This is a genomic window from Pseudomonas sp. DCB_AW (assembly GCF_026240895.1).
GTDB lineage: Bacteria > Pseudomonadota > Gammaproteobacteria > Pseudomonadales > Pseudomonadaceae > Aquipseudomonas > Aquipseudomonas kermanshahensis.
The window spans coordinates 336,265-393,555 of sequence record NZ_JAPFCE010000001.1; the positions used below are offsets into that span (position 1 = coordinate 336,265).

Genomic DNA, 57,291 nt, shown 5'->3' on the forward strand with positions numbered 1-57,291 from the left:
GCCTCCTCGCACAGTTCTCGCGCCTGCTCGAGGGTCGATGCGTCGTAGTACACGTGGGCGTGATAGCCCTTGATCCTTTGCACGATAACTCCTGATTGCGGTCAAACCATCACCCCCTGCAAAGGAAGTGATGCAGTGAAAAACGCCGAAACCCCAGTATTCAAGCTGGTCCTGTTCGGGGCCGAGTCCAGCCTTGGCAGTGCGCTGATTACCGAGCTGCTGTCACGCCAGCACGAAGTGACCGCCGTGGTCGATGACCTCAACCGCCATGCGCCACGCCCTGGCCTGCATTTCAAGATAGGCGGGCTGGCGAGTGCCGACCAGGCGGAGCAGGGTGCCGCAGGCGGCTCGGCGGTAGTTGCCTTGGTGTCAGCCTTGGCACCCGGTGACCTGCCTGCGCAATGGCAGATGAGCGAAGCGCTGGTGGCCGGGCTTGCGCGTACGACTATACGCCGGCTGTTGCTGGTGGGCGATTTCGATGTGTTGGACAGGCCAGGCGATTACAACGATGAAGCGCGTGAAGGCGTGGACCAGGTTGTCGATGGGCTGCAGCGCAGCGCATTGCACTGGACCCTGATCAATGCACCCCAGACGTTGGTCGACCTGGAGAGGGTAGCGGCGGGGATGGCCGATATGCTGGACTTGGGTTTACATCGGGGCGAGCATCTCAACTTCGTATCCTGAGGCCTCTTCGCGGGCCAAGCCCGCTCCCACAAGTACTGCACAGCTATCCAATCCTGTGGTGTACCGGTGGGAGCGGGCTTGCCCCGCGAAGAGGCCCTCAAGACTCACGCTCATCCTCCAGCCAACCGACAAACCGCTCAATCAGCGCCCCACGCCGCTTGCGCGGTGGCAAAACCGCGTAATACCCGCGTTCCGAGCGCAAACTGCCCTCCAAAGGCCGGCACAGCAGCCCCTGTTCAACCAGCCCATCGACCAGGTGCCCCCAGCCAATCGCTACCCCTTGCCCGGCAATCGCTGCCTGGATCAACAAGGTGTAGTTATCAAAACGCAACTGCCCCGGTGGCGGTGGGCTGTCTACGCCAAACCCACGAAACACACCCGCCCAATCAAACCAACGGCTGGCCTGCTCACCGCGCAGGTGAAGCAACGGCAAACGCTGCAAAGCCACGGCTGACAAGGGTTTGCCATGAGTCAGGCGGGGGCTGCAGACCGGGAATACCTCCTCATCGAACAACCACCGGCTCTCGCCTTGATGAAAACGCCCGTCACCAAACAGCACCGCCACATCGATATCCGGCCGCAGCATCGCCTGGCTGCGCTCACCCGTTACCAGGCTCACATCCACCTGTGGATAAGCTTCATGAAAGCGTTGCAACCGGGGCATCAGCCAGAACGCGGCAAAGGCGAAGTCGGTCGCCACCTGAAGCACCTCGCGCTGGCCTCGCCCGCTGGCCAGGGCAAGCCCATCGTCCATGGCCTGCAGCCCTTGGTGCACCTGTTCGAACAGCAACTGGCCGGCCTCGGTCAGCGCAATGCCCCGGTAGATCCGGTCGAACAGCCGGGTACCCAGCTGGGCTTCCAGGCGCTTCACCTGCTGGCTCACGGCGGGCTGCGTGGTCCCCAGCTCAAGCGCCGCAGCCGTGAAGCCACGCAACCGCGCTGCGGCCTCGAACACACGCAGGGTATCGAGCGACAGCTCGCCAAGGCGCTCAAACATAAGCTCAGCTAATCCCAGTCATTGCCCGTCATGGGCTTTACCCATGTTATCCACAGTCGCATCTTGGTAGGCAAGCGGTTCGCATAACCTTCAACGATGGAAGCCAACCATGACGCGCCCGAATATCCTGTTCATCATGGCCGACCAGATGGCCGCGCCCCTGCTGCCGATCTACGCCCCTTCGCCCATCCAGATGCCAAACCTCGCCCGCCTCGCCGACCAGGCGGTGGTGTTCGACTCGGCGTACTGCAACAGCCCGCTGTGCGCACCGTCGCGCTTCACCCTGGTCAGCGGCCAGTTGCCCAGCCGTATTGGCGCTTACGACAACGCCGCTGACTTCCCCGCCGATGTGCCCACCTACGCCCATTACCTGCGCCATCTCGGCTACCGCACTGCGCTGTCGGGCAAGATGCATTTCTGCGGCCCAGACCAGTTGCACGGCTACGAAGAACGCCTGACCAGCGATATCTACCCTGCCGATTACGGCTGGGCCGTGAACTGGGACGCCCCGGACGAGCGCCCGAGCTGGTACCACAACATGTCGTCGGTGCTGCAGGCCGGCCCATGCGTGCGCACCAACCAGCTGGATTTCGACGAGGAGGTGGTGTTCAAGGCCCGGCAGTACCTCTACGACCATGTGCGCGAAAACGATGGCCGGCCGTTTTGCCTGACCGTGTCGATGACCCACCCCCACGACCCGTACACCATTCCCAAGCGCTACTGGGATCGCTACGAAGGTGTGGATATCCCAATGCCCAGCGCCGAGTTTGACCAGCGCGAGCAAGACCCGCACTCGCAGCGCCTGCTCAAGGTCTACGACCTGTGGAACAAGCCCCTGCCTGTGGACAAGATCCGCGATGCCCGCCGCGCCTACTTTGGCGCCTGCAGCTACATCGACGACAACATTGGCCAGTTGCTGCAAACCCTTGAGGAATGCGGCTTGGCGGAGGACACGTTGATCGTGTTCTCCGGCGACCACGGCGACATGCTTGGCGAGCGCGGCCTTTGGTACAAGATGCATTGGTTCGAAATGTCGGCGCGCGTGCCACTGCTGATCCACGCCCCCAAACGCTTTGCCGCCGCGCGCGTGAATGCGTCGGTCTCCACCTGCGACCTGCTGCCGACCCTGGTCGAACTGGCCGGCGGTGCCGTGGACACGTCCCTGCACCTGGACGGCCGCTCGCTGCTGGGCCACCTGCAAGGGCAGGGTGGCCACGACGAGGTCATTGGCGAATACATGGCCGAAGGTACGGTCGGCCCGCTGATGATGATCCGCCGTGGCCCGTACAAGTTCGTGTACAGCGAAGACGACCCATGGCTACTCTATGACCTGAGCCGCGACCCGCACGAGCGGGAGAACCTCGCCAGCAGCCCCGACCATCAGGCGCTGCTGCAGGCATTTGCCGATGAAGCCCGGCAGCGCTGGGACATCCCCACCCTGCGCCAACAGGTGCTGGCCAGCCAGCGCCGCCGCCGCCTGGTGGCCGAAGCCCTGGCCATCGGCAAGCTGAAAAGCTGGGACCACCAACCGTTGGTGGACGCCAGCCAACAGTACATGCGCAACCACATCGATCTCGACGACCTCGAGCGCAAGGCCCGTTATCCACAGCCCGCCCCTCTGGATTGAGAAGAGAGTTCGCCATGCAAAAAATCTCCGCCGCTGTGCTTGCCCTGGCCCTCGGCCTGGGCGCTGCCACGGCTCACGCCGAAGACGCGCAATGCAGCACCGTGAAGATGGCCGACCCCGGCTGGAGCGATATCGCCACCACCAACGCCATCGCCCGCCTGCTGCTGGAACGCCTCGGCTACCAGGTAAAGATCGACAGCCTGGCCGTGCCGATCATCTATGGCGGCCTCAAGGACGGGCGCGTCGATGCCTTCCTCGGCAACTGGATGCCGGCGCACCAGGGGTTTCATGACAAGTTCATCGCCAATGGTGATGTGCAGCAGTTGTCGCGCAACCTTGAAGGCACCGAGTTCACCCTCGCGGTGCCCGACTATGTGTGGAACGCCGGCGTCAAAGACTTCGCCGACCTGCAAAAGCACGCTGATCAGTTCGACAAGAAACTGTATGGGATCGGCTCTGGCGCGCCTGCCAACCTGTCGCTGAAAGAAATCATCGACCAGAACCAGTTCGACCTCGGCCAGTGGAAGCTGGTGGAGTCGAGTGAGCAGGCGATGCTCGCGCAAGTTGACCGCGCCGTGAAGAAGCAGCAATTCATCACCTTCCTCGGCTGGACACCGCACCCGATGAACGTGAAGCTGAAGATGCACTACCTCACGGGTGGGGAAAAGTGGTTTGGCAGCAAGGGCCAGGTCTACACCCTGACCCGCAAAGGTTATGCACAGGCGTGCCCGAATACAGCGAAGCTGCTGAGCAACCTGACATTTACCCTGGACATGGAAAACAGCATCATGGCCGAGGTTGTGGATAAAAAAGTGAGCTTCGATGAAGCAGCCAAGGCTTGGGTGAAGGCGCATCCCGAAGTACTGGAAGGGTGGTTGGCTGGGGTCAGCACCAAGTCCGGTGGCGATGCGAAAGAGGCCGTCACAAGCAAACTGTAATCTCGATAATCACACTCATCCTGTGGGAGCGGGTTACCCGCGAATGCTCTAGTGAAGCCACCGACGCATTCGCGGGTAAACCCGCTCCCACAGGGGGCCGGTACAACACTCGGGAAACTGAAATACTTATGCACCGCCTCATCCAGCTGCTGCCTTTCCTTGCCTGGCTCCCCCGCCAATCGGGCCGCAGCCTGCGCCAGGACCTGCTGGTCGGCCTGAGCGGTGCCATCCTTGCCCTGCCGCAATCCATCGCCTACGCCCTGATCGCCGGCCTGCCCGCGGAATACGGCCTGTTCGCCGCCATCGTCCCGGTGCTCATCGCCTGCTTGTGGGGGTCTTCCTGGCACCTGATCTGCGGCCCGACCGCAGCCATCTCGATCGTCCTCTACGCCAGCGTCAGCCCCCTGGCGGTGCCGGGCAGCGCCGACTACATCACGCTGGTCCTGCTGCTGACATTACTCGCCGGCATCTTCCAGCTCTTGCTCGGCCTGCTGCGCTTCGGCGCACTGGTCAATTTCGTCTCCCACTCGGTGGTGCTCGGCTTCACCCTGGGCGCCGCCATCGTCATCGCCCTCGGCCAGTTGCCCAACCTGTTGGGCATGGACTTGCCAAGCCAGGCCACGGCGTTGAAAACCGTGCAAGACCTGGCCAGCCACGCCGGGGAGGTCGACCTGCCGTCGCTGATACTGGGGCTGACCACGGTGCTGATCGGCATGGCCTTCAAGCTCTGGCGGCCCCGCTGGCCGAGCCTGTTGATAAGCCTGGTCGTGGTCAGTTTGCTGGCCTGGTCACTGCCTGGCTTTTTTGGCCATGTGCCGCGGGTACCTGCCTTCACTGGCCAATTGCCCCCGTTGAGCCCACTGCCGCTACTGGACGTGGAGCTGATGCTGCGGCTGCTGCCGACCGCGGTGGCGGTGGGCATGCTCGGCCTGGTCACCAGCCTGTCGATCGCCCGGTCGCTGTCTGCGCGCTCTGAACAGCTGATCGACGCCGACCAGGAGATCCGCGCCCAGGGCCTGTCGAACATCGTCGGCGCGTTCTTCTCCGGTTACCTGTCATCAGGCTCTTTCACCCGTTCGGGCTTAAGTTATGACGCCGGCGCCCGCTCACCGCTGGCCGGGGTGTTCTCGGCCCTGTGGGTCGCGCTGTTTGCCGTCGCAGGGGCAGGGCTGATCGCCCACCTGCCGATCCCGGCGATGGCGGGCAGCATCCTGCTGATCTGTTGGGGGTTGGTGGATCACCGTGGCATTCGGGCGCTGTTCCGGGTCAGCCGCTCGGAGTTCCTGGTCATGGCCCTGACCGCCGCCGCGACCTTGCTGCTGGAGCTACAGACCGCGATCTATGCCGGGGTGCTGGCTTCGCTGTTCTTTTACCTCAAACGCACGTCCCGGCCACGGGTGCAGCAGAGCCGCGAAGGGCAGGCCGACGTGCTGCGGGTGGGCGGGTCGATCTTCTTTGGCGCGGCGCATTACCTGCAGGTGCGCTTGCAGCGCTGCCAGGGGCCGCATGTGGTGATCGATGCGCGGCAGGTGAATTTTATCGATTATTCGGGTGTAGATATGTTGCACCGGGAGGCACGGCGGTTGCGGCGGGCGGGGGGTAGTTTAACCTTGCAGCGGGCGCGGCCGCAGGTGGTCGAGGAATTGCAGAAGTTGGAAGGGGTGGCGGGTTGCCCCATTGAATTTGCAGAGTGACCATTGGGGCTGCTGTGCAGCGCATTTTTTGAGATTCGTGCAGAAACCTGTAGGAGCTGGCTTGTCGGTGCGCCGAACCGCTGCGATGGGCCGCAAAGCGGCCCCAAAATCTCAAATTCAGCCCCGAGCCAATTGCCGGCGCAGCTCAGCCAGCACCGGCGCCGTATCCGGCCGAACGCCACGCCAGATAAAGAACGCCTCAGCCGCCTGCTCAGCCAGCATCCCCAGCCCATCCAGCACCTTGGCCGCACCTAGGTTGGTAGCCCATTGGCAAAACGGCGTCGGCTCCTTGCCGTACATCATGTCGTAGCAAACCGTGCGTCCCGCCTTGACCAGGCTGTCGGCAATCGGCGGCATCTCGCCCGCCAGGCTCGCCGAGGTGGCGTTGATGATCACGTCCACCGGCTCCTGCAGCCAGCTGAACCCGCTGGCCAACACCGGCCCCAGCTCAGCGAACTCACGCGCCAGTTGCTCGGCCTTTTCTACCGTGCGGTTGGCGATCACCAGCGACTGCGGATCGTGCGCCAGAATCGGCTCCAGCACCCCACGCACCGCACCGCCCGCACCCAAAATGAGGATCCGCTTACCCGCCAGCTCAACCCCCGCATTCACCGTCAGGTCGCGCACCAGGCCAGCACCGTCAGTGTTGTCCCCCCGCAGCGAGCCATCCGCCAGCTTGCTCAGGGTATTCACCGCACCCGCCCGCTGGGCACGTGGGGTCAGGCTGTCGCACAGGCGGTAGGCTTCTTCCTTGAACGGCACCGTGACATTGCCACCACTGCCTTGCTTGAAGAAACCGCGGGCACAATCGCTGAACTCGTCCAGCGGCGCCAGCAGGGTGGCGTATTCCAGGTCCTGGCCGGTCTGCTCGGCGAACAGGCGGTGGATCAGCGGCGACTTGCTGTGGCCGATGGGGTTACCGAAAACGACGTACTGGTCCATAGGGGCTCCTCGGTTATCCACAGGTTTACTGGGCGAGCCAGTCGCGGTCTTGCAGGAAGTACTCGGTCAGGCGCGCTTCTTCGCTGCCAGGCGCGGCCTTCCAGTCGTAGCCCCAGCGGACCTGCGGCGGCAGCGACATAAGGATCGACTCGGTACGCCCACCCGATTGCAGGCCGAACAAGGTGCCACGGTCGTAGACCAGGTTGAACTCCACGTAGCGACCGCGACGGTACTCTTGGAACTCGCGCTGCTCGGCGGTATAGGGCGTGTCCTTGCGGCGTTGAACGATCGGCAGGTAGGCCTCGACAAAGGCATCGCCAATGGCACGGATGAAAGCAAAGCAGGTGTCGAAGTCCCACTCGTTCAGGTCGTCGAAGAACAGCCCGCCAATGCCACGTGGTTCGCCACGGTGCTTGAGGTGGAAGTAGCGGTCGCACCAGGCTTTGTAGCGCGGGTACACGTCAGCACCGAATGGCGCGCAGGCCTGCTCGGCCACACGGTGCCAGTGGATGCAGTCTTCTTCGTTGCCGTAGTACGGGGTCAGGTCGAAACCGCCGCCGAACCACCACACCGCCTCTTCGCCTTCTTTTTCGGCGATGAAGAAGCGCACATTGGCGTGGGACGTCGGCACGTGCGGGTTGTGCGGGTGGATCACCAGCGACACCCCCAGGGCCTCGAAACCACGGCCCGCCAGCTCGGGGCGGTGGGCGCTGGCCGACGGTGGCAGGCCGGCACCGAACACGTGGGAGAAGTTGACCCCGCCTTTCTCGATCACCTTGCCCTCACCGATCACCCGCGTGCGGCCCCCGCCACCGGCTTCACGCGTCCAGGCGTCCTCGACAAAGCGGGCGCCGCCGTCCTCACGTTCAAGGGCGGAGCAGATGCGGTCTTGCAGGTCGAGCAGGTAGGCTTTCACGGCCTCGGTGCGGCTGGTCATCGGGTCACCTGGAGCGGGCAGAGAAGAATTCGCCGCGTAGCATACCACCGGCGGCTGACGCGCCGCAGTTGACGGCGATCAAGCAAAGGCGTCCGATAGAGGGCTGTTACCAATCCCGACAACAGGAGTGCGAGATGGCCAAGCGTATCCAGTTCAGCCAGCATGGCGGCCCGGAAGTTCTGCAGCTTGTAGAGTTCGACCCCGCCCCACCTGGGCCACAGCAGGTCCGCGTGCGTAACCAGGCGATTGGCCTGAACTTCATCGACACCTATTTCCGCAGCGGCTTGTACGCACCGCCATCCTTGCCTTCCGGGCTCGGCACCGAGGCCGCTGGTGTGGTCGACGCCGTGGGTGAGGGCGTCACCCGCCTGAAAGTCGGTGATCGGGTAGCCCATGCCGGCGGCCCGCTGGGTGCCTACAGCGAAGTGCATACGCTGCCCGAGGCCAACCTGGTAAAACTGCCGGACAACATCAGCTTTGAGCAGGCAGCGGCGGTGATGCTCAAAGGCCTGACCGTGCAGTACCTGCTCAAGCAGACTTATGCGGTGCAACCGGGCGACGTGATCCTGTTCCATGCCGCTGCCGGTGGCGTGGGTTCGCTGGCCTGCCAATGGGCCAAAGCGCTGGGGGCCAAGCTGATTGGTACCGTCAGCTCCGCTGAGAAGGCCGAGCGGGCGAAGGCGCTGGGGGCATGGGAAACCATCGACTACAGCCATGAAGATGTGGCCAAGCGCGTACTGGAGCTGACCGACGGCAAGAAATGCCCGGTGGTGTACGACGGCGTGGGCGCCGATACCTGGCTGACCTCACTGGACTGCCTGCAGCCACGCGGGTTGATGGTGAGCTTTGGCAATGCTTCGGGCGCGGTGAGCGGGGTGAACCTGGGGATACTGGCGCAGAAGGGCTCGCTGTATGTCACCCGGCCGACCCTGGCGAGCTATGCCAACAATGCCGAGAACACCCAGGCCATGGCCGATGACCTGTTTGCGATGATTGCGAGTGGGAAGCTGGTTGTGGATATCCAGCAGCGGTATCCGCTGAGTGAGGCGGCCAAGGCGCAGGCGGAGCTGTCGGCGCGACGGACTGTGGGGTCGACTGTTTTGTTGCCTTGATTTAGGTACGGGATCGCATCAGGGCGGCCAGGTGCTTGGCTGGGTTGTTGTGGTGTTGCGTAGATCGAGCGCCGCCCGCGCGGCGCTTCGCAGCACAAGGCTGCTCCTACATCGGTTTCGGGCCAGTAACGCCTGTCCCAGCGCGCGCGACCGCCTTGTTTGTTCCACACGATATCGAGGTGGATGCCACAGGGGCCGCGCGCCTGTGTCTCAGGATTGATTGGCCCGAAACAAATGTAGGAGCAGCCTTGTGCTGCGAAGCGCCGCGCGGGCGGCGCTCGATTTCACAGGCGCTAGAACCCTCAAGGCAGGCACCTGTCAGCCCTCACACTTTCTTCTGCGGCTGTGGGGTCGACTCGATGCCATCGAGTATCGCCTCCACCACACCCTCTGCCATTTCAATCGCATGCAGGTTCGAGTTGAGGTGCTGGGTAGGGGTGGATCGGGTGGCGGCTGTACGCGAGGTGGTAGACCCGGGCATTTTCCAAACCAGGCAGGCTCGAAAGCCTCCCGCGCACAGCCGCCATAGACTGTCATGGAAAAGATGCATCCGGGCTACCACACCCGATCGCCAAGTTGTTCGGCGAGGGTCTGAAGCCTAGAGACAGGACTTCCCACTGAGAAGGTGATGGTATTCGTTACGAGATGTAGGAATTTTCCCAAACTGAATGCCGGACAGCCATTTGGATAAAGATCAGAGAGATTCCAGGCGACTCGATCAACTGTAGGAGCGGGCTTGCCCCGCGAACCAGGGCGAAGCCCTGGCCATACACACTGGCCGTCTGGGCTGGCCTCTTCGCGGGGCAAGCCCGCTCCCACAAGGAGGGGTATCGGCGCTTGGCAATTTAGCCCGGGCGAACGACTTCGCCCGTCGCCAGGTTGCGAATCACACTTGGGTTCTTCCGCCCGCCCAACGCCCCGCCCAGTACCAGGTCCAGCTGGCCATGGAAGTACTGCTCCACCCGCAAGCGGCTTTTCGCGGCCGGGCGACCGCCGGGGTTGCACGAGGTGGAAATCAGCGGCCCGACCAGCGCGCACAGCTCACGCACCTGCGGGTGGTCACTGACCCGCAGCGCCACCGTGTCGTGCTGGCCGGTCACCCACTCCGGCAACAGGTCCTGGTGCGGTACCAGCCAGGTGTTCGGGCCTGGCCAGGTGCTGCCCATGCGGTCAATCCAGTCCTCGGGGAAATCTTCGAACAAAAAGTCGAACTGGCGGATATTGTCGGCGATCAGGATCAACCCTTTATCCACAGGCCGCGACTTGAGCGCCAGCAGGCGATACACCGCGTCCTCGTTCCACGGGTCACAGCCCAGGCCCCAGACCGCTTCCGTCGGGTAGGCGATAACTGCGCCCGCCCGGATCTCACGTGCGGCTTGTTGCACACGAAAACTGCTCACCATTGCTGTCTCTCCGCCTATATACCTTGCTTGTGAGCAGTGTACTTAGCCAACGCGGGCAAACCAACGCCCGGCTTCATTGCTGACCCGCCCTTCAAGCTCCAGTTCGGTGAGCTGCGCCATCACCTGAGCCAACGTCAGTTCGCTGCAGTGGGCCAGGCTCTCGGTAGTCTGGGGCGCGGCATGCAGCAAGGCGAGCAGGGGGTGATCACGCTGTTCAACAATGGCCGGGGGCAGGTTCTGCCAGCCCTGCAGGCTTTCCAGAATCTGTTCCACGCTTTCCACCAGCAGCGCACCGTCGCGAATCAGCTGGTGGCAGCCTTTGGCACCTGGGTGGTGGATGGAGCCTGGGATGGCATACACCTCGCGGCCCTGCTCAGCCGCCAGGCGCGCTGTGATCAGCGAGCCACTGGCCAGGCTCGCCTCCACAACCAATACGCCCAGCGACAAGCCACTGATGATGCGATTACGCCGCGGAAAATTGCCCGGCAGCGGGCCGGCATCCAGCGGGTACTCGGAAACCAGCGCGCTGCCGCTGTCGATCATCGCTTGGGCAAGCTCGCGATGGCGCTGTGGATAAAGTTTTTGCAGCCCCGTCCCGAGCACCCCAATTGTGCCGCCCCCGGCCTGCAACGCTGCCCGATGAGCGGCACCATCGATACCCAGTGCCAGGCCGCTGGTAATGGTGAAACCCGTCTGCGCCAAGTAGCGGGAAAATGCTCGGGCAGTGTCGAGCGCGGGCGGTGAAGCACGCCTGCTGCCCACAATTGCCAACTGTGGCCTTTCCAGTAATGCGGGGTCGCCAGCGACGAAAAGCAACGGCGGCGGGTCGTCGGTTTCAGCCAGCAGAGCAGGGTAGCCAGGGCTGTCCCACATCAGTAAATGCTGGCCCGGGCGCTCTAACCAGGCCATTGCAGCCAGCGCACCGTCACGCACTTCGGCGCTTCTTCGGGCGTCGATACTGGCTTGCGGAATGCCCAGTGCGCGCCAGGCTGCGGCCGGCGCACTCAGCGCCGAAGAAGCGCTGCCAAAAGCTTTCAGCAGGCTGTGAAAGCGGCGTAACCCTGTGTCCGGCAGGCGGTGCAGGCGCAACCTCGCCTCCAGTTCGGCAGGCGCGCAAGGCGACGAATGGTGGGTCAACATGAGGATCATCCTTGATCGAAACGGGGCCATCGACGTGGCACAACCTGTGGATAACTGTGTTGATAACGCTTTGACAACCTGTCCATCAAATGGGTGATAAGCCGTCCGTTTAAACCCTAGCCGAGCTTTGCCAGGTGCCGAATCCCCCGATTACCTTTATTATGTGTGCTCAGTTTTCAACCGAACGCACAGTGACTGCCCGACCTTATGGCCATCTTGAACATTCTCGAATTCCCGGACCCGCGCCTGCGCACCCTCGCCAAACCGGTGACGGTGTTCGACGACGCCCTGAGCCAGCTGATCGACGACATGTTTGAAACCATGTATGAAGCGCCTGGCATCGGCCTGGCTGCGACCCAGGTCAACGTCCACAAGCAAGTGGTGGTGATGGACTTGAGCGAAGACCGCAGCGAGCCGCGGGTCTTCATCAACCCCGTCGTCGAAGAACTGACCCACGACATGGGCCAGTACCAGGAAGGTTGCCTGTCGGTGCCTGGCTTCTACGAAAACGTCGACCGCCCCCTGCGGGTGCGCGTCAAAGCCCAGGACCGCGACGGCAAGCCGTTCGAGCTCGAAGCCGAAGGCCTGCTGGCCGTGTGCGTGCAGCACGAGTTCGATCACCTCAACGGCAAGCTGTTCGTCGACTACCTGTCCACGCTCAAACGCGACCGGATCAAGAAGAAGCTGGAAAAGCAGCACCGCCAGCAAGCCTGATCCCCACCTTCCAGAAGGCTTGCTCCGGCAAGCCTTTTTCTTTTTTGCAGCGAGAACTCCATGCGCATCGTCTTCGCAGGCACTCCAGAGTTTGCCGCCGAACACCTCAAGGCACTGCTCGACAGCCCCTATGAGATCGTGGCCGTCTACACCCAGCCGGACCGCCCAGCCGGGCGTGGCCAGAAGCTCATGCCGAGCGCGGTCAAAGCACTGGCCGTGGCCCACGACATCCCGGTGCTGCAGCCGCCAACCCTGCGCAATGCCGATGCCCAGGCAGAACTCGCCGCGCTCAAGCCCGACCTGATGGTGGTGGTCGCCTACGGCCTGATCCTGCCCCAGGCCGTGCTGGATATTCCGCGCCTTGGTTGCATCAACAGCCACGCCTCCTTGCTGCCACGCTGGCGCGGTGCGGCGCCGATCCAGCGCGCCGTGGAAGCCGGCGATGCTGAGAGCGGCGTGACCGTGATGCGCATGGAAGCGGGCCTGGACACCGGCCCGATGCTGCTCAAGGTGGTCACCCCGATCAGCGCCGAAGACACCGGCGGCACCCTGCATGACCGCCTCGCCGAAATGGGCCCGCCTGCGGTCATTCAAGCCATTGCTGGCCTTGCCGACGGCTCGCTGCAGGGTGAAGCCCAGGATGACGCCCTGGCCACCTATGCCCACAAGCTGAACAAAGACGAAGCACGCATTGACTGGAGCCGCCCGGCCGTGGAGCTGGAGCGCCTGGTGCGTGCCTTCAACCCGTGGCCGGTGTGCCACAGCACCCTGGACGGCGAAAGCGTGAAAGTGCTGGCTGCCACGTTGTCCACAGGCAACGGCGCCCCAGGCGAGATCCTGTCTGCCAGCAAGGACGGCCTGGTAGTCGCCTGCGGTGACCAGGCACTGAGCCTGACTCGCCTGCAACTGCCCGGCGGCAAGGCGCTGAACTTCAGCGACCTGTTCAACAGCCGCCGCGAGAAATTCGCCAACGGCAAGGTGCTCGGCCAATGAACCCTCGCCTGGCCGCCGCCCGTGCCTTGGCCGCTGTGCTCAGCGGCAAGGCTTCGCTGAACAGCTCGTTGCCGGCACAACTGGACAAGGTCGACGAGCGCGACCGGGGCCTGACCCAAGACCTGGCCTTCGGCACCGCCCGCTGGCAGCCGCGCCTCGACCTGCTCGCTGCGCAGTTGCTGCAGAAGCCGTTCAAAGCGGCCGATGCCGATGTGCAGGCCTTGATGCTGGTCGGCCTGTACCAGCTGTTCTACACGCGCATTCCGGCGCATGCCGCCATCGGTGAAACCGTGGGTTGCGCCGACAAGCTGAAAAAGCCGTGGGCCAAAGGCCTGCTCAACGCCGTGCTGCGCCGCGCGCAGCGTGAAGGCGAAGCGCTGCTCGCGGGCATGGAGCGCGACCCGGTGGTGCGCACTGCCCACCCGCGCTGGCTGCAGAAATCGCTGAAGGCCTTCTGGCCCGAGCAATGGGAAGCCATCTGCGCCGCCAACAACGCCCACCCGCCGATGATTTTGCGGGTCAACCGCCGCCACCACAGCCGCGATGCCTACCTGGCCTTGCTGGCTGAGGCCGGCGTGGGCGCCAGCGCCTGCCAGTACAGCCGTGACGGCATCGTACTGAATGAGCCCTGCGATGTGCGCAGCCTGCCTGGCTTTGCCGAAGGCTGGGTAAGCGTGCAGGACGAAGCCGCACAGCTGTCCGCCGACCTGCTCGAACTGGCCCCCGGCCAACGCGTGCTCGACGCCTGCTGCGCCCCGGGCGGCAAGACTTGCCACTTGCTTGAGGCCGAAGCTGGCCTGGCGCAGGTGGTGGCCATCGACCTGGAAGCCAAGCGCCTGACCCGCGTGCGCGAGAACCTCGATCGCCTGCAACTGGACGCCGAGCTGATCGCCTGCGATGCCCGCGACACCGCCAGCTGGTGGGACGGCAAAACGTTCCAGCGCATCCTGCTCGACGCCCCGTGCTCGGCCACCGGCGTAATCCGCCGCCACCCGGACATCAAGCTGACCCGTCAGGCCGACGACATTCCGGCCCTGGCCACGTTGCAAGGCGAGCTGCTCGATGCCCTGTGGCCGACCCTGGAAGTGGGCGGCATGCTGCTTTACGCCACCTGCTCGAGCTTGCCGACCGAGAACACCGAGGTGATCGACGCCTTCCTCGCCCGCACCCCGGGCGCCCGTGAGTTGGACCTGGCCACCGAGGCCGGCCTACGCCAGCCACATGGCCGCCAGTTGCTGGCCCAGGAAGGCGGCCACGACGGGTTCTACTATGCCAAGCTGATCAAGATCGCCGCGTCACGCGGATAAGCACAACGGTTAGGGAGTAGCGGATGAAGATCATCATCCTCGGCGCGGGGCAGGTGGGCGGTACGCTGGCAGAACACCTGGCCAGCGAGGCCAACGACATTACCGTGGTCGACACCGACGGCGAGCGCCTGCGCGACCTCGGCGACCGCCTGGACATCCGCACGGTGCAAGGCCGCGGCTCGCTGCCGACGGTGCTGCGCCAGGCCGGCGCCGACGACGCCGACATGCTGGTGGCGGTGACCAACAGCGACGAGACCAACATGGTGGCCTGCCAGGTCGCCTACTCGTTGTTCCACACCCCGACCAAGATCGCCCGGGTACGGGAATCGGCCTACCTCACCCGCGAAGAGCTGTTCCACAACGACCACATTCCGGTCGACGTGCTGATCAGCCCCGAGCAGGTGGTGACCAACTACATCAAGCGCCTGATCGAGCACCCGGGTTCACTGCAGGTAATCGACTTCGCCGAAGGCAAGGCGCAATTGGTGGCGGTCAAGGCGTACTACGGCGGCCCGCTGGTGGGCCAGCAGTTGCGCCAGATCCGTGCGCACATGCCCAACGTCGACACCCGTGTGGCAGCGATCTTCCGCCGTGACCGGCCGATCACCCCACGCGGCGACACCGTGATCGAGGCCGATGACGAAGTGTTCTTCATCGCGGCGAAAAAAGATATCCGCGCCGTGATGGGCGAGCTGCGACGCATCGACGAGACCAACAAGCGCGTGGTCATCGCCGGTGGCGGGCAGATTGGCGAGCGCTTGGCCGAGGCCATCGAAAGCCGCTATCAGGTGAAGATCATCGAGATGAACCCGGCCCGCTGCCGTCACCTCTCCGATAGCCTTGAAAGCACCGTGGTGCTGCAGGGCAGTGCGTCGGACAAGGACCTGATGCTCGAAGAGAACATCGCCGACGCCGACATCTTCCTGGCCCTGACCAACGACGACGAGGCCAACATCATGTCGTCGCTGCTGGCCAAGCGCCTGGGTGCGCGCAAGGTGATGACCATCATCAACAACCCGGCCTATGTGGACCTGGTGCAGGGCGGCGAGATCGACATCGCCATCAGCCCGCAGTTGGCCACCATCGGCACCTTGCTGGCCCACGTGCGGCGTGGCGATATCGTCAGCGTGCACTCCCTGCGCCGCGGCGCGGCCGAGGCCATCGAAGCCGTGGCGCATGGCGATTCGAAGTCGAGCAAAGTGGTCGGCAAGGCCATCGAAGACATTGCCCTGCCGCCAGGCACCACCATCGGCGCGATCATTCGTGACGAAGAGGTGATGATTGCCCACGACGACACGGTGATCGAATCGGGTGACCATGTGATTCTGTTCGTTGTGGATAAAAAGCACATTCGGGATGTGGAGAAGCTGTTCCACGTCGGCTTGAGTTTCTTCTAGGAGAAGAGGGCATGCGCGAATCGCTGGAGAAGATGCTGGCCAAGGGTGTGGATAACCCGCTGTTGAGGTTCGGCCTTGGCAAGGCCTGGCTGGACGAGGGCAATGGCGCTGAGGCGGCGGTGCACCTGGCGCGTTGCGTGGAGCAGGACCCGAAGTATTCGGCGGCGTGGAAGTTGCTGGGTAAGGCGTATCAGTTGCAGGGGGATTTGGCGGCGGCGCGCAAGGCCTGGGAGGACGGGATCGTGGCGGCGCAGGCCCATGGGGATAAGCAGGCCGAGAAAGAGATGGCGGTGTTCCTTAAGAAGCTGAACAGGGTCTGAGATTGCCGGGGCTGCTGCGCAGCCCATCGCGACGCAAGGCCGCTCCTACAGATAACCGCGATCCTTTGTAGGAGCGGCCTTGTGTCGCGAAAGGGGCGCAACGCGCCCCCAAAAACATCAATACCAGCGCGCTTCGCCAGCCGGGCGCTTCTTGAAGCGCTTCATGCTCCACATGTACTGGCTCGGATACTCGCGCACATACCGCTCGACCACCTTGCTCATGGCCGCCGCCGACTCGGTCACATCCGTGCTGTACATCGCCTCCGGCGCCGCTTCCAGAATCACCCGGAACCCAGACCCGTCCGGCAGCCGCAACGCATGCAGGAACACACCCACCGCCTTGCCACCGGCCAGCATGTTCGGCACGAACTTGCTGGTCAGCGCCTGGGTGCCCAGGAACGGCACGAACACACCCGCCGACTCAGCAGGTTCCGGGTCGGCAGGAATGCCCACCTGGCCCCCGCGGCGCACTTCCTTGATCACGCTGAGGATGCCTTCCTTGGTCGAAGGCGCCACACGGTTACCCATCTGCACCCGCTGTTCACGCAACAAATCATCCACAGCTTTGAGCTTCGGCGGGCGGTAGAAGATGATCGGTTTGCACTGGTTGCAATAGAAGTGGTTCAACACTTCCCAGTTACCCAGATGGCTGGTGATGCCCACCACGCCCTTGCCCGAGGCCAGGGCCTGCTCCAGCACTTCCAGGCCGTGCACTTCCTTGACCAGTTCCAGCGAACGCTGCGGTGGCCAGATCCAGGCACAAGCGCTTTCGACAAAGGACTTGCCGATGTCTCTCAGCGCGCGGCCGACCAGTTGCTCACGTTCGGCCGGGTCCATCTCCGGGAAACACTTGGCGAGGTTGATACGCACCACGTTGCGCGACCCGTTCGGGACCTTCCACATCAGCCAGCCGATACCGGCGCCGACGCGCTGCACAGCGCCCCAAGGCAACTTGGCGAACAGTCGAAGCACCCCGACCATCAGGGCGCCCTTGAACTTTTCCACAGGCGAATTCCTTATTTCAGCAAGGCGCGCATTGTACCCCGTCAGCGCGCCAAGGCGGCGTAGCGATCACAATCGGTGGTGTGGTCCATGACCATACCGGTGGCCTGCATGAAGGCATAACAGATGGTTGGGCCGACAAACGTAAAGCCGGCTTTTTGCAGGGCCTTGCTCATTGCCTTGGCTTCATCAGTAACCGCCGGCACGTCGCTGCGAGCCGTGAAATGGTTGACCTTGGGCGTGCCGCCCACAAACGACCAGAGCCACTCGGCCGGGTTATCCACAGCCAGCCAGGCCTGGGCGTTGCGCCGGGCCGCCTTGAGCTTGAGGCGGTTGCGGATGATGCCGGCGTCGAGCATCAGTGCTTCGATCCGTTCATCGCTCATCTGCGCCAACTTCACCGGGTCGAAGCCATGCATCACCTCGCGATAACGCTCGCGTTTACGTAAAACCGTGATCCATGACAGCCCCGCCTGGAACCCTTCGAGCAAAAGCATCTCGAACAGCAACGCCGGATCACGCTGCGGTGTTCCCCATTCCTGGTCGTGGTAGGCCTGGTACAACGGATCGTCGGTACACCAAAAGCAGCGTGGCATAAGGCTCCAATGAGTAGAGGGCGAGGCGAATCAGGTTATACTCCCGCTCTTTACATCCGCATCCCCAGATACAGGTGAATTTCGTGAGCCAGCCTACGCCAGCCGTGCGTACCTTCCAAGACCTGATCCTCGCCCTGCAGAACTACTGGGCAGCTCAAGGTTGTGTGGTGCTTCAGCCCTACGATATGGAAGTAGGCGCCGGCACTTTCCATACCGCCACGTTCCTGCGCGCCGTCGGCCCAGAGACCTGGAACGCCGCCTACGTGCAGCCTAGCCGTCGCCCTGCCGACGGGCGGTATGGCGAAAACCCAAACCGCCTGCAGCACTACTACCAGTTCCAGGTGGTGCTCAAGCCGAACCCGGCCAACTTCCAGGAGCTGTACCTCGGCTCGCTGAAAGCCATTGGCCTGGATCCGCTGGTCCACGATATCCGTTTCGTCGAAGACAACTGGGAATCGCCAACCCTCGGCGCCTGGGGCCTGGGCTGGGAAATCTGGCTCAACGGCATGGAGGTGACCCAGTTCACCTACTTCCAGCAAGTGGGCGGCATCGAGTGCTACCCGGTCACCGGTGAAATCACCTACGGCCTCGAACGCCTGGCCATGTACATCCAGGGTGTCGATTCGGTCTACGACCTGGTATGGGCCGATGGCCCGTTCGGCAAGGTTACCTACGGCGACGTGTTCCACCAGAACGAAGTCGAGCAGTCGACCTACAACTTCGAACACGCCAACGTCGAGAAACTGTTCGAGCTGTTCGACTTCTACGAAAGCGAAGCCAACCGCCTGATCAAGCTGGAGCTGCCGCTGCCGACCTACGAAATGGTCCTGAAGGCTTCGCACACCTTCAACCTGCTCGACGCCCGCCGCGCCATCTCGGTGACCGAGCGCCAGCGTTACATCCTGCGCGTACGTACCCTGGCCCGGGACGTGGCGCAAAGCTATCTGCAAGCCCGCGCACGCCTGGGCTTCCCGATGGCCACCCCTGAATTGCGTGACGAAGTGTTGGCTAAGCTGGAGGCTGCACAATGAGTGCTCAAGATTTCCTGGTAGAACTGGGCACCGAAGAGCTGCCACCCAAGGCCCTCGCCAGCCTGGGCGACGCCTTCCTGGCCGGTATCGAGAAAGGCCTGCAGGCCGCTGGCCTGAACTACGCCAGCAAATCGGTATACGCCGCGCCGCGCCGCCTGGCCGTGCTGATCCGCCAGCTCGACGTGCAGCAGCCTGACCGCAGCATCAACATCGACGGCCCGCCCCTGCAGGCTGCTTTCAAAGACGGCGAGCCGACCCAAGCGGCCCTGGGCTTTGCCAAGAAGTGCGGTGTAGAGCTGTCGGAAATCGACCAGAGCGGCGCCAAGCTGCGTTTCTCCCAGCACATCCCGGGCAAGGCCACTACCAGCCTGCTGCCGACCATCGTCGAAGACTCGCTCAACGACCTGCCGATCCCCAAGCGCATGCGCTGGGGCGCCAGCCGCGAAGAGTTCGTGCGCCCAACCCAGTGGCTGGTGATGCTGCTTGGCGACCAGGTCGTCGACTGCACCATCCTCGCCCAACAGGCCGGCCGTGAGTCCCGTGGCCACCGCTTCCACCACCCGGAAAACGTGGTTATCACCACCCCGGCCAACTACGTCGAAGACCTGCGCAAAGCCTACGTGCTGGCCGACTTCGCCGAGCGCCGCGAGCTGATTGCCAAGCGCACCGCCGAACTGGCCCTCCAGCAGGAAGGCAGCGCCATCGTGCCGCCGGCGCTGCTGGACGAAGTGACCGCGCTGGTCGAGTGGCCAGTGCCGCTGGTGTGCTCGTTCGAGGAGCGTTTCCTCGACGTGCCGCAAGAAGCCCTGATCACCACCATGCAGGACAACCAGAAGTACTTCTGCCTGCTGGACAGCGAAGGCAAGCTGCTGCCGCGCTTCATCACCGTGGCCAACGTCGAAAGCCGTGACCCGAAGCAGATCATCGAAGGCAACGAAAAGGTCGTGCGCCCACGCCTGACCGATGCCGAGTTCTTCTTCAAGCAAGACAAGAAGCAGCCGCTGGAAACCTTCAACGAGCGCCTCAAGAACGTGGTGTTCCAGGCTCAACTGGGCACCGTGTACGACAAGGCCGAGCGTGTTTCCAAGCTGGCCGCGTTCATTGCCCCGCTGATTGGCGGCGACGCCCAGCGTGCCGCGCGTGCCGGCCTGCTGTCCAAGTGCGACCTGGCCACCGAGATGGTCGGCGAGTTCCCTGAGATGCAGGGCGTTGCCGGTTACTACTACGCGCTCAACGATGGCGAGCCGCAAGACGTCGCCCTGGCCCTGAACGAGCAGTACATGCCGCGCGGCGCTGGCGCCGAGCTGCCAGAGACCGTCACCGGTGCTGCCGTGGCGATCGCTGACAAGCTCGACACCCTGGTCGGTATCTTCGGCATCGGCATGCTGCCAACCGGTAGCAAAGACCCGTACGCCCTGCGCCGCGCCGCGCTGGGCGTGCTGCGCATCCTGATCGAGAAGCAGCTGGACCTGGACCTGACCGGTGCGGCCGAGTTCGCGGTCAAGCAGTTCGGTGCCAAGGTCAAGGCTGCCGGCCTGGCTGAGCAAGTGCTGGAGTTCATCTTCGATCGCCTGCGTGCACGCTACGAAGACGAAGGCATCGACGTGGCCACCTACCTGTCGGTACGTGCCCTGAAGCCGGGCTCTGCCCTGGACTTCGACCAGCGTGTGCAGGCCGTGCAGGCGTTCCGCAAACTGCCGGAAGCCGAAGCCCTGGCCGCGGTGAACAAGCGCGTATCGAACCTGCTGAGCAAGGCCGAAGGCGCCATCGCCGAACAGGTCGAGCCGAAGTACTTCGACAACGCCAACGAGTTCTCCCTGTACTCGGCCATTCAGCAGGCCGACCAGGCCGTGCAACCGATGGCCGCTGCGCGTCAGTACAGCGAGTCGCTGGCCCGCCTGGCAGCCCTGCGTGACCCGGTCGACGCCTTCTTCGAGGCGGTGATGGTCAACGCCGAGGACGCCAAGGTCCGCGCCAACCGTTATGCCCTGCTCAGCCGCCTGCGCGGTCTGTTCCTGGGTGTGGCCGACATCTCGCTGCTGGGGTAAGCCTTGAAACTGCTGATTCTCGATCGAGACGGGGTGATCAACTATGACTCCGACGCTTACATCAAGTCGCTGGAGGAGTGGATCCCCATTCCCGGCTCGGTCGAGGCCATCGCGCAGTTGAGCAAAGCGGGCTGGACGGTGGCCGTAGCCACCAACCAGTCCGGCATTGCCCGCGGCTATTACCCGGTGCAAACCCTCGAGGCCATGCACGCGCGCCTGCGTGCGTTGGTGGCCGAGCAGGGCGGCGAAGTGGGCCATATCGTCTATTGCCCACATGGCCCGGATGAAGGCTGCGCTTGCCGCAAGCCCAAGCCGGGCATGCTGCGGGCGATTGCCGAGCACTACCAGGCCGACCTTGGCGGCGTGTGGTTTGTCGGCGACAGCCAAGGTGACCTTCAGGCCGCTCTGGCCGTCGGTGCACAACCGGTGTTGGTGAAAACCGGCAAGGGCGAGCGGACCCTGGAAAAAGGTGTCCCTGAAACTACACTGATTTTCGACGATCTGGCAGCTATCGCCAGAGAACTAATTTAAACAGTGCGCCTTAGGGCGCATTTTCTCAGGCGGGCACGCCCCGCAACGGTACATGCCACTATGTCGATCCTGCAGGCGATCAGAATCTTTCTTTTTTACCTGCTGCTGGGCACCAGCTCGTTGCTGTGGTGCTCCCTGAGCTTTTTTGTCGCGCCATTCTTGTCGTTCCCCAAGCGTTACACGTTCATCAACGTGTACTGGTGCCGTTGCGCGTTATTTTTGACCCGCACCATCCTTGGCATCGATTACAAGATCACCGGCGCCGAGAATGTGCCGAATGAGCCGTGTGTGATCCTGTCCAACCATCAGAGCACCTGGGAGACCTTCTTCCTTTCCCAGTACTTCTCGCCGCTCAGCCAAGTGCTCAAGCGCGAGCTGCTGTACGTGCCGTTCTTCGGCTGGGCCATGGCCATGCTGCGGCCCATCGCGATCAACCGCGACAACCCCAAAGAAGCCCTGCGTCAGGTCGCCAGCCAAGGTGATGAACTGCTCAAGCAGGGTGTGTGGGTGCTGATCTTCCCAGAGGGCACCCGCGTGCCGTTTGGCACGGTCGGCAAGTTCTCCCGTGGCGGTACCGCGCTGGCGGTCAATGCCGGCCTGCCGGTGCTGCCCATTGCGCACAACGCGGGCAAGTTCTGGCCCAAGGCTGGCTGGGGCAAGCGTGCCGGCACCATCGAGGTGGTGATCGGTGAGCCGATGTACGCCAACGGCACCGGCCCTCGTGCAATTGCCGAGCTCAATGACCGCGCCGCCGCCTGGAACGAGGCCACGCAAAGGGCCCTGGGTTCGCTGCCACCCGCGGCTGAAAAGCCACAGGAGCAGACTGCTTGAGTTTCTGTGGATAACTTGTGAGCAGTTTTTCTGCGATCTGTTCTATGTATGCAGTAAGTGATTGAATTAGCTGTTTATTTCTTCACATGACAGATTTGCGAAAAACGTGCATAAGTTTTTTCGCGGCATAAAAAAACCGGCTTTTAAAGCCGGTTTTTTTATGAGTGAACCTGAGGTATGTCAGACCTTGTCGATGTCCACGTCCTTGGTTTCTTTCAGGCAGAAAATCCCCACCACCAGGCTGATGCCGGTCACCAGCACCGGGTACCACAGCCCGTAGAAGATATCCCCGGTATACACCACCAGCGCGAACGACACCGTCGGCAGGAAGCCACCGAACCAGCCGTTGCCGATGTGGTAGGGCAGGGACATCGAGGTATAGCGGATACGGGTCGGGAACAGCTCGACCATCACCGCCGCCAGTGGGCCATAGGTCATGGTCGCGATCAGGATCATCGCCACGATCAGCACCACCACCATCACCTCGTTGACCTGCCCCGGATCAGCCTTGGCTGGGTACCCCGCCTGCTCGATCGCCGAGCGCATGGCGGCGTCGTCGAAACCATTGATGGTCTTGTCGCCAATGTTGACCACCACCTCGCTGCCAGCCACGCTCACCGAGCTGTACGGCAGGCCCTGCTTGACCAGGAACGTCTTCACCTTGTCGCAGGGGCTGTCGAAGCGCGCCTTGCCAACCGGGTCGAACTGGAAGGTGCAGCCCTGCGGGTCGGCGGTCACGACGATCGGTGCCTGGCGGCTGGCGGCGTCGATCTGCGGGTTGGCGTAATGGCTGAGCGCCTTGAACAGCGGGAAGTACAGCACCGTCGCCAGCAGCAGGCCGAGCATCAGAATCGGCTTACGCCCGATACGGTCCGACAGCCAACCGAAGAACACGAAGAACGGCGCGCCGATCACCACACTGATGATCAGCAGCGTGTTGGCCTGGGCGGGGTCCATCTTGAGCATCTGGGTCATGAAGAACAGCACGTAGAACTGCGCGGTGTAGAAGGTCACCGCCTGGCCAGCATTGATGCTGAACAGGGCAGTGAGCACCACCTTGAGGTTCGGCCAGGAGGTGAACGACTCGCGGATCGGCGATTTGCTGATCTTGCCCTGGGCCTTCATTTTCACGAAGGCAGGCGACTCATGCATGCTCATGCGAATCCAGGTGGAAATCGCCAGCAGGAAAATCGACAGCAGGAACGGCAGGCGCCAGCCCCAAGTTTCGAACTGGTCACCACTGATGTAACGGCTGCCCAGTACGACCAGCAACGACAGCAGCAGGCCCAGGGTGGCGGTGGATTGAATGAAACCGGTATGGAAGCCGCGTTTACCCGGCGGGGCATGCTCGGCCACGTAGGTGGCCGCGCCACCGTACTCGCCCCCAAGCGCCAGGCCCTGCAGCATGCGCAGGATTACCAGGATGATCGGTGCCGCAATACCAATGCTGGCATAGGTGGGCAGCAGGCCGACGGCAAAGGTCGACAGGCCCATCAGCACGATGGTCACCAGGAAGGTGTACTTGCGCCCAATCATGTCGCCCAGCCGGCCAAACACCAGCGCACCGAAGGGGCGAACCAGGAAGCCGGCGGCGAAGGCCATCAAGGCAAAGATGAAGGCCGTGGTGTCGTTGACCCCAGCAAAGAACTGCTTGCTGATGACCGCCGCCAGCGCGCCATAGAGAAAAAAGTCATACCACTCGAAAACCGTCCCGAGGGATGACGCGAAAATGATCTTTCTTTCTTCACGACGGCTGGCGCTGCTGGCCGTCGCACCCTGCTCTTGGATGTAATCCGACATCGTTGCTGTCCTCGGCCCACAGGCCACAGTGATTATTCTTTTTGTTCCACTGTCGGCAGCCTCCGACCGCAAGCTGCCGGTGTTGCACGCACCCGGGTCAGGGCGTCGGTATTGCGTCTTCGTTTAGGTAGGTCTGGGTCGCAGCTCCTTTGAGGATAAGTTGCGCCGCCTTTTCGGCGATCATCAGCGTGGGTGAACAGGTATTGCCGGAGGTGATCTGCGGCATGATCGAGGCATCCGCCACCCGCAAGCCGGGGATGCCATGCACCCGCAGCTGGTTATCCACAACATCCTCTGGGCCACTGCCCATACGGCAGGTGCCCACGGGATGGAAGATGGTGGTGCCAATCTTGCCAGCGGCCTCGAACAACTCGTCTTCGCTTTGCAGGGCAGGGCCCGGCAGGTATTCCTGGGGGTCGAAGGCCGCGAGGGCAGGGGCCTGGACGATGCGCCGCGTCATGCGGATGGCGTCTGCGGCGACCCGCAAGTCCTGTGGGTCACTGAGGTAGTTAGGGTCGATCAGTGGCGCGCTGTGCATATCAGCGGCGCGGATGTCGATGCGCCCGCGGCTGAGCGGGCGCAGGTTGCACACCGAAGCGGTGAAGGCCGGGAAGCGGTGCAATGGCTCGCCGAACCGCTCCAGCGACAAGGGCTGCACGTGGTACTGCAAGTTGGCCGTGGCATGTTCGGGGCTGGAGCGCACGAACGCCCCCAACTGGCTAGGCGCCATGGCCAGCGGGCCGCTGCGGTCATAGAGATAACGCAGGCCCATGCCCATCTTGCCCCACAGGCTGTTGGCCATCTGGTTCAAGGTACGGGTGTTGCGGATCTGGTAGATCAGGCGCAATTGCAGGTGGTCCTGCAGGTTGCCGCCGACACCGGGCATGTCATGCCGCACGCCAATGCCCAAGTCTTCGAGCAGCTTGCGCGGGCCGATGCCAGACCGTTGCAGGATCCCCGGCGAGCCGACGGCGCCGGCGCACAGAATGATCTCGCGACGGGCAGCAAACTCATGCCAGGCACCTTGCCAGCGGGCTTTTACCGCACGGGCACGGGTGTTGTTGAGCAGTACCTGATCGACTTCTACACCGGTCAGTACCGTCAGGTTCGACCGGCTGAGCACGGGCCGAAGAAACGCCTTTGACGCGTTCCAGCGCACGCCACTGCGCTGGTTGACCTGAAAGTATCCACAGCCCTGATTGTCACCGGTGTTGAAGTCGTCGGCCTTGGCGATGCCACTTTGCTCGGCCGCCTCGCGGAACGCATCGAGGATCGGCCAGCTGTAACGCTGGCGCTCGACCCGCCATTCGCCGGCAGCGCCATGGTGCTCGCTGTCACCGGCAAAATGGTTTTCACTGGCCTTGAACAGTGGCAGTACGTCCTTCCAGGCCCAGCCTGGGTTGCCTTGCTCGGCCCAGTGGTCATAGTCGGCCGCCTGGCCGCGCATGTAGATCATGCCGTTGATCGATGAACAACCGCCCAGCACCTTGCCCCGTGGATAACCCAGGCTGCGACCACCCAGGCCGCTTTGTGCTTCGGTCTTGAAGCACCAGTCAGTGCGTGGGTTGCCGATGCAGTAGAGGTAGCCGACGGGGATGTGGATCCAGGGATAGTTGTCACGGCCACCCGCTTCCAGCAGCAGCACGCGGCAGGAAGGGTCGGCGGACAATCGATTGGCCAGCAGGCACCCGGCTGGACCGGCGCCCACGACCACGTAGTCGAAGACAGAATCGGCTGATGGCATGTGCAACCTCGCGCCTGATTATTGTTCTTGTCCCGAACCATCTTATTGATTAATTTCGCTGTGGAAACACGAGATTTCGCGCAGCCGCTGTGCGTTTTAGCACAGTGACATGTCTGCTTTGGCCATCGCCGGCCAGAGTGAACAGCCCAAAAGGATCAGCATGTTCGACTGGAACGATCTGCGGTTTTTCCTCGAGTTGCAGCGCAGCGGCCGTTTGCTCACTGCCGCCAAACGCCTCAATACCACCCACAGCACCGTCGCCCGGCATATCGAGAGCATCGAGAAAAGCCTGGGCACGCCACTGTTCGTGCAGCATGCCCAAGGCTACGACCTGACCCCGTCCGGGCAGGCCCTGCTCAAGCACGCCGAAGCCATGGAAAACGTCGCCTTGCTGGCGCAGGAAGAAATCACCCAAGCCATCACCCCGCTGGGCAAGATCCGCCTGGGGGTGACCGAAGGCATTGGCATCATGTTCTTCACCCCGCGCATGAACGCGCTGTTCGAGCGCTACCCAGGCCTTGAGGTGGAACTGGTGGCGGTGCCGCGCTTCGTCAGCATCCTCAACCGCGAGGCGGAAATCAGCATCCACCTGGAGCGGCCCAACGCCGACTTGCTGATCACCCGCAAGCTCACCGACTACCGCCTGGCGCTCTACGCCAGCCAAGCGTACCTCGACCGCGCACCGCCGCTGCGCAACCGCGAAGACCTGGCTCGGCACAGCTGGATCGGCTACGTCGATGACCTGCTGTTCAGCCAAGAGCTGCTGTTTCTCAATAGTTTCTGCCGCGCGCCCAACGTGGCGTTTCGCAGCACCAGCGTGATCGCCCAGCAACACGCGGCGCGCGCGGGCCTTGGCATTGCCGTGCTGCCCAACTTCATGGCGCGCCATGACCCGACGCTGGTCCGGGTGCTGCCCAGCGAAACCATCCAGCGCAGCTATTGGATCTGCACCCGTCGCGAGCTGCACAAGTCGGTGCGCCTGCGGGTAGTGTGGGACTACCTGCTGGCGCTGTGTGCCGCCGAACAGGGCGAGCTGCTAGCCCAGTAGCGCCTTGCCGGCCAACAGCAGGGCGGCCGCCCAACCGGCCACGGCAAACATCTGCTGCAAGCGCGGCCCGGCGAGTTTGGCTGCCAATGGCCGCGCCAGCAGTAAACCGATCACCGCACCGAGCGCAAACGGTGCGCCGACCTGCCAGTGCATCACCCCCGCCAGGCTGGCGCTGACCACGCTCCCCGTGGACACCAGCGCAATCACCGCCAGCGAGGTCGAGACGATGCTGGCCATGCGCAAATTGGTGTAGCGGTTCAAGGCGGGGATGATCACAAACCCACCGCCCACGCCCAGCAACCCGGACAGCAACCCCGACAGCGCGCCGGTAAAGGCCAGGGCGCGTGCGCAGGGCAACGTCCAGCGCAAACGGCCCTGCAGCGGGTTGAGCACGCAGGGTTCGATGTAGCGATGAGCATCGTTGGCTTCACCGCGCAGCTCCCTGGCCGCCTTGCGCCAAATGCGCAGGCAGGCGTAAACCAGCACGCCGGCGAATACCAATGCCAGCGGCGTATTGGGCACACGGTGCGCCAGCATCAGCCCGAAGGGCGCGACCGCGATGCCGATCAGGGCGATGAACAACGCCGCTCGGTAGCGCACCAACCCCTGACGCAAACCCAGCACTGCCCCCACGGCGGCAGCAAGGCCCACCGCCAACAGGCCGACTGGCGCCGCCTCGGCCATCGACAGGCCAAGGCCAAACACCAGCAATGGCACCGCAAGAATACCGCCCCCCGCGCCGGTCAAGGCCAGCACGGCACCGATGACCGCCCCCAAGCCTGCGCCCAACAGTTGGTGTTCGATCACTGTTTGGCCTCAGCTACCAATGGCTGCGGCCGCGCCAACCATTCACGCCCCTTGAGCATGCCTTTCCAGTACAACGGCGGCAGTACCCGCGCCTTCAGCAACCAGGCCAGGCGCGTCGGCCGTCGGCCATCGAGCAACCAGCGTGGGAAGCTCGGCGCCACTTTGCCGCCGTAGGTGAACTCGGCCAGCACGATCTTGCCGCGCTCGACAGTCAGCGGGCATGAGCCATAGCCGTCGTACATGGCGAGGGTAGGGAGCCTGCCCAACGCCACCAGCACGTTATTGGCCACTACCGGCGCCTGCTTGCGCGCTGCCGCAGCAGTCTTGGCATTACTGGTGTTGGCCACGTCGCCCAGGGCATGGATATTGGTGAACTTTCGATGGCGCAAGGTCTGCGGGTCGACGTCGACCCAGCCCGCGCTGTCTGCTAACGGGCTCTCGCGAATGAAGTCTGGCGCCACCTGCGGCGGCACCACGTGCAGCATGTCGAAGGCCTCGACACGGGTTTCAGTGCTGCCGTCGGCCAAGGTACGCACGAACGTCGCGCGCTTGCCGGGGCCATCCACCGCCACCAGTCGATGGGCGTAGTTAAGGTCCACGGCGTACTTGTCGATGTAAGCCATCAGTGCGGGCACGTAGTCGGCCACGCCAAACAGCACGGCACCGGCGTTGAAGAAACTGGCTTTCACATCCCCCAAATGCCCGTGGCGCAGCCAGTGGTCGCAAGACAGGTACAGCGCTTTCTGTGGCGCACCAGCGCACTTGATCGGCATCGGCGGTTGGGTGAACACGGCGCGGCCCTGCTTGAGCTGCTGCACCAGTTGCCAGGTGTACGAGGCCAGGTCGTAGCGGTAGTTGGAGGTCACGCCGTTACGGCCCAGTGTCTCGCTCAGGCCGTCGATGGCCTGCCAATCGAGTTTCAGGCCTGGGCAAACCACCAACTGTTCATAGCTGATAGCGCGGCCATCTTCGAGTACGACCAACTGGCCCAAGGGGTCGAAGCCCTGCACGCGCGCCTTGATCCAATGCACGCCACGGGGAAGGGTCGAGGCCATGGTGCGCGCCGTGTCTGGCGCCTTGAACACACCGGCACCGACCAGGGTCCAGCCGGGCTGGTAGTAATGCACGTCGGCGGGGTCGATCAGGGCGATATCCAGTGACGGATCACGGCTGATCAGGCTGGACGCGGTGGCGATACCGGCAGCACCGGCACCGACGATCACCACTTTGTGGTGGTCGGTATTGAGCGTGTTGGCAGGGTGGAGCAAGGCAGGCATGGCGGTATTTCCTGGAAATCTCGTTATGGGTAAAAGCGGTTAAAGCGTGTTCAAAGGAATCTTCAGGTAGCTAACGCCATTGGCCTCGGGCTCAGGGAAGTGGCCGCTGCGCATGTTGACCTGCACCGAGGGCAGGATCAGCACGGGCATGTCGAGGGTCTTGTCGCGGGCTTCGCGCATGGCCACGAAGCTGTCTTCGTCGATGCCGTGGTGAATGTGGATATTGCTGCCACGTTGCTCGGCCACAGTCGTGACGTATTGCATGTCGCGCCCGCCCGGCAGGTAGTCGTGGCACATGAACAACCGGGTCTGGTCGGGGAAGGCCAGCAGGCGGCGGATCGAGCGATACAGGGTGCGGGCATCGGCGCCGGGGAAGTCGCAACGGGCCGTGCCATAGTCGGGCATGAACAGCGTGTCACCGACGAACACCGCCTTTTCACCGCCATCCTCCACCAGATAGCTCATGCAGGCGGGGGTGTGCCCCGGCGTGTGCAAGGCACGGGCATACAGGTTGCCGATACGGAAACCTTCCTCATCCTCCAGCAGGACATCGAACTGGCTGCCATCCCGGGCAAAGCCGGGTTCGGCATTGAACAGCGCGCCAAACACTTTTTGCACCTGGGTGATCTGCGCACCGATGGCGGTGCTGCCGCCGAGCTTATCCTTCAGATAGGCCGCTGCCGACAGGTGGTCTGCATGCACATGGGTTTCCAGTACCCACTGCACCTCGGCATCGAGCGCCTTTACCCGGGTGATCAACCGGTCTGCCGAGGCGGTGCAGGTGCGCCCCGACTTGGGGTCGTAATCCAAAACGCTGTCGATCAACGCGCATTTGCGCGTCTCGCCGTCCATGAGCAGGTAGCTGATGGTCGAGGTCGCCTCGTCGAAGAAGGCTTCCACGTGAAGGTTGTTACCGATGATCATCACGTTCTCCAAAGTTTCCTACGCCCCCTATAGAGGCGTAGGCAGTGACCGGAAGTTTATCAAGATGCATGCCAGGGTTTTTCACAGGCCTTGGCCAATGAATACGGGCCGGGCTGGCGCTTGCCTGGCAACATGGCAGCCACGTTGGCAGTCGACTGTCAGCCAATGGCAGTGTTTGGCAGTCCTTGCTACCCTCCGCCGGGTTATCACATCGGTGCCGTCATGCCTGAGCCTCATCACATCATCCTAGCGTTGGTTTCCTACCTCGAACACGATGCCCTGCCCACCATCGTGCTGGACACGGACTACAACATCCTCGCAGCCAACGCGGCCTACCGTCGCCAGTTCGGCCGAGACCAGCAGGCGCCGCTGGGTGAAAAATGCCACAAGGTCTCGCACCACTATGCCGTGCCGTGCGACCAGGCCGGCGAGCATTGCCCCATGCGCAAGGCATGGGACAGCAAGGTGCCGGAACGTGTGCTGCACATTCATCACACGCCACGCGGCCCTGAGCATGTGGACGTCGAGCTGCGGCCGATCCTGGATGAGCAGGGCAGGGTGGTCGCCTTTGTCGAGCGCCTCACCACCATCACGCTCGCCGCGGCGCAACCTCAGCAGCAGGGCTTGGTAGGGCGGGCGCCAGCGTTCAAGGCAGCATTGGCCAGCCTGCAGCGCGCGGCCCCCGCGCAAATCCCAGTGTTGCTCCAGGGCGAATCGGGTACCGGCAAAGAGCTGTTCGCCCGCGCCCTGCACATGGGCAGCCCGCGCGCAAACGGGCCGTTGGTCGTGGTCGACTGCACCGGCTTGACCGAGTCGCTGTTCGAGAGCGAGCTGTTCGGCTACGAGAAAGGGGCGTTCACCGGCGCCAACCAACGCAAGATCGGCCTGGCCGAAGCCGCACATGGCGGCACGTTGTTCCTCGACGAAATCGGCGAAGTGCCGATGGCCATGCAGGTCAAGCTGCTGCGCCTGATCGAGTCCGGCAGCTTCCGCCCGGTGGGCAGCCTGCGGACCGTGCACTCGGATTTCCGTTTGGTCTCGGCCACGCACAAGCCGCTCAAGAAAATGGTCGCCGAAGGTACGTTCCGTGAGGATCTGTATTACCGCATCAGTGGCTTTCCTATACGGCTGCCTGCCCTGCGTGAGCGCGTGGAGGACCTGCCATTGCTGGTCGAAAGCCTGCTCCAGCGTATGGCTGGGCAGCCCGCGCCCAGGTTGGCCGATGACGCATTGAAGCACCTCGGGCTGCATCCGTTCCCGGGCAATATCCGCGAGTTGCGTAACATCCTTGAACGGGCACGGCTGTTTGCCGATGACGGGCTGATCCGTCCCGAGCACCTGCCTGACGACATCGGCCCACCGGTTGCACCCGGCGCGACCAGGGGCCGAGGCCATAGCGACCTGAGTGAGCTGGCGCAGGCGCTGGAGCAGTTTCAGGGCCCACGCAGTGAGCTGGCGCGCCACTTGGGCATGAGTGAGCGCACGCTCTATCGACGCCTGAAGGCACTGGGCCTGGGCACGTAGGCAGTCTAGGCCTTGCCCACCTTTACCTGACCTTTACCTCGAGCCAAGGAGTAGCTTGGCAAAACCGCTGTCTGATCCGTTAACCGCCCCAGGCGAACCGAACTTGCGCTGGGCATTAACATGCAGAGGATCAGCAACACATGAAGAAAACCCTGACCGTGCTGTGCGCCGCGCTGATGTTCAGCGCGCCGCTGGCCAGCTTTGCTCAACCGGGCCCACCCCCGGGGCATGACAACGGCCCCTCCCATCAGGGCAACACACCGCATGGCAACGGCCAGCACGGCAAACAGCCGCAGGGTCGGCCGGGTAACGGCCATGCGCCAGCCCCTTACCAAAACCCGAACTTCCGTCCACAGCCGGGTATGCCGATACCGCATCAACAATGGCAACGCGGGCATGCCGTTGACCCCCATTACCGCGGCGACCGCTACTGGGTAACCGACTGGCGTGCACGTCACCTCTATGCGCCACCGCGTGACCACCGTTGGTTGGCTGTGAATGGCGACTACGTGCTGGTGGCGATTGCCAGTGGGGTGATCGTGAACATTCTCAGCGGCTACTGACCCGCCGTATCGCACGCATAAAAAAGCCCGCTTTCGCGGGCTTTTTCATGTCGTTCAACCTACACCTGATCAGAAGTCCAGGTTCGATACCGACAGCGCGTTGCTTTCGATGAACTCGCGGCGAGGTTCCACTGCGTCGCCCATCAAGGTGTTGAAGATCTGATCGGCAGCGATCGCGTCTTCGATGGTGACCTTGAGCATGCGGCGCACGGTTGGGTCCATGGTGGTTTCCCACAGCTGGTCCGGGTTCATCTCACCCAGCCCTTTGTATCGCTGGATGGTGTGGCGCTTGGTGCTTTCGTTCATCAGCCAGTCCAGGCCTTCCTTGAACTCGACGATTGCCTTGCGGCGCTCGCCACGCTGCACATAAGCACCTTCGCCCAGCAGGCTGGCCAGCTTGGAACCGATGTTGACCACGGTACGGTAGTCGTTGCTGCCGAAGAAATCGCGGTTGAAGGTGATGTAGCTGGCCAGGCCGTGGGAGGTGATTTCCACTTCCGGCAGCCAGACATTGCGCTCCTTGTCTTCGCGCAGGCTGGCTTGATACGCCAAGCCCGACTTCTGGGTGCTGCTCAGACGCTCCTGGAACTTGGCCAGCCAGGCCTGCATCACAGCGTGGTCGCCCAGTTGCTCCAGGGTAACTTCCGGCAGGTAGATGAAGTGCTCGGTCAGCTCCTGTGGGTACAGGCGCGACAAACGCTTGAGGGTCTTCATCACGCCACGGAACTCGTTCACCAGGCTTTCCAGCTGAACGCCGGAAACCGCTGGCGCCGACTCGTCCAGGTGCAGGCTGGCATCTTCCAGGGCCGATTGGGTCATGTACTCTTCCATGGCCTCGTCGTCCTTGATGTACTGCTCCTGCTTGCCTTTCTTCACCTTGTACAACGGTGGCTGGGCAATGTAGATGTAGCCACGCTCGACCAGCTCTGGCAGCTGACGGAAGAAGAAGGTCAGCAGCAGGGTACGGATGTGCGAACCGTCAACGTCAGCATCGGTCATGATGATGATGTTGTGATAACGCAGTTTGTCGATGTTGTACTCTTCGCGACCGATACCACAGCCCAGTGCGGTGATCAGCGTACCGACCTCCTGGGACGAGATCATCTTGTCGAAGCGAGCCTTCTCGACGTTGAGGATCTTACCCTTCAACGGCAGGATCGCCTGAGTGCGACGGTTACGACCTTGCTTGGCCGAACCACCAGCGGAGTCACCCTCCACCAGGTACAGTTCGGAAAGGGCAGGGTCCTTCTCCTGGCAGTCGGCCAACTTGCCTGGCAAGCCCGCGATGTCCAGTGCACCTTTGCGGCGAGTCATCTCACGCGCCTTGCGCGCGGCTTCGCGGGCACGGGCGGCGTCGATCATCTTGCCGACAACAGCTTTGGCTTCGTTCGGGTTCTCGAGCAGGAAGTCTGAGAAGTACTTGTTCATCTCCTGTTCCACGGCGGTTTTCACCTCCGAGGAAACCAGCTTGTCTTTGGTCTGGGAGCTGAACTTAGGGTCAGGGACCTTGACCGAGATGATCGCGGTCAGGCCTTCACGGGCATCGTCGCCCGTGGTCGCCACCTTGTTCTTCTTGGCCAGGCCTTCCTGCTCGATGTAGCTGTTCAGGCTGCGGGTCAGCGAAGAACGGAAGCCCACCAAGTGAGTACCGCCATCGCGCTGCGGAATGTTGTTGGTGAAGCACAGCAGGTTTTCGTTGAAGCTGTCGTTCCACTGCAGGGCAACTTCAACACCCACACCATCGTCACGCTGGACGTTGAAGTGGAACACCTGGTTGTTCACCGGCGTCTTGTTGGTGTTCAGGTACTCGACGAACGCACGCAGGCCGCCTTCGTATTTGAAGAACTCTTCCTTACCGCTGCGTTCATCCTTGAGCAGAATGCCGACGCCCGAGTTGAGGAACGACAGTTCACGGATCCGCTTGGCCAGGATGTCCCAGCTGAAGTGGATGTTCTTGAACGTCTCAGCCGAAGGCTTGAAATGGATGTGGGTACCGGTCGTTTCGCTGTCACCTACAATCGCCATCGGCGCTTGAGGGACACCATGAACGTAGGTTTGCTCCCAGATCTTGCCGCTGCGACGCACAGTCAGCACCAGCTTCTCGGACAGGGCGTTAACCACGGAAACACCCACACCGTGCAGGCCGCCCGAAACTTTGTACGAGTTGTCGTCGAACTTACCGCCGGCGTGCAGCACGGTCATGATGACCTCGGCTGCGGATACGCCTTCTTCTTTATGCACGTCAACCGGAATGCCGCGACCGTTGTCGCGCACGCTGATGGATTCATCCGTGTGGATGATGACGGTGATGTCATCGCAATGACCGGCGAGGGCTTCGTCGATCGAGTTGTCGACCACTTCGAAGACCATGTGGTGCAGGCCGCTACCATCATCGGTGTCGCCAATGTACATGCCGGGACGCTTGCGTACGGCATCCAAACCTTTCAGCACTTTAATGCTGGAGGAGTCGTACGTTTGATTTTCGCTCATGCCTTCACTCCCGATGGTCGTGGGTCTGGGTGATACGGCCCTGTTCCACGTGGAACAAAGCAACTGGCGTTTCCGTCTGCCAGCCTTCCCTCAGTAATTCGTGATCTACACAGGTGATGAACACCTGGCAGCGTAATTCTTCTAGCAAGCGGCACAATGCGCGGCGGTGTTGCTCGTCCAGTTCTGACGGCAAGTCATCCACGAGATAAATACAGTGACCGCGGCGAGCCTGGCTGACGAGGTGCCCTTGGGCAATGCGTAGCGCACACACCACAAGTTTCTGCTGCCCTCGCGACAGAATGTCGGCTGCGTTATTGGCAGCCAAACGAAGACGCAGATCAGCACGCTGCGGACCGGCCTGGGTGTGGCCCATTTGCTGGTCACGAAGAAGAGAGGAGGCGAGTACTTCGTTGAGTTCCCGGTCCTTGTCCCAGCCTCGGTAATAGCTCAGGGTCAACCCGTCAAGCTCGACCAGTTCGCTCAGGGTTCGCTCGAAGACGGGCTTCAAGGCCTTGATGTAGTTGCGACGGTATTCATCTATTTCCGCGCTGGCCAGGCACAATTCCCGGTCCCAGGCGGCTTGCGAAGCTGGGTCAAGTGTACCATGCCGCAACCACGAGTTCCGCTGCCGGAGCGCCTTCTGCAGACGTTGCCAGGCAGGCAGAAAACGAGGTTCCACGTGGAACACTCCCCAATCCAGGAATTGGCGGCGAATTTTCGGGGCGCCTTCCAACAGCCTGAAACTGTCCGGGTTAATCAGCTGCAGGGGCAGCAACTCGGCCAACTGCGCCGCGCTTTTGGCATTCTGCCCGTCGATACGGATGGTGAAATCACCTTGCCGCTCACGAGATACGCCCAGGTTGCTGGTGCCCCCCGACGTCAACTCAACCTCGCCAAACACGGTGCACGCCGGCTGCTCGTACTGGATGACCGGATTCAGGCGCGTGCTGCGGAAGGAGCGCGCCAGCCCCAGCAAGTGCACAGCTTCGAGCACACTGGTTTTGCCGCTGCCGTTAGCACCGTAGAGGATGTTGATGCGGGGAGAGGGTGAGAGGGTCACCGGGTGCAGGTTGCGCACCGCGGTGACCATGATACGTCGAAGGGACATTCAGTCTGCTACAGGTTACAGACGCATCGGCATGACAACGTAGGAAGAGTCATCATTGCCAGCCTCCTGCAGCAGCGCACTGCTGTTGGAGTCGGACAGAATCAGACGCACCTGCTCGGTCGTCATCACGCCCAGCACGTCCAGCAAGTAGCTGACGTTGAAGCCGATCTCCAGCGCGCTGCCGTTGTAGTCGACGCTGATCTCTTCTTCCGCTTCTTCCTGCTCAGGGTTGTTGGCCTGAATCTTCAGCTGGCCAGCGGCCAGTTGCAGGCGAATGCCGCGGTACTTTTCGTTGGACAGGATCGCGGTACGGCTGAATGCCTCACGCAGCGCCTGACGATCACCGATTACCAGCTTGTCGCCACCCTTAGGCAGAACACGCTCGTAGTCCGGGAATTTGCCATCCACCAGCTTGGAGGTGAAGGTGAACTCGCCGGTGGTTGCGCGAATATGGTGTTGCCCCAGGACGATGCTGACCATGCCTTCCGGATCAGTCAGCAGGCGCGCGAGCTCCAGGATACCTTTGCGCGGCACGATCACCTGGTGGCGATCATCCTGCTCGATGGGCGCGCTCATGGAGCACAGCGCCAGGCGGTGGCCATCGGTAGAGACGGCGCGCAGGGTGTTACGCGACACCTCCAGCAACATGCCGTTGAGGTAATAGCGCACATCCTGCTGAGCCATGGCAAAGCTGGTGCGCTCGATCAGGCGGCGCAGCTTGCTCTGTTCCAGGTTGCAGGTCAGCGAGCCTGGGCCTTCTTCCACCGTCGGGAAGTCATTGGCGGGCAGGGTCGACAGGGTGAAGCGGCTGCGGCCGGCCTTGACCAACAGTTTTTGCTCGTCGACCTTGATATCGATCAGGACGTCGTTTGGCAGGCTTTTGCAGATGTCCATCAGCTTACGGGCCGGGACAGTGATTTCGCCAGGCTCGGCTGGCTCTTCCAGTTGCACGCGGCCTACCAGTTCGACTTCCAGGTCGGTACCGGTCAACGACAGCTGCTGGCCTTGCACAACCAGCAATACGTTAGACAGGACCGGCAAGGTCTGACGGCGCTCGACGACACCGGCGACCAGTTGCAGGGGTTTCAACAGGGCTTCGCGTTGAATGGTGAAATGCATGGTCTAGTCCCTTGCCTTCAATTAGCTGCGCAGACGGCCATCAGGTCGTCAGCGTCCGCAGCAGGTTCTTGTAGTCCTCGCGGATGTCCGCGTCGGATTCCTTCAGTTCGTTGATTTTGCGGCAGGCATGCAGCACGGTCGTGTGGTCGCGACCACCAAACATGTCGCCGATCTCCGGCAGACTGTGGTTGGTCAGCTCCTTCGACAGGGCCATGGCTACCTGGCGCGGGCGCGCGACAGAACGCGAGCGACGCTTGGACAACAGATCGGAGATCTTGATCTTGTAGTACTCGGCCACTGTGCGCTGAATGTTATCCACACTGACCAGCTTGTCTTGCAGCGCCAGCAAGTCTTTGAGCGATTCGCGAATCAGTTCGATGGTGATGTCGCGGCCCATGAAGTGCGAGTGAGCGATCACCCGCTTCAGGGCACCTTCCAGTTCGCGGACGTTAGAGCGGATGCGCTGGGCAATAAAGAAGGCAGCGTCATGCGGCAGCTCGACTTTGGCCTGGTCGGCCTTCTTCATCAGAATCGCGACACGCGTTTCCAGCTCGGGAGGCTCTACCGCAACGGTCAGGCCCCAACCGAAGCGGGATTTCAGACGTTCTTCCAGGCCTTCGATTTCCTTCGGGTAGCGGTCGGAGGTGAGGATCACCTGCTGGCCGCCCTCGAGCAGGGCGTTGAAGGTGTGGAAAAACTCTTCCTGGGAACGCTCTTTGCGGGCGAAGAACTGGATGTCGTCGATCAGCAACGCATCGACCGAGCGATAGAAGCGCTTGAATTCGTTGATGGCATTGAGCTGCAGCGCCTTGACCATGTCCGCGACGAAACGCTCCGAATGCAGGTAGACCACCTTGGCATTCGGATTTTTCTTCAGCAGGTGGTTACCCACAGCATGCATCAAGTGGGTTTTACCCAAGCCCACACCACCATAAAGGAAGAGCGGGTTGTAACCATGCTTCGGGTTGTCGGCGACCTGCCAGGCAGCGGCCCGCGCCAGCTGGTTCGACTTACCTTCGACGAAGGTGTCGAAAGTGAACGTGCGGTTCAGGTAACTGGTGTGCTTGAGGGCACCTTCAACCTGAACGGTGCGTTGTTCGGTGCGGGTGTTGGTAGCCGGTGCCGGCGCAGGCTCGGCCATGGCATCAAAGCTGTCACGTGACGAAGGCTCGGCAACCTCATTGACCTGCGCAGCTTCCACAGGCGCAGCGGCAGGCTCTACCGACATCGCAGCAGGCGCAGCTTTTTGTACCTGGGTCTGCGCCAACGAAGCGGCCACAGCGGCACTGACCGGCGCATTGGGCGCGGCCCGCGGCGCCGAGCTGCGACGGCTGCCTATTAATAAGGAAAGGGCAGGCGCAATGCCGCTGCCGTTCTCACCCAACAGCTCGAGCAGACGACCCAGGTACTTTTCATTGACCCAATCGAGAACGAAACGGTTAGGCGCATAGACGCGCAACTCGTCGCCTTCGGCTTCGACCTGTAGCGGACGGATCCAGGTGTTGAATTGCTGGGCAGGCAGTTCATCGCGCAGAAGCTCCACGCACTGCTGCCAAAGTTCCACTGACACGGATATCCCCTGAGTTTGAAAGCCGGATGAGGCAAAAACAAACCGCCATTGTACCGGTCGAGCGATCAGTTATCCACATGTGGATACGTTAGGAGCCATGACAAAACAGCCATTTATCGACCAAAAAGGCTTTATTGCGCTGTGCATAAGCTCTGTGGATAACCGCACCTGAGGGCTATGCACAACCCTGGGTTGAGATCTGTGGATAATTCACCTGTGGATAATGAGCACTTTAATCCACAGCTTCTGCGCATGCGGAGCACAAGCGCAGCACCGGATACCGACAGGGTTTCAAAACTCTGTACAGCCCGCGATTTCTGGGCTGTAGAACGTTATCCACAGAAAGTTATCCACTTAAGATTTATAAGTTCTTTAAGAAAGCTTTTTAAATGTCTCTTCTTTTTTTTCATGTTATCCCCCGATGTGCGTTCACGCTAAAGCCCTTGTCTGGGCAGCGTCTGATCGACCGAGCCCGTCACGCCTTCTATAAGGAATGACTGGTTGGAAATTGACCTATTGCCTTGCTTTCTCTAGAATCGCCGGTCTCTTAAAAAGGGGGCCATCCCGGCCGTCGTCGACAAACCCAGGTAACACGCCATGAAACGTACTTTCCAACCAAGCACCATCAAGCGCGCGCGCACTCACGGTTTCCGTGCTCGTATGGCTACCAAGAACGGCCGCGCTGTTCTGTCGCGTCGTCGTGCCAAAGGCCGTAAGCGTCTGGCCATTTGATTTTTCGGCACAGGTGGTGAGTCAGGACTTCAGTCGGGAAAAGCGACTGCTTACACCCCGACATTTCAAAGCGGTCTTCGACTCCCCAACCGGCAAGGTTCCAGGGAAAAACCTGCTGATCCTTGCTCGCGAGAACGGCCTCGATCATCCGCGCCTTGGCCTGGTGATCGGCAAGAAGAGCGTCAAGCTCGCCGTTCAACGCAATCGCCTCAAGCGCTTGATGCGCGATTCCTTTCGTCTGAACCAGCAGATACTCGCTGGCCTGGACATCGTGATCGTCGCGCGCAAGGGATTGGGTGAGGTAGAAAACCCGGAATTGCATCAACACTTTGGCAAGCTCTGGAAACGCCTGGCGCGCAGCCGGCCTTCTCCAGCGGTTAGCGCCGATTCCGCAGGGGTAGACAGCCAAGATGCGTAAACTGGCACTCGTTCCGATCCAGTTTTACCGTTATGCCATCAGTCCTCTGATGGCCAGTCACTGTCGTTTCTTCCCCAGCTGCTCCTGTTACGCTTACGAAGCCATCGAAAACCATGGCTTATGGCGTGGTGGGTGGCTGGCCGTTCGTCGCCTGGGGCGTTGTCATCCGTGGAACGACGGCGGTTTCGATCCCGTTCCACCCGCTCCTTCCTCCCGAACTTCTTCGATAGCCGAGTAATCATGGATATTAAACGCACGATCCTGATCGCCGCGCTGGCAGTCGTGTCCTACGTCATGGTCCTGAAGTGGAACGATGACTACGGCCAAGCTGCCCTGCCGACTCAGAATACTGCTGCCAGCACTGTTGCTCCGGGCTTGCCCGATGGCGTGCCGGCCGGTAACAACGGTGCCAGCGCCGATGTACCGAGCGCCAACGCCGAATCGAGCCCTGCCGAACTGGCACCGGTCGCACTCAGCAAGGATCTGGTCCGCGTCAAGACCGATGTTCTGGAACTGGCTATCGACCCGGTGGGTGGTGACATCGTCCAGCTGAACCTGCCGAAGTACCCTCGCCGTCAGGACCACCCGAACATTCCGTTCCAGCTGTTCGACAACGGTGGCGAGCGTGTTTACCTGGCCCAGAGCGGCCTGACCGGCGCCAATGGCCCGGACGCCCGTTCCACGGGTCGCCCGCTGTACGCGGCTGAACAGCGCAACTACCAGCTGGCCGATGGCCAGGAACAACTGGTGGTGGACCTGAAGTTCAGCGACAACGGTGTGAACTACATCAAGCGCTTCAGCTTCAAGCGCGGTGAGTACGACCTGACCGTCAGCTACCTGATCGACAACCAGAGCAGCCAGGCTTGGAGCGGCAACATGTTTGCCCAGCTCAAGCGTGACGCCAGTGGCGATCCGTCTTCGAGCACGGCCACTGGCACCGCTACCTACCTGGGCGCCGCCCTGTGGACAGCTGCCGAGCCGTACAAGAAAGTGTCGATGAAAGACATCGACAAAGGTAGTTTGAAAGAAAATGTGTCCGGCGGCTGGGTCGCCTGGCTGCAGCACTACTTCGTCACTGCCTGGATCCCGGCCAAGTCGGACAACAACGTTGTCCAGACCCGCAAGGACAGCCAAGGCAACTACATCATCGGCTACACCGGCCCAGCCATCAGCGTTCCTGCTGGCGGCAAGGTCGAAACCAGCGCCATGCTGTACGCCGGTCCGAAGATCCAGTCCAAGCTCAAAGAGTTGTCCCCAGGCCTGGAACTGACCGTCGACTACGGCTTCCTGTGGTTCATTGCCCAGCCGATCTTCTGGCTGCTGCAACATATCCACAGCCTGCTGGGTAACTGGGGCTGGTCGATCATCGTCCTGACCATGCTGATCAAAGGCCTGTTCTTCCCGCTGTCGGCTGCCAGCTACCGCTCGATGGCGCGCATGCGTGCCGTGGCGCCGAAGCTCGCTGCGCTGAAGGAACGCTTCGGTGATGATCGCCAGAAGATGTCCCAGGCGATGATGGAGCTGTACAAGAAAGAGAAGATCAACCCGCTGGGTGGCTGCCTGCCGATCCTGGTTCAGATGCCGGTATTCCTGGCCCTGTACTGGGTACTGCTGGAAAGCGTAGAAATGCGCCAAGCCCCATGGATGCTGTGGATCACTGACCTGTCGATCAAGGATCCGTTCTTCATCCTGCCGATCATCATGGGCGCCACCATGTTCATTCAGCAGCGTCTGAACCCGACGCCGCCGGATCCGATGCAGGCCAAGGTAATGAAAATGATGCCAATCATCTTCACCTTCTTCTTCCTGTGGTTCCCGGCTGGCCTGGTGCTGTACTGGGTTGTGAACAACTGCCTGTCGATTTCGCAGCAGTGGTACATCACCCGCCGTATCGAAGCAGCGACCAAAAAAGCTGCTGCTTGACGGGCTGCTAGTCTGTGAATAAAAACGCCCCCTAGTGGGGCGTTTTTGCTATCTGTCGTTTTTGTCGTAGAGGCTTTCGAGCATGAACACTGTGCGTGAGACCATCGCTGCCATCGCTACCGCCCAAGGCCGCGGTGGCGTGGGCATTGTCCGCTTGTCTGGCCCTCTGGCGGCCAAGGCAGGCCAGCTCATCACCGGCCGCACCCTAACGCCTCGCCATGCGCATTACGGGCCCTTCCGTGATGACCAGGGGCTGGTCCTGGACGAAGGCATCGCGTTGTACTTCCCGGGGCCGAACTCGTTCACCGGTGAGGATGTGCTCGAGCTGCAGGGGCATGGTGGGCCGGTGGTCCTCGACATGCTGCTGCAACGCTGTGTACAACTTGGTTGCCGCCTGGCCCGGCCCGGTGAGTTCAGCGAGCGTGCGTTTCTCAACGACAAGCTCGACCTGGCGCAAGCCGAGGCGATCGCCGACCTTATCGAGGCCAGCTCCAGCCAGGCCGCGCGCAATGCCTTGCGTTCGCTACAAGGTGAGTTCTCCAAGCGTGTGCACAGCCTTACCGAGGCGCTGATCGCCTTGCGGATCTATGTCGAAGCGGCGATCGACTTCCCTGAGGAGGAGATCGACTTCCTCGCCGATGGCCACGTGCTGTCGATGCTGGACGCGGTGCGTGGCGAGTTGTCCACAGTGCAACGCGAAGCCGGGCAGGGCGCTTTGCTGCGCGATGGCATGACCGTAGTGATTGCCGGCCGTCCGAATGCGGGTAAATCCAGCCTGCTGAATCGGCTGGCCGGCCGCGAAGCCGCCATCGTTACCGACATCGCCGGCACCACCCGCGACATCCTGCGTGAACATATCCACATCGATGGCATGCCGTTGCATGTGGTCGACACTGCAGGCCTGCGTGATACCGATGACCATGTGGAAAAGATCGGCGTAGAGCGGGCGCTCAAGGCCATTGGCGAAGCGGATCGTGTATTGCTGGTGGTGGATTCCACAGCCCCGGAAGCCGCAGACCCGTTCGCCCTCTGGCCTGAGTTCCTCGATCAGCGGCCAGACCCTGGCAAAGTCACCCTGATCCGCAACAAGGCTGACCTCAGTGGTGAGGCCGTGGGCCTGGAACAGTGTGACGACGGCCATGTGACCATCACCCTCAGCGCCAAGGACGACGACAGTGGCTTGCAGTTGCTGCGCGACCACCTCAAGGCCTGCATGGGTTATGAACAGACCGCCGAGAGCGGTTTCAGCGCCCGCCGGCGCCACCTTGATGCCCTGCGCCAGGCCAGCGATCACCTGGAGCATGGCCGCGCGCAATTGACCCTGGCGGGGGCCGGTGAGCTGCTGGCCGAGGACCTGCGACAGGCTCAGCAGGCCCTGGGAGAGATCACAGGGTCGTTCAGCTCGGATGACCTGTTGGGGCGCATCTTCTCCAGTTTCTGCATCGGTAAGTAATCCACAGGCCTTCAAAAGGCACTCGCAACACCAGGCCGCTCCTCCGGGAGCGGCTTTTTTTTGGGTGTTTGGCGGTGGAGTTTTTACGCCCTTGAGATCGAGCGCCGCCCGCGCGGCGCTTCGCAGCGCAAGGCTGCTCCTACATTTTTATCGGGCCAGTCAATCCTGAGACTGAGGCGCGCGGCCCCTTGGTGCCTAGCTCAATATCGTGTGGAACAAACAAGGCGGTCGCGCGCGCTGGGACAGGCGTTACTGGCCCGAAACCGATGTAGGAGCAGCCTTGCGCTGCGAAGCGCCGCGCGGGCGGCGCTCGATTTACGCCGTCCCTCATAACCCAAGACAAGCACCTGGCTGCCTTCACCCTATCTCGCGGCAAGCAATCGCACCTCTCACCCCAACTTGCTGAACAACCTTTTCGGCCCACCGGCCCGCTGGGACGGTCTGTGGATTGCCGAACGGCTGCGGTAATCCGGCTTTTTTCATCAACAGGTACAAAAAAGGCCCAGCTGTACCCTGTGGAAAACCCTCCATCAGCTCTCTTGATAACCCCCTCTTTTTCTTGAGGAAAAAAACGCCTGTGCATAAATACGCATTTAATCCACAGGCTAAAGGACGTTATCCAGAGGCCTTATGGCACTTGGATAACAGGGTTTAATTTCTCTGTACACACCGCCACATAAGGGATCTAGAACCTTATCCACAGAAAGGTGTGTGCATAAGAATAAACATAAAAACAAAGCTTTTTTAAATCTCTCTTCGTTGTTTTTGTTGTCTGCCACTCATCCACAGCCTGATCAAATTTTGCGCAAGCGGTTCCTTTGCAAGGGGGTAAGTCCCTATACTTGTCCGCTTACCTTCTCTATTCGCAAAAACAGGCACGAGGTGCGTGGTGGATTTCCCTTCCCGTTTTGAAGTGATCGTCATCGGCGGCGGCCATGCCGGTACCGAGGCTGCGCTTGCGTCTGCACGCATGGGTGTGAAAACCCTGCTGCTGACCCATAACGTGGAAACCCTCGGTCACATGAGCTGCAACCCCGCGATTGGCGGTATTGGCAAAAGCCATCTGGTCAAAGAGATCGATGCGCTCGGCGGTGCCATGGCATTGGCCACCGATAAGAGCGGCATCCAGTTCCGCGTTTTGAACAACCGCAAAGGCCCGGCCGTACGCGCCACCCGAGCGCAAGCTGACCGCGCCATTTACAAGGCTGTGGTTCGCGAAATCCTGGAAAACCAGCCAAACCTGTGGATATTCCAGCAATCCTGCGACGACCTGATCGTCGAACAGGACCAGGTCAAAGGCGTAGTGACCCAGATGGGCCTGCGCTTCTTTGCCGACTCCGTGGTACTGACGACCGGGACCTTCCTCGGTGGCCTTATCCACATTGGTTTGCAAAACCATTCCGGCGGTCGCGCCGGCGATCCGCCTTCGATTGCCCTGGCGCACCGCATGCGTGAACTGCCGCTGCGCGTAGGCCGTTTGAAAACCGGTACCCCGCCGCGTATCGATGGCCGGTCGGTAGACTTCTCGGTCATGACCGAGCAACCGGGCGATACGCCGATCCCGGTCATGTCGTTCATGGGCAACGCGCAGATGCACCCGCGCCAGGTGAGCTGCTGGATTACCCACACCAACGCCCGTACCCACGAAATCATCGCGTCGAACCTCGACCGTTCGCCGATGTACTCGGGTGTGATCGAAGGTGTTGGCCCGCGCTACTGCCCATCGATCGAAGACAAGATCCACCGTTTTGCCGACAAGGAAAGCCACCAGGTATTCATCGAGCCGGAAGGCCTGAACACCCATGAGCTGTACCCCAACGGCATCTCGACGTCGCTGCCGTTCGACGTGCAGCTGGAGCTGGTGCGCTCGATTCGCGGCATGGAAAACGCCCACATCGTGCGCCCGGGCTACGCCATCGAGTACGACTACTTCGACCCGCGTGACCTGAAGTACAGCCTCGAGACCAAAGTCATCGGCGGCCTGTTCTTCGCTGGCCAGATCAACGGCACCACCGGTTACGAAGAAGCCGGTGCACAAGGCCTGTTGGCCGGTACCAACGCTGCGCTGCGTGCGCAAGGCCGCGAAAGCTGGTGCCCGCGGCGCGACGAGGCGTACATCGGCGTACTGGTCGACGACCTGATCACCCTGGGTACCCAGGAGCCGTACCGCATGTTCACCTCGCGTGCCGAGTACCGGTTGATCCTGCGCGAAGACAACGCCGACCTGCGCCTGACCGAAAAAGGCCGCGAACTGGGCCTGATCGATGACCAGCGTTGGGCCGCGTTCTGCGCCAAGCGTGATGGCATCGAGCGTGAGGAACAGCGCCTGAAGTCGACTTGGGTTCGCCCGAATACGCCGCAGGGCCAGGCAGTTGTGGATAAGTTCGGCACGCCGTTGAGCCACGAATACAGCCTGCTCAACCTGTTGGCGCGGCCGGAAATCGACTACGCCGGCCTGATCGAGGCCACCGGTGGTGATGAAATTGATCCACAGGTTGCCGAGCAGGTCGAGATCAAGACCAAGTACGCGGGCTACATCGACCGCCAGCAGGACGAAATCGCTCGGCTGCGCGCCAGCGAAGACACCCGCCTGCCTGTGGATATCGACTACACCACGATTTCTGGCCTGTCGAAGGAAATCCAGGGCAAGCTTGGCCAGACCCGTCCCGAGACGTTGGGCCAGGCTTCGCGTATCCCTGGTGTGACACCAGCGGCCATTTCGCTGCTGCTGATTCATCTGAAAAAACGCGGCGCAGGCCGCGAATTGGAGCAAAGCGCTTGAGTTCCCTGGTCACCCCGCAACACGCCGAAGAATTGTCCACAGGCGCGCGCCAGCTCGGCATCGAGCTGAGCGCGCAGCAGCACGAGATGCTGCTGGGCTACCTGGCCCTGTTGATCAAATGGAACAAGGCCTACAACCTGACTGCCGTGCGCGATCCGGACGAGATGGTTTCGCGGCATCTGCTCGACAGCCTCAGCGTCATGTCGTTTATCCACAGCGAGCGCGATAACTGGCTGGATGTCGGCAGTGGGGGTGGCATGCCAGGCATCCCCTTGGCTATCCTGCACCCGCACAAGCAAGTGACGGTTCTGGACAGCAATGGCAAGAAGACCCGCTTCCTGACCCAGGTCAAAATGGAACTCAAGCTGGACAACCTGCAGGTTATCCACAGCCGGGTCGAAGCATTCAAACCGGCGCAACCGTTCAGCGGAATCATCTCTCGTGCCTTCAGCAGCATGGAGAACTTCACCAACTGGACCCGCCATCTGGGCGACACCGGGACGCAATGGCTTGCAATGAAGGGGCTGCATCCTGCCGATGAACTGGTAGCATTGCCCGCAGACTTCACAGTGGAAAGCGAGCAGGCCCTGACCGTTCCGGGTTGCCAGGGCCAGCGCCATCTGCTGATACTGCGCCGCAAGGCATGACTGGGAACACGCGCATCAATGGCTAAGGTATTCGCAATCGCGAACCAGAAAGGTGGTGTGGGCAAGACCACCACCTGTATCAATCTCGCCGCTTCGCTGGCCGCGACCAAACGTCGTGTGCTGCTGATCGACCTCGATCCGCAAGGCAACGCCACCATGGGCAGCGGTGTCGACAAGCACGAGCTCGAGCACTCGGTATACGACCTGCTGATCGGGGAATGCGACCTGGCTCAGGCCATGCATTACTCCGAGCACGGTGGTTTCCAACTGTTGCCGGCCAACCGTGACCTGACCGCCGCCGAAGTGGTGCTGCTGGAAATGCAGGTCAAGGAAAGCCGCCTGCGCAACGCCCTGGCGCCGATCCGCGAGAACTACGACTTCATTCTCATCGACTGCCCGCCGTCGTTGTCGATGCTGACGCTGAACGCGTTGGTGGCCTCCGATGGCGTCATTATCCCCATGCAGTGCGAGTACTACGCACTGGAAGGTCTCAGTGACCTTGTGGATAACATCAAGCGCATCGCCGCCCGGTTGAACCCGGAGCTGAAGATCGAAGGCCTGTTGCGGACCATGTTCGACCCGCGCCTGAGCCTGAACAACGATGTTTCGGCCCAGCTCAAGGAACACTTCGGCGAGCAGCTGTACGACACGGTCATCCCGCGCAACATTCGCCTGGCCGAGGCCCCAAGCTTCGGCATGCCGGCCCTGGCCTACGACAAGCAATCGCGTGGCGCGCTGGCTTATCTGGCCCTGGCTGGGGAACTGGTACGCCGTCAGCGCCGTCCATCCCGCACTGCACAAACAACTTAAGGAATCCGTATGGCCGTTAAGAAACGGGGTCTCGGACGTGGGTTGGATGCACTGCTCAGTGGTCCTTCCGTCAGCGCGCTCGAAGAGCAGGCTGTCAAGATCGACCAGAAAGAACTGCAACACCTGCCGGTCGAGCTGATTCAACGTGGCAAGTACCAGCCGCGTCGCGACATGGACCCGGTGGCGCTGGAAGAACTCGCGCATTCGATCCGCACCCATGGCGTGATGCAGCCGATCGTGGTTCGCCCGATTGCCGACAACCGCTACGAGATCATCGCCGGTGAGCGCCGTTGGCGCGCCACCCAGCAGGCTGGCCTGGACACCGTGCCGGCCATGGTCCGCGAAGTGCCGGACGAAACGGCCATCGCCATGGCGCTGATCGAAAACATCCAGCGCGAAGACCTCAACCCCCTGGAAGAGGCCCTCGCGCTGCAGCGCCTGCAGCAGGAGTTCGAACTGACCCAGCAGCAGGTAGCGGATGCCGTGGGCAAGTCGCGGGTTACCGTGGCCAACCTGCTGCGCCTGATCACCCTGCCTGAAGCGATCAAGACCATGCTCGCCCATGGTGACCTGGAGATGGGTCATGCGCGCGCTTTGCTCGGTCTTGAAGAGCATCGTCAGGAAGAGGGGGCGCGTCATGTTGTCGCACGTGGCCTCACCGTGCGCCAAACTGAGGCACTGGTGCGTCAGTGGCTCAGCGACAAGCCTGATCCGGTCGAACCGAGCAAACCTGATCCGGATATCGCACGCCTTGAACAGCGGCTCGCAGAGCGCCTGGGCTCTGCCGTACAGATCCGTCATGGCAACAAGGGCAAGGGCCAGTTGGTTATTCGCTATAACTCGCTTGACGAGTTGCAAGGCGTCCTTGCTCACATCCGCTGAAACAATTCCTGTTGTAGCGCGCAGTCGGAAATCACTACGAAGAGTTGAATAGGGGTTAATCCACCCCTATACTCTGCGCGCATTTTGTCGGCACAAATTATGCCAAGTCATAGCTGACTTGTTGGTCGACTTCCGAGGAGCAGTTGTGATGGAAATACGCACGCCAAACCGCTTGCCTTTCCATCGCTGGGCGGTTTTTCCGGTACTGCTGACTCAATGTGTTGTACTGCTGTTGGCAACGTTGGTGTTGTGGCAGTGGAAAGGGGCGGTCAGTGGATATTCAGGTCTCTGCGGAGGTTTGATTGCCTGGCTACCCAATGTGTATTTCGCCTGGAAGGCATTTCGCTTCAGCGGAGCCCGGGCAGCGCAGGCCATCGTCAAGTCGTTCTACGCTGGCGAGGCAGGCAAAATGATTTTGACGGCAGTGCTGTTTGCACTGACCTTCGCAGGAGTGAAGCCATTGGCGCCGTTAGCAGTATTCGGCGTCTTCCTGCTGACCCTAATGGTCAGCTGGTTCGCGCCACTGCTAATGAATAAAAGACTTTCGAGACCTTAGGGCGTTTGAGGCAACCATGGCAGCAGAAACCGCTTCGGGCTATATCCAGCACCACTTGCAGAACCTGACCTACGGTCAACTACCAGACGGCAGCTGGGGCTTCGCCCATTCGGCTGCAGAAGCCAAGGCAATGGGCTTCTGGGCGTTCCACCTGGACACCCTGGGCTGGTCCGTTGCGCTGGGTCTGATCTTCCTGTTCATCTTCCGCATGGCGGCGAAGAAGGCGACCTCCGGCCAACCTGGCGGTCTGCAGAACTTCGTCGAAGTGATGGTCGACTTCGTCAACGGCAGCGTGAAGGACTCCTTCCATGGCCGTAGCCCGGTGATCGCACCGCTGGCGCTGACCATCTTCGTCTGGGTATTCCTGATGAACGCCGTCGACCTGGTACCGGTCGACTGGATTCCTCAGCTGGCCATCATGATCTCCGGTGATCCGCACATTCCGTTCCGCGCCGTGTCGACCACCGACCCGAACGCGACCCTGGCCATGGCCTTCAGCGTGTTCGCCCTGATCATCTTCTACAGCATCAAGGTCAAGGGCCTGGGCGGCTTCATCGGTGAGCTGACCCTGCACCCGTTCGGCAGCAAGAACATCTTTGTTCAGATCCTGCTGATCCCGGTGAACTTCCTGCTCGAATTCGTCACCCTGATCGCCAAGCCGATCTCGCTGGCCCTGCGTCTGTTCGGCAACATGTACGCCGGTGAGCTGGTGTTCATCCTGATCGCCGTCATGTTCGGCTCCGGCCTGCTCTGGCTGAGCGGCCTGGGTGTGGTGCTGCAATGGGCGTGGGCTGTGTTCCACATCCTGATCATCACCCTGCAAGCTTTCATCTTCATGATGCTGACCATCGTCTACCTGTCGATGGCGCACGAAGATAACCATTAAGACCGCCTGGCGTGTCTGATAGCCTTCCTCGCCGGTACGGGGGGAGGGCTTAAAAAGTCCGCAAGGGCAGCTGTACTCACGATTTGTTTTACCGCTTCAAACTAAAAACCTAACCAATACGACGTAAAAGTCGGGAGGAAAGATGGAAACTGTAGTTGGTCTGACCGCTATCGCTGTTGCTCTGCTGATCGGCCTGGGTGCTCTGGGTACCGCCATTGGTTTCGGCCTGCTGGGCGGCAAATTCCTGGAAGGCGCTGCTCGTCAACCAGAAATGGTTCCGATGCTGCAGGTTAAAATGTTCATCGTTGCCGGTCTGCTCGACGCCGTAACCATGATCGGTGTTGGTATCGCTCTGTTCTTCACCTTCGCGAATCCGTTCGTTGGTCAGATCGCCGGCTAATCACTCGTCACCACGAGTTGATTTGCTGTATGAATTAAGACCGAGCGAGGTGTTGGCGTGAACATTAATGCAACCCTGATTGGCCAATCCGTTGCTTTCCTGATTTTTGTACTCTTCTGCATGAAGTACGTATGGCCTCCGGTCATCACTGCTCTGCAAGAGCGCCAAAAGAAGATTGCCGATGGCTTGGACGCTGCCAACCGCGCAGCTCGCGACCTGGAGCTGGCCCAAGAGAAAGCGGGTCAGCAACTGCGTGAAGCTAAAGCACAGGCAGCCGAAATCATTGAGCAAAGCAAGAAACGCGCTGCTCAGCTTGTCGAGGAAGCCCGTGAACAGGCCCGCGTCGAAGCTGACCGTGTGAAGGCTCAGGCTCTGGCCGAGATCGAACAGGAACTGAACAGCGCTAAAGACGCCCTGCGTGCCCAAGTGGGTGCTCTGGCCGTTGGCGGTGCTGAAAAGATCCTTGGCGCCACAATCGATCAAAACGCGCATGCGGAGCTGGTTAACAAACTGGCCGCTGAAATTTAAGCGAGGGCGATCATGGCAGAACTGACCACGTTGGCCCGACCTTACGCTAAGGCTGCCTTTGAGCATGCCCAGGCCCATCAGCAACTGGCCAATTGGTCAGCCATGCTCGGCCTGGCTGCTGCGGTGTCGCAAGACGACACCATGCAGCGCCTGCTCAAGGCCCCGCGACTGACGAGCGCAGAAAAGGCCGCCACGTTCATTGACGTGTGCGGTGACAAGTTCAATGCACAGGCACAGAATTTCATTCATGTTGCCGCGGAAAACGACCGTCTCCTGCTTCTGCCGGAGATTGCCGCTCTGTTCGACCTGTACAAGGCCGAGCAAGAGAAATCCGTGGACGTGGAAGTCACCAGTGCCTTCGCGTTGAACCAAGAACAGCAAGACAAACTCGCCAAGGTTCTCAGTGCACGGTTAGGCCAGGAAGTGCGCCTGCACGCGTCGGAGGATGCCAGCCTGATTGGCGGCGTCGTCATCCGCGCTGGTGACCTGGTAATCGATGGCTCTGTTCGCGGCAAAATCGCGAAACTGGCCGAAGCATTGAAATCTTGAGTTTGAAGGGGCAGCAGAGCAATGCAGCAACTCAATCCTTCCGAAATTAGTGAAATCATCAAGGGCCGCATCGACAACCTCGATGTGAGCTCCCAAGCCCGTAACGAAGGTACCGTCGTTTCGGTTTCCGACGGTATCGTGCGGATCCACGGTCTGGCCGACGTCATGTACGGCGAAATGATCGAGTTCCCTGGCGGCGTCTACGGCATGGCCCTGAACCTGGAGCAAGACTCCGTAGGTGCAGTGATCCTGGGTGCATACGACACCCTCGCCGAAGGCATGAGCGCCAAGTGCACCGGCCGCATCCTGGAAGTTCCGGTTGGTAAGGAACTGCTGGGTCGCGTCGTCGACGCACTGGGTAACCCGATTGACGGCAAAGGCCCGCTGGGCAACACCGAGACCGACGCGGTCGAGAAAGTTGCTCCAGGCGTAATCTGGCGTAAGTCGGTAGACCAGCCTGTACAGACTGGCTACAAGTCCGTTGACGCCATGATCCCTGTCGGCCGTGGCCAGCGTGAGCTGATCATCGGTGACCGTCAGATCGGCAAGACCGCCATGGCCATCGACGCCATCATCAACCAGAAAGACTCCGGTATTTTCTGTGTGTATGTTGCTGTCGGCCAGAAGCGTTCCACCGTTGCCAACATCGTTCGCAAGCTGGAAGAAAACGACGCACTGAAGAACACCATCGTGGTGGTCGCCAGTGCTTCGGAATCCGCCGCACTGCAATTCCTGGCGCCATACGCCGGTTGCACCATGGGCGAGTTCTTCCGTGACCGCGGTGAAGACGCACTGATCGTTTACGATGACCTGTCCAAGCAGGCCGTTGCCTACCGTCAGATCTCCCTGCTGCTGCGCCGTCCACCAGGACGTGAAGCGTACCCAGGCGACGTGTTCTATCTCCACTCCCGTCTGCTGGAGCGTGCATCGCGCGTTTCGGAAGAGTACGTCGAGAAGTTCACCAACGGTGCTGTGACTGGCAAAACCGGTTCCCTGACCGCGCTGCCGATCATCGAAACCCAGGCTGGCGACGTTTCCGCGTTCGTTCCGACCAACGTGATCTCGATCACCGACGGTCAGATCTTCCTGGAATCGGCCATGTTCAACTCGGGCATCCGCCCTGCAGTGAACGCCGGTGTTTCGGTATCCCGCGTAGGTGGTGCCGCTCAGACCAAGATCATCAAGAAGCTGTCCGGTGGTATTCGTACCGCTCTGGCTCAGTACCGTGAACTGGCTGCATTCGCCCAGTTCGCTTCCGATCTGGACGAAGCGACCCGCAAGCAGCTGGAGCATGGTCAGCGCGTTACCGAGCTGATGAAGCAGAAGCAGTACGCGCCAATGTCCATCGCGGACATGGCCCTGTCGCTGTACGCCGCTGAGCGTGGTTTCCTGACTGACGTAGAAGTCTCCAAGATCGGTAGCTTCGAGCAAGCACTGATCGCCTTCTTCAACCGTGATCACGCTGAACTGATGGCGAAGATCAACGTGAAGGGTGACTTCAACGACGAAATCGACGCTGGCCTGAAAGCCGGTATCGAGAAGTTCAAGGCCACCCAGACCTGGTAAGCCGCAGCGGGGGCCCAGGCCCCCGCTTGCTAACCTGATAGGTGATACATGGCAGGCGCAAAAGAGATTCGCAGTAAGATTGCGAGCATCAAAAGCACGCAAAAAATTACCAGCGCCATGGAGAAAGTGGCGGTCAGCAAAATGCGCAAGGCACAAATGCGCATGGCTGCTAGCCGTCCTTACGCGGAGCGTATCCGCCAGGTGATCGGTCATCTGGCCAACGCCAACCCGGAATACCGCCACCCTTTCATGATCGAGCGCCCTGTTAAGCGCACCGGTTATATCGTGGTGAGCAGTGACCGTGGTCTGTGCGGTGGCTTGAACACCAACCTGTTCAAGGCCCTGGTCAAGGACATGAACGCAAACCGCGAACAGGGCGTGGAAATCGACCTGTGCGTGATCGGCAGCAAGGGTGCGACTTTCTTCCGCATCTTTGGCGGCAACGTCGTAGCCGCGATCAGCCACCTGGGCGAAGAGCCATCGATCAACGATCTGATCGGCTCCGTCAAAGTGATGCTGGACGCCTACCTGGACGGCCGTATCGATCGCCTCTCCGTGGTTTCGAACAAGTTCATCAATACCATGACCCAGAAGCCAACGGTCGAGCAATTGGTACCGTTGGTGGCAACCCCGGATCAGGATCTCAAGCATCACTGGGATTACCTGTACGAACCCGACGCAAAAGAGCTGCTGGACGGCTTGATGGTGCGTTATGTGGAGTCGCAGGTATACCAGGCGGTGGTCGAGAACAACGCTGCTGAACAAGCGGCCCGGATGATCGCCATGAAGAACGCCACAGACAACGCCGGTGATTTGATCAAAGAGCTTCAGTTGATCTACAACAAGGCGCGTCAGGCTGCGATCACCCAGGAGATCTCGGAAATCGTCGGCGGCGCTGCCGCGGTTTAACGGTTCACATATTCAGAGGATCCAGCTATGAGTAGCGGACGTATCGTTCAAATCATCGGCGCCGTCATCGACGTGGAATTCCCACGTGACGTCGTGCCGAGTGTATACAACGCGCTGAAAGTACAAGGCGCGGAAACCACCCTCGAAGTTCAGCAGCAGCTGGGCGACGGCGTGGTTCGTACTATTGCGATGGGCTCGACCGAAGGCTTGAAGCGCGGTCTGGATGTCGTCGACACCGGCGCTGCCATTTCCGTTCCTGTTGGTAAGGCCACCCTGGGCCGTATCATGGACGTACTGGGCAACCCGATCGACGAAGCCGGCCCGATCGGTGAAGAAGAGCGTCGCGGTATCCACCAGCCAGCGCCTTCGTTCGCTGACCAGGCAGGCGGCAACGACCTGCTGGAAACCGGCATCAAGGTTATCGACCTGGTTTGCCCGTTCGCCAAGGGTGGTAAAGTTGGTCTGTTCGGTGGTGCCGGTGTCGGCAAGACCGTAAACATGATGGAACTGATCCGTAACATCGCCATGGAACACAGCGGTTACTCCGTGTTCGCTGGTGTGGGTGAGCGTACTCGTGAGGGTAACGACTTCTACCACGAGATGAAGGACTCCAACGTTCTCGACAAAGTAGCGCTGGTCTACGGTCAGATGAACGAGCCACCAGGAAACCGTCTGCGCGTAGCGCTGACCGGCCTGACCATGGCTGAGAAGTTCCGTGACGAAGGTAACGACGTTCTGCTGTTCGTCGACAACATCTATCGTTACACCCTGGCCGGTACTGAAGTATCCGCACTGCTGGGCCGTATGCCTTCGGCAGTAGGTTACCAGCCGACCCTGGCTGAAGAGATGGGCGTTCTGCAAGAGCGCATCACCTCCACCAAGGAAGGTTCGATCACCTCCGTTCAGGCCGTATACGTACCTGCGGACGACTTGACCGACCCGTCGCCAGCGACCACCTTCGCCCACTTGGACGCCACCGTCGTTCTGTCCCGTGACATCGCCTCCCTGGGTATCTACCCAGCGGTCGACCCACTGGACTCGACTTCGCGTCAGCTGGACCCGAACGTGATCGGCAACGAGCACTACGACACCGCGCGTGGCGTTCAGTATGTTCTGCAGCGCTACAAAGAGCTGAAAGACATCATCGCCATCCTGGGTATGGACGAACTGTCCGAGACCGACAAGCAACTGGTAGCCCGCGCTCGTAAGATCCAGCGCTTCCTGTCGCAGCCGTTCTTCGTGGCCGAAGTCTTCACCGGTTCGCCAGGCAAGTACGTTTCCCTGAAAGACACCATCGCTGGCTTCAGCGGCATCCTCAAAGGTGACTACGACCACCTGCCAGAACAAGCGTTCTACATGGTCGGCAGCATCGACGAAGCGATCGAGAAAGCCAAGAAACTGTAATTCCTGCGCCCCGCAAGGGGCGCTATCAGGTTGAGGCAAGCAGATGGCTATGACAGTCCATTGCGATATCGTCAGCGCGGAAGGAGAGATTTTCTCCGGTCTGGTCGAGATGGTGGTTGCGCACGGTAACCTGGGTGATCTTGGTATCGCTCCGGGCCACGCGCCGCTGATCACCAATCTGAAGCCAGGTCCGATCACGCTGACCAAGCAGGGTGGCGCCCAAGAGGTGTTTTACATCTCTGGTGGTTTCCTCGAGGTTCAGCCGAACATGGTCAAGGTGCTTGCCGATACCGTGCAACGTGCTGCAGACCTGGATGAAGCTCAGGCTCAGGAAGCCCTCAAGGCTGCCGAGAACGCCCTGAATCTGAAAGGCGCGGACTTCGACTACGGCGCCGCCGCCGCACGTCTGGCCGAGGCCGCAGCTCAGCTGCGTACCGTCCAGCAAATGCGCAAAGGCAAGTAATCGGCCCTGGGCTGATCACTTCTGTTGCGATTGAGTAAAAGGGTAGCCTCGGCTACCCTTTTTCTTTTTCCGAATTTCTCCCCCCGGTCATTTCACTGACCGCCCAGGATTGGTAGCCAGTAATGTCACTCGATATCGTTATTCTCGCCGCCGGCCAAGGTACCCGCATGCGCTCGGCGCTGCCCAAGGTGCTGCACCCGGTTGCCGGCAACTCCATGCTTGGCCATGTTATCCACAGCGCGCGTCAACTCCAGCCGCAAGGTATTCACGTGGTCATTGGCCATGGTGCCGAGCAGGTGCGTGAGCGCCTGGCAGCTGACGATCTGAACTTTGTCATGCAGGACAAGCAGCTGGGTACAGGCCATGCCGTGGCCCAGGCGCTGCCAGCATTGACCGCTGACACCGTACTGGTGCTGTACGGTGATGTGCCGTTGATCGAAGTGGAGACCTTGCAGCGCCTGTTGGCCAAGGCCAATGATCAACAGCTGGGCTTGCTCACGGTCACCCTCGAAGACCCGACCGGCTATGGCCGTATCGTGCGTGACGAGCAGGGCAAGGTGACGGCCATCGTTGAGCACAAGGATGCCAGCGACGCGCAGAAAGCGATCAAGGAAGGCAACACCGGCATTCTGGCCCTGCCTGCGGCGCGCCTGGCGGACTGGATGAGCCGCTTGTCGAATAACAATGCCCAAGGCGAGTACTACCTGACCGACGTCATCGCCATGGCGGTGTCCGATGGCCTGGTGGTTGCCACCGAGCAACCTGAAGACCCGATGGAAGTGCAGGGCGCCAACGACCGTCGCCAGCTGTCCGAGCTCGAGCGCCACTATCAGCTGCGCGCAGGCCGCCGCCTGATGGCCCAGGGCGTCACCCTGCGTGACCCGGCGCGGTTCGATGTACGGGGTGAAGTGACCGTTGGTCGCGATGTGCTGATCGACATCAACGTGATCCTCGAAGGCCAGGTGGTCATCGAAGACGGCGTAGAGATCGGCCCCAACTGCGTGATCAAGAACAGCACCCTGCGCAAGGGTGTGGTGGTCAAGGCTAACAGCCACATCGAAGGTGCGGTGATGGGTGAGGGCAGCGATGCCGGCCCGTTCGCTCGCCTGCGCCCAGGCAGTGTGCTGGATGCCAAGGCCCATGTGGGTAACTTCGTCGAGCTGAAAAACGCTCACTTGGGCGAAGGCGCCAAGGCAGGCCACCTGAGCTACCTGGGCGACGCCGAAATTGGCGCGCGCACCAACATCGGCGCTGGCACCATCACCTGCAACTATGATGGCGCCAACAAGTTCAAGACCGTGATGGGTGAGGACGTGTTCATCGGTTCGAACAACTCACTGGTGGCGCCTGTGGAAATCAAGGCCGGCGCGACCACGGCAGCCGGTTCGACTATCACCCAGACCGTCGAAGCCGCCGACCTGGCTGTGGGCCGCGCGCGCCAGCGAAACATCTCGGGCTGGAAGCGGCCGGAGAAGATCAAGAAGAGCTGAGTTATACACAGCTGTTCGATCGAAAGCCGACTTATGTGAATAAGTCGGCTTTTTTTTGGGCGTGAGTTGCGGTCCCTGTAGGAGCGGCCTTGTGTCGCGATGGGCTGCAACGCAGCCCCAAAATGGAGCTTTACCTCGAAATCACTGGGGCCGCGTTGCGGCCCATCGCGACACAAGGCCGCTCCTACAAGGGTGAAACTATCCACAGGGCAGCAACCGCTTGACGAAACGAGCGTCTTAGGTTTTGATTGCAACCATTATCTTTCGAAACGAAACTTAAGCGCTCATGTCGAAACGTAACACGCCTCAACGCCGCCACAACATCCTGGCCATGCTCAGTGAGCAAGGGGAGGTGAGTGTGGATGCATTGGCCAAGCGCTTCGAAACCTCGGAAGTGACCATTCGCAAAGACCTCGCCGCCCTAGAAACCAACGGCCTGTTGCTACGCCGCTATGGCGGTGCGGTACCGGTGCCGCAAGAGCTGCTCGGTGAGCCGGCCCAGCCCGTGTCTGCCTACAAGAAGGCCATTGCCCGCGCGGCGGTAGGGCGTATCCGCGAACATGCGCGGATCATCATCGACAGTGGCAGCACCACTGCCGCGATGATTCCCGAGCTGGGCCGACAGCCTGGCCTGGTGGTGATGACCAATTCCTTGAACGTGGCCCGCGCCATCAG

55 protein-coding genes (2 of these 55 cut by a window edge) are annotated in these 57,291 nt (G+C 61.3%); 37 read left to right on the plus strand and 18 right to left on the minus strand.

The features are described from left to right. A protein-coding gene (locus OO306_RS01600; protein ID WP_027592035.1) for a DOPA 4,5-dioxygenase family protein crosses the window boundary here: on the minus strand, positions 1-83 show its 5' portion. 250 nt of this gene lie to the left of the window's left edge; 83 of the gene's 333 nt are visible here — the first part of the coding sequence; its start codon is at positions 81-83; the stop codon falls past the left edge of the window. 52 nt (positions 84-135) lie between these two features. Here OO306_RS01600 and OO306_RS01605 point away from each other — a divergent pair, with 52 nt between their 5' ends. Next, positions 136-684 (plus strand): NAD(P)H-binding protein, encoded by a 549-nt coding sequence (locus OO306_RS01605; protein WP_265967477.1) that lies wholly within the window; start codon positions 136-138, stop codon positions 682-684. 97 nt (positions 685-781) lie between these two features. Here OO306_RS01605 and OO306_RS01610 read toward each other — a convergent pair whose 3' ends face one another. Continuing rightward, on the minus strand, positions 782-1,681 hold the full coding sequence (locus OO306_RS01610; RefSeq protein WP_265967478.1) for a LysR family transcriptional regulator: 900 nt from the start codon (positions 1,679-1,681) through the stop codon (positions 782-784). 109 nt (positions 1,682-1,790) lie between these two features. Between OO306_RS01610 and betC the strand changes: the two genes are divergently transcribed. The 3 genes from betC (at position 1,791) to OO306_RS01625 (ending at position 5,940) form a co-directional block, all read left to right on the plus strand. Continuing rightward, entirely contained in the window at positions 1,791-3,308 is a 1,518-nt protein-coding gene (gene betC / locus OO306_RS01615; RefSeq protein WP_265967479.1) for a choline-sulfatase, read from the plus strand. Between the two features lie 14 nt (positions 3,309-3,322). Beyond that, positions 3,323-4,246, plus strand: a complete 924-nt coding sequence (gene choX, locus OO306_RS01620) for a choline ABC transporter substrate-binding protein (protein ID WP_265967480.1) — start codon at positions 3,323-3,325, stop codon at positions 4,244-4,246. A gap of 128 nt (positions 4,247-4,374) precedes the next feature. Beyond that, a complete protein-coding gene (locus tag OO306_RS01625; RefSeq protein WP_238209888.1) occupies positions 4,375-5,940 on the plus strand; it encodes a SulP family inorganic anion transporter in 1,566 nt (521 codons plus the stop codon). A 117-nt stretch (positions 5,941-6,057) separates the two neighbouring features. Here the strand turns inward: OO306_RS01625 and aroE are convergent, their stop codons facing one another. Both aroE and hemF read right to left on the minus strand, forming a co-directional pair. Beyond that, positions 6,058-6,882 carry a shikimate dehydrogenase gene (gene aroE, locus OO306_RS01630; protein WP_265967481.1) on the minus strand — a complete coding sequence of 275 codons (825 nt, stop codon included), beginning with the start codon at positions 6,880-6,882 and terminating at the stop codon, positions 6,058-6,060. A 25-nt stretch (positions 6,883-6,907) separates the two neighbouring features. Beyond that, entirely contained in the window at positions 6,908-7,819 is a 912-nt protein-coding gene (gene hemF, locus OO306_RS01635; RefSeq protein ID WP_027592042.1) for an oxygen-dependent coproporphyrinogen oxidase, read from the minus strand. A 134-nt stretch (positions 7,820-7,953) separates the two neighbouring features. Between hemF and OO306_RS01640 the strand changes: the two genes are divergently transcribed. After that, entirely contained in the window at positions 7,954-8,931 is a 978-nt protein-coding gene (locus tag OO306_RS01640) for an NADPH:quinone reductase (RefSeq protein WP_099427978.1), read from the plus strand. A 325-nt stretch (positions 8,932-9,256) separates the two neighbouring features. Here the strand turns inward: OO306_RS01640 and OO306_RS01645 are convergent, their stop codons facing one another. From OO306_RS01645 to dprA, 3 genes are all read right to left on the minus strand, one after another. Continuing rightward, entirely contained in the window at positions 9,257-9,412 is a 156-nt protein-coding gene (locus OO306_RS01645) for a hypothetical protein (protein WP_265967505.1), read from the minus strand. 364 nt (positions 9,413-9,776) lie between these two features. After that, positions 9,777-10,334, minus strand: coding sequence for an L-threonylcarbamoyladenylate synthase (locus OO306_RS01650; RefSeq protein ID WP_027592045.1), 558 nt, complete (start codon positions 10,332-10,334; stop codon positions 9,777-9,779). Between the two features lie 42 nt (positions 10,335-10,376). Then, positions 10,377-11,474 carry a DNA-processing protein DprA gene (dprA, locus tag OO306_RS01655; RefSeq protein ID WP_265967482.1) on the minus strand — a complete coding sequence of 366 codons (1,098 nt, stop codon included), beginning with the start codon at positions 11,472-11,474 and terminating at the stop codon, positions 10,377-10,379. 207 nt (positions 11,475-11,681) lie between these two features. Between dprA and def the strand changes: the two genes are divergently transcribed. Genes def through OO306_RS01680 form a run of 5 tightly spaced genes read left to right on the plus strand, consistent with a single transcriptional unit; the run spans position 11,682 to position 16,205 of the window. Then, positions 11,682-12,188, plus strand: a complete 507-nt coding sequence (def, locus tag OO306_RS01660) for a peptide deformylase (RefSeq protein WP_027592047.1) — start codon at positions 11,682-11,684, stop codon at positions 12,186-12,188. Positions 12,189-12,248: 60 nt separating this feature from the next. After that, on the plus strand, positions 12,249-13,181 hold the full coding sequence (gene fmt / locus OO306_RS01665; protein ID WP_186679267.1) for a methionyl-tRNA formyltransferase: 933 nt from the start codon (positions 12,249-12,251) through the stop codon (positions 13,179-13,181). Further along, a complete protein-coding gene (rsmB, locus tag OO306_RS01670; protein WP_027592049.1) occupies positions 13,178-14,488 on the plus strand; it encodes a 16S rRNA (cytosine(967)-C(5))-methyltransferase RsmB in 1,311 nt (436 codons plus the stop codon). The genes fmt and rsmB overlap by 4 nt, the downstream gene beginning before the upstream one ends. Before the next feature lie 23 nt (positions 14,489-14,511). Next, positions 14,512-15,885 (plus strand): Trk system potassium transporter TrkA, encoded by a 1,374-nt coding sequence (trkA, locus tag OO306_RS01675; protein ID WP_085272130.1) that lies wholly within the window; start codon positions 14,512-14,514, stop codon positions 15,883-15,885. Positions 15,886-15,896: 11 nt separating this feature from the next. After that, positions 15,897-16,205 carry a tetratricopeptide repeat protein gene (locus OO306_RS01680; protein WP_099427975.1) on the plus strand — a complete coding sequence of 103 codons (309 nt, stop codon included), beginning with the start codon at positions 15,897-15,899 and terminating at the stop codon, positions 16,203-16,205. 117 nt (positions 16,206-16,322) lie between these two features. Here the strand turns inward: OO306_RS01680 and OO306_RS01685 are convergent, their stop codons facing one another. Both OO306_RS01685 and OO306_RS01690 read right to left on the minus strand, forming a co-directional pair. Then, positions 16,323-17,210, minus strand: coding sequence for a lysophospholipid acyltransferase (locus tag OO306_RS01685; RefSeq protein ID WP_099427974.1), 888 nt, complete (start codon positions 17,208-17,210; stop codon positions 16,323-16,325). A gap of 41 nt (positions 17,211-17,251) precedes the next feature. Continuing rightward, entirely contained in the window at positions 17,252-17,803 is a 552-nt protein-coding gene (locus OO306_RS01690) for a DNA-3-methyladenine glycosylase I (RefSeq protein WP_265967483.1), read from the minus strand. An 83-nt stretch (positions 17,804-17,886) separates the two neighbouring features. Between OO306_RS01690 and glyQ the strand changes: the two genes are divergently transcribed. From glyQ to OO306_RS01710, 4 genes are read left to right on the plus strand one after another with little or no spacing between them, the layout of a single operon-like run. Next, positions 17,887-18,834 carry a glycine--tRNA ligase subunit alpha gene (glyQ, locus tag OO306_RS01695; protein WP_027592054.1) on the plus strand — a complete coding sequence of 316 codons (948 nt, stop codon included), beginning with the start codon at positions 17,887-17,889 and terminating at the stop codon, positions 18,832-18,834. Further along, entirely contained in the window at positions 18,831-20,882 is a 2,052-nt protein-coding gene (gene glyS / locus OO306_RS01700; protein ID WP_085272131.1) for a glycine--tRNA ligase subunit beta, read from the plus strand. Before glyQ ends, glyS begins: the two co-directional genes overlap by 4 nt. A 3-nt stretch (positions 20,883-20,885) precedes the next feature. Beyond that, positions 20,886-21,413 carry a D-glycero-beta-D-manno-heptose 1,7-bisphosphate 7-phosphatase gene (gmhB, locus tag OO306_RS01705; protein ID WP_085272132.1) on the plus strand — a complete coding sequence of 176 codons (528 nt, stop codon included), beginning with the start codon at positions 20,886-20,888 and terminating at the stop codon, positions 21,411-21,413. A gap of 60 nt (positions 21,414-21,473) precedes the next feature. Beyond that, positions 21,474-22,244, plus strand: a complete 771-nt coding sequence (locus OO306_RS01710; protein ID WP_027592057.1) for a 1-acyl-sn-glycerol-3-phosphate acyltransferase — start codon at positions 21,474-21,476, stop codon at positions 22,242-22,244. 180 nt (positions 22,245-22,424) lie between these two features. Here the strand turns inward: OO306_RS01710 and OO306_RS01715 are convergent, their stop codons facing one another. Beyond that, complete coding sequence (locus OO306_RS01715; RefSeq protein ID WP_027592058.1) at positions 22,425-24,044, minus strand: MFS transporter; 1,620 nt, start codon at positions 24,042-24,044, stop codon at positions 22,425-22,427. Positions 24,045-24,141: 97 nt separating this feature from the next. Next, entirely contained in the window at positions 24,142-25,788 is a 1,647-nt protein-coding gene (locus OO306_RS01720; protein ID WP_265967484.1) for a GMC family oxidoreductase, read from the minus strand. A gap of 160 nt (positions 25,789-25,948) precedes the next feature. Between OO306_RS01720 and OO306_RS01725 the strand changes: the two genes are divergently transcribed. Further along, positions 25,949-26,836, plus strand: coding sequence for a LysR family transcriptional regulator (locus tag OO306_RS01725; RefSeq protein ID WP_027592060.1), 888 nt, complete (start codon positions 25,949-25,951; stop codon positions 26,834-26,836). On the opposite strand, the gene OO306_RS01730 is transcribed toward OO306_RS01725, so the two are convergent. Genes OO306_RS01730 through OO306_RS01740 form a run of 3 tightly spaced genes read right to left on the minus strand, consistent with a single transcriptional unit; the run spans position 26,825 to position 29,844 of the window. Then, positions 26,825-27,643 (minus strand): sulfite exporter TauE/SafE family protein, encoded by an 819-nt coding sequence (locus OO306_RS01730; RefSeq protein ID WP_265967485.1) that lies wholly within the window; start codon positions 27,641-27,643, stop codon positions 26,825-26,827. The two genes, OO306_RS01725 and OO306_RS01730, sit on opposite strands and share 12 nt — an antisense overlap. Beyond that, positions 27,640-28,920, minus strand: coding sequence for an FAD/NAD(P)-binding oxidoreductase (locus OO306_RS01735; protein ID WP_265967486.1), 1,281 nt, complete (start codon positions 28,918-28,920; stop codon positions 27,640-27,642). The genes OO306_RS01730 and OO306_RS01735 overlap by 4 nt, the downstream gene beginning before the upstream one ends. Before the next feature lie 39 nt (positions 28,921-28,959). Continuing rightward, a complete protein-coding gene (locus tag OO306_RS01740; RefSeq protein ID WP_265967487.1) occupies positions 28,960-29,844 on the minus strand; it encodes an MBL fold metallo-hydrolase in 885 nt (294 codons plus the stop codon). Positions 29,845-30,066: 222 nt separating this feature from the next. On the opposite strand from OO306_RS01740, the gene OO306_RS01745 reads away from it, so the two are divergent. Further along, a complete protein-coding gene (locus OO306_RS01745) occupies positions 30,067-31,368 on the plus strand; it encodes a sigma-54-dependent Fis family transcriptional regulator (RefSeq protein WP_265967488.1) in 1,302 nt (433 codons plus the stop codon). 140 nt (positions 31,369-31,508) lie between these two features. After that, positions 31,509-31,931 (plus strand): RcnB family protein, encoded by a 423-nt coding sequence (locus OO306_RS01750; RefSeq protein WP_186679306.1) that lies wholly within the window; start codon positions 31,509-31,511, stop codon positions 31,929-31,931. Positions 31,932-32,000: 69 nt separating this feature from the next. Here OO306_RS01750 and gyrB read toward each other — a convergent pair whose 3' ends face one another. Genes gyrB through dnaA form a run of 4 tightly spaced genes read right to left on the minus strand, consistent with a single transcriptional unit; the run spans position 32,001 to position 38,218 of the window. Beyond that, the gene (gene gyrB / locus OO306_RS01755) at positions 32,001-34,421 is read right to left on the minus strand and encodes a DNA topoisomerase (ATP-hydrolyzing) subunit B (RefSeq protein WP_027592066.1); all 2,421 of its coding nucleotides are present in this window, start codon (positions 34,419-34,421) and stop codon (positions 32,001-32,003) included. 4 nt (positions 34,422-34,425) lie between these two features. Then, a complete protein-coding gene (gene recF, locus OO306_RS01760; RefSeq protein WP_027592067.1) occupies positions 34,426-35,529 on the minus strand; it encodes a DNA replication/repair protein RecF in 1,104 nt (367 codons plus the stop codon). Positions 35,530-35,544: 15 nt separating this feature from the next. After that, complete coding sequence (gene dnaN, locus OO306_RS01765; protein ID WP_085272137.1) at positions 35,545-36,648, minus strand: DNA polymerase III subunit beta; 1,104 nt, start codon at positions 36,646-36,648, stop codon at positions 35,545-35,547. 40 nt (positions 36,649-36,688) lie between these two features. After that, entirely contained in the window at positions 36,689-38,218 is a 1,530-nt protein-coding gene (gene dnaA, locus OO306_RS01770; RefSeq protein ID WP_027592069.1) for a chromosomal replication initiator protein DnaA, read from the minus strand. Positions 38,219-38,815: 597 nt separating this feature from the next. Here dnaA and rpmH point away from each other — a divergent pair. From rpmH to OO306_RS01870, 20 genes are all read left to right on the plus strand, one after another. Then, positions 38,816-38,950, plus strand: a complete 135-nt coding sequence (gene rpmH, locus OO306_RS01775) for a 50S ribosomal protein L34 (protein ID WP_003253163.1) — start codon at positions 38,816-38,818, stop codon at positions 38,948-38,950. Positions 38,951-38,963: 13 nt separating this feature from the next. Further along, positions 38,964-39,368 carry a ribonuclease P protein component gene (gene rnpA / locus OO306_RS01780; protein ID WP_077068714.1) on the plus strand — a complete coding sequence of 135 codons (405 nt, stop codon included), beginning with the start codon at positions 38,964-38,966 and terminating at the stop codon, positions 39,366-39,368. Then, positions 39,361-39,606, plus strand: coding sequence for a membrane protein insertion efficiency factor YidD (gene yidD, locus OO306_RS01785; protein WP_075046823.1), 246 nt, complete (start codon positions 39,361-39,363; stop codon positions 39,604-39,606). The genes rnpA and yidD overlap by 8 nt, the downstream gene beginning before the upstream one ends. Before the next feature lie 2 nt (positions 39,607-39,608). After that, positions 39,609-41,291 (plus strand): membrane protein insertase YidC, encoded by a 1,683-nt coding sequence (yidC, locus tag OO306_RS01790; protein ID WP_027592071.1) that lies wholly within the window; start codon positions 39,609-39,611, stop codon positions 41,289-41,291. An 82-nt stretch (positions 41,292-41,373) separates the two neighbouring features. Beyond that, a complete protein-coding gene (mnmE, locus tag OO306_RS01795; protein ID WP_265967489.1) occupies positions 41,374-42,744 on the plus strand; it encodes a tRNA uridine-5-carboxymethylaminomethyl(34) synthesis GTPase MnmE in 1,371 nt (456 codons plus the stop codon). Between the two features lie 889 nt (positions 42,745-43,633). After that, entirely contained in the window at positions 43,634-45,526 is a 1,893-nt protein-coding gene (gene mnmG, locus OO306_RS01800) for a tRNA uridine-5-carboxymethylaminomethyl(34) synthesis enzyme MnmG (RefSeq protein ID WP_085272138.1), read from the plus strand. Further along, entirely contained in the window at positions 45,523-46,173 is a 651-nt protein-coding gene (rsmG, locus tag OO306_RS01805; RefSeq protein ID WP_186679315.1) for a 16S rRNA (guanine(527)-N(7))-methyltransferase RsmG, read from the plus strand. Before mnmG ends, rsmG begins: the two co-directional genes overlap by 4 nt. A gap of 18 nt (positions 46,174-46,191) precedes the next feature. Further along, the gene (locus OO306_RS01810; RefSeq protein ID WP_027592075.1) at positions 46,192-46,983 is read left to right on the plus strand and encodes a ParA family protein; all 792 of its coding nucleotides are present in this window, start codon (positions 46,192-46,194) and stop codon (positions 46,981-46,983) included. 9 nt (positions 46,984-46,992) lie between these two features. After that, positions 46,993-47,865 (plus strand): ParB/RepB/Spo0J family partition protein, encoded by an 873-nt coding sequence (locus tag OO306_RS01815; protein WP_027592076.1) that lies wholly within the window; start codon positions 46,993-46,995, stop codon positions 47,863-47,865. Positions 47,866-48,013: 148 nt separating this feature from the next. Then, a complete protein-coding gene (locus tag OO306_RS01820) occupies positions 48,014-48,421 on the plus strand; it encodes a F0F1 ATP synthase subunit I (protein WP_027592077.1) in 408 nt (135 codons plus the stop codon). 16 nt (positions 48,422-48,437) lie between these two features. Then, a complete protein-coding gene (gene atpB, locus OO306_RS01825) occupies positions 48,438-49,307 on the plus strand; it encodes a F0F1 ATP synthase subunit A (protein ID WP_265967490.1) in 870 nt (289 codons plus the stop codon). 142 nt (positions 49,308-49,449) lie between these two features. Beyond that, entirely contained in the window at positions 49,450-49,707 is a 258-nt protein-coding gene (gene atpE, locus OO306_RS01830; RefSeq protein ID WP_003097235.1) for a F0F1 ATP synthase subunit C, read from the plus strand. A gap of 57 nt (positions 49,708-49,764) precedes the next feature. Further along, positions 49,765-50,235 carry a F0F1 ATP synthase subunit B gene (locus tag OO306_RS01835; protein ID WP_003253189.1) on the plus strand — a complete coding sequence of 157 codons (471 nt, stop codon included), beginning with the start codon at positions 49,765-49,767 and terminating at the stop codon, positions 50,233-50,235. 12 nt (positions 50,236-50,247) lie between these two features. Continuing rightward, positions 50,248-50,784, plus strand: coding sequence for a F0F1 ATP synthase subunit delta (locus OO306_RS01840; RefSeq protein ID WP_003253191.1), 537 nt, complete (start codon positions 50,248-50,250; stop codon positions 50,782-50,784). 21 nt (positions 50,785-50,805) lie between these two features. Beyond that, positions 50,806-52,350: a F0F1 ATP synthase subunit alpha gene (gene atpA, locus OO306_RS01845; RefSeq protein ID WP_099430841.1), complete on the plus strand. Its 1,545-nt coding sequence runs from the start codon at positions 50,806-50,808 to the stop codon at positions 52,348-52,350. A gap of 48 nt (positions 52,351-52,398) precedes the next feature. After that, the gene (gene atpG, locus OO306_RS01850) at positions 52,399-53,259 is read left to right on the plus strand and encodes a F0F1 ATP synthase subunit gamma (protein WP_016489911.1); all 861 of its coding nucleotides are present in this window, start codon (positions 52,399-52,401) and stop codon (positions 53,257-53,259) included. Between the two features lie 27 nt (positions 53,260-53,286). Next, entirely contained in the window at positions 53,287-54,663 is a 1,377-nt protein-coding gene (atpD, locus tag OO306_RS01855; RefSeq protein ID WP_016489910.1) for a F0F1 ATP synthase subunit beta, read from the plus strand. 43 nt (positions 54,664-54,706) lie between these two features. Further along, positions 54,707-55,126 (plus strand): F0F1 ATP synthase subunit epsilon, encoded by a 420-nt coding sequence (locus OO306_RS01860; protein WP_016489909.1) that lies wholly within the window; start codon positions 54,707-54,709, stop codon positions 55,124-55,126. Positions 55,127-55,248: 122 nt separating this feature from the next. Further along, positions 55,249-56,616, plus strand: a complete 1,368-nt coding sequence (glmU, locus tag OO306_RS01865) for a bifunctional UDP-N-acetylglucosamine diphosphorylase/glucosamine-1-phosphate N-acetyltransferase GlmU (protein WP_027592079.1) — start codon at positions 55,249-55,251, stop codon at positions 56,614-56,616. A 286-nt stretch (positions 56,617-56,902) separates the two neighbouring features. Continuing rightward, positions 56,903-57,291, plus strand: the 5' portion of a protein-coding gene (locus OO306_RS01870; protein ID WP_027592080.1) for a DeoR/GlpR family DNA-binding transcription regulator. 388 nt of this gene lie beyond the right edge of the window; 389 of the gene's 777 nt are visible here — the first part of the coding sequence; its start codon is at positions 56,903-56,905; its stop codon lies beyond the right edge, outside the window.

Coding starts and splice junctions, on each gene's coding strand:
- OO306_RS01610 (WP_265967478.1), bottom strand. CDS start 1,681: ATGTTTGAGCGCCTTGGCGAGCTGTCGCTCGATACCCTGCGTGTGTTC.
- betC (WP_265967479.1), top strand. CDS start 1,791: ATGACGCGCCCGAATATCCTGTTCATCATGGCCGACCAGATGGCCGCG.
- choX (WP_265967480.1), top strand. CDS start 3,323: ATGCAAAAAATCTCCGCCGCTGTGCTTGCCCTGGCCCTCGGCCTGGGC.
- OO306_RS01625 (WP_238209888.1), top strand. CDS start 4,375: ATGCACCGCCTCATCCAGCTGCTGCCTTTCCTTGCCTGGCTCCCCCGC.
- aroE (WP_265967481.1), bottom strand. CDS start 6,882: ATGGACCAGTACGTCGTTTTCGGTAACCCCATCGGCCACAGCAAGTCG.
- hemF (WP_027592042.1), bottom strand. CDS start 7,819: ATGACCAGCCGCACCGAGGCCGTGAAAGCCTACCTGCTCGACCTGCAA.
- OO306_RS01640 (WP_099427978.1), top strand. CDS start 7,954: ATGGCCAAGCGTATCCAGTTCAGCCAGCATGGCGGCCCGGAAGTTCTG.
- OO306_RS01645 (WP_265967505.1), bottom strand. CDS start 9,412: ATGCCCGGGTCTACCACCTCGCGTACAGCCGCCACCCGATCCACCCCT.
- OO306_RS01650 (WP_027592045.1), bottom strand. CDS start 10,334: ATGGTGAGCAGTTTTCGTGTGCAACAAGCCGCACGTGAGATCCGGGCG.
- dprA (WP_265967482.1), bottom strand. CDS start 11,474: ATGTTGACCCACCATTCGTCGCCTTGCGCGCCTGCCGAACTGGAGGCG.
- def (WP_027592047.1), top strand. CDS start 11,682: ATGGCCATCTTGAACATTCTCGAATTCCCGGACCCGCGCCTGCGCACC.
- fmt (WP_186679267.1), top strand. CDS start 12,249: ATGCGCATCGTCTTCGCAGGCACTCCAGAGTTTGCCGCCGAACACCTC.
- rsmB (WP_027592049.1), top strand. CDS start 13,178: ATGAACCCTCGCCTGGCCGCCGCCCGTGCCTTGGCCGCTGTGCTCAGC.
- trkA (WP_085272130.1), top strand. CDS start 14,512: ATGAAGATCATCATCCTCGGCGCGGGGCAGGTGGGCGGTACGCTGGCA.
- OO306_RS01680 (WP_099427975.1), top strand. CDS start 15,897: ATGCGCGAATCGCTGGAGAAGATGCTGGCCAAGGGTGTGGATAACCCG.
- OO306_RS01690 (WP_265967483.1), bottom strand. CDS start 17,803: ATGCCACGCTGCTTTTGGTGTACCGACGATCCGTTGTACCAGGCCTAC.
- glyS (WP_085272131.1), top strand. CDS start 18,831: ATGAGTGCTCAAGATTTCCTGGTAGAACTGGGCACCGAAGAGCTGCCA.
- OO306_RS01710 (WP_027592057.1), top strand. CDS start 21,474: ATGTCGATCCTGCAGGCGATCAGAATCTTTCTTTTTTACCTGCTGCTG.
- OO306_RS01715 (WP_027592058.1), bottom strand. CDS start 24,044: ATGTCGGATTACATCCAAGAGCAGGGTGCGACGGCCAGCAGCGCCAGC.
- OO306_RS01720 (WP_265967484.1), bottom strand. CDS start 25,788: ATGCCATCAGCCGATTCTGTCTTCGACTACGTGGTCGTGGGCGCCGGT.
- OO306_RS01725 (WP_027592060.1), top strand. CDS start 25,949: ATGTTCGACTGGAACGATCTGCGGTTTTTCCTCGAGTTGCAGCGCAGC.
- OO306_RS01735 (WP_265967486.1), bottom strand. CDS start 28,920: ATGCCTGCCTTGCTCCACCCTGCCAACACGCTCAATACCGACCACCAC.
- OO306_RS01740 (WP_265967487.1), bottom strand. CDS start 29,844: ATGATCATCGGTAACAACCTTCACGTGGAAGCCTTCTTCGACGAGGCG.
- OO306_RS01745 (WP_265967488.1), top strand. CDS start 30,067: ATGCCTGAGCCTCATCACATCATCCTAGCGTTGGTTTCCTACCTCGAA.
- OO306_RS01750 (WP_186679306.1), top strand. CDS start 31,509: ATGAAGAAAACCCTGACCGTGCTGTGCGCCGCGCTGATGTTCAGCGCG.
- gyrB (WP_027592066.1), bottom strand. CDS start 34,421: ATGAGCGAAAATCAAACGTACGACTCCTCCAGCATTAAAGTGCTGAAA.
- recF (WP_027592067.1), bottom strand. CDS start 35,529: ATGTCCCTTCGACGTATCATGGTCACCGCGGTGCGCAACCTGCACCCG.
- dnaN (WP_085272137.1), bottom strand. CDS start 36,648: ATGCATTTCACCATTCAACGCGAAGCCCTGTTGAAACCCCTGCAACTG.
- rpmH (WP_003253163.1), top strand. CDS start 38,816: ATGAAACGTACTTTCCAACCAAGCACCATCAAGCGCGCGCGCACTCAC.
- yidD (WP_075046823.1), top strand. CDS start 39,361: ATGCGTAAACTGGCACTCGTTCCGATCCAGTTTTACCGTTATGCCATC.
- yidC (WP_027592071.1), top strand. CDS start 39,609: ATGGATATTAAACGCACGATCCTGATCGCCGCGCTGGCAGTCGTGTCC.
- mnmE (WP_265967489.1), top strand. CDS start 41,374: ATGAACACTGTGCGTGAGACCATCGCTGCCATCGCTACCGCCCAAGGC.
- OO306_RS01810 (WP_027592075.1), top strand. CDS start 46,192: ATGGCTAAGGTATTCGCAATCGCGAACCAGAAAGGTGGTGTGGGCAAG.
- OO306_RS01815 (WP_027592076.1), top strand. CDS start 46,993: ATGGCCGTTAAGAAACGGGGTCTCGGACGTGGGTTGGATGCACTGCTC.
- OO306_RS01820 (WP_027592077.1), top strand. CDS start 48,014: ATGGAAATACGCACGCCAAACCGCTTGCCTTTCCATCGCTGGGCGGTT.
- atpB (WP_265967490.1), top strand. CDS start 48,438: ATGGCAGCAGAAACCGCTTCGGGCTATATCCAGCACCACTTGCAGAAC.
- atpE (WP_003097235.1), top strand. CDS start 49,450: ATGGAAACTGTAGTTGGTCTGACCGCTATCGCTGTTGCTCTGCTGATC.
- OO306_RS01840 (WP_003253191.1), top strand. CDS start 50,248: ATGGCAGAACTGACCACGTTGGCCCGACCTTACGCTAAGGCTGCCTTT.
- atpA (WP_099430841.1), top strand. CDS start 50,806: ATGCAGCAACTCAATCCTTCCGAAATTAGTGAAATCATCAAGGGCCGC.
- atpG (WP_016489911.1), top strand. CDS start 52,399: ATGGCAGGCGCAAAAGAGATTCGCAGTAAGATTGCGAGCATCAAAAGC.
- atpD (WP_016489910.1), top strand. CDS start 53,287: ATGAGTAGCGGACGTATCGTTCAAATCATCGGCGCCGTCATCGACGTG.
- OO306_RS01860 (WP_016489909.1), top strand. CDS start 54,707: ATGGCTATGACAGTCCATTGCGATATCGTCAGCGCGGAAGGAGAGATT.
- glmU (WP_027592079.1), top strand. CDS start 55,249: ATGTCACTCGATATCGTTATTCTCGCCGCCGGCCAAGGTACCCGCATG.